Origin of the sequence: Paracoccus sp. DMF-8 (assembly GCF_029309835.1) — a bacterium.
Classification (GTDB): domain Bacteria; phylum Pseudomonadota; class Alphaproteobacteria; order Rhodobacterales; family Rhodobacteraceae; genus Paracoccus.
Window position 1 is genome coordinate 1 of the sequence record NZ_JARJHL010000017.1, and the last position, 57,671, is coordinate 57,671.

Sequence of the window (57,671 nt, forward strand, 5' to 3'; positions counted from 1 at the left end):
GCCTGGCGTATTGGGTCAGCGGCGCGATCAGCAACGCAGCCGCGCGTAATAGGATTTTTCCGCCGCCTCGCGCGCCTGCGCCAATGTGACGATGCGCTTCGCCGGCGCAACAAGGGCAGCATTTTCAAAAACATCTGCGCGGTGGTCAGCGCATCGCCCGCCGCGCTGTGGCGGGCCAGCACCTCGACGCCCAAACGCGCGGCGATGTCTTCCAGCGCGATGTGGACATTGAGCTGACGGCTCGACCACCGTCGCCAGCAGCAGCGTGCCCAGCACCGGCTGGCTCGAAACGCAGCCCGCTGGTCGCGGCCTTTCCTTGATCTGCAGGGAACCGCATGTCGAAGGCGACGTTATGGCCGACCAGCACCGTGTCGGCGGCAAAGGGGTGAAAGGCGGCCAGCACCTCGGCGATGCGGGGCTTGCCGCGCACCATGTCCTGCGTGATCCCGTGAAAGGGGATCGAGGCATCGGGGATCAGCCGCCCCGGATCGACAAGCTGGTCGAATGTCTCGCCACTCAGCAGCCGGGCCTTGAGGATGCGGATGGCGCCAAGCTGGATGATTTCGTCCCCGCCGGTCGGATCAAGCCCGGTGGTTTCGGTGTCGAACACGGTGAATGCCAGCTCGTCCAGCGGCACATCGTCCAGCGCGCGGCCGCTGTCGCTGTCGGCGAACAGGTCGAAATTGTAGAACTCCGGGCGATCCGGCAGGCCGGTTTCCGCTGCGCCCGCCCGCCGACAAGGGCAGCAGAAAACGGAAAAAGGACCGGCCCGCGTCGCGGTCATGTTCCAGCCACAATTCGCCGCCGTGACGTTCGGCGATCTCGCGCGGGGGTCAGGATGTCGTGCCTTCGCCCTGCGGCATCGCCTCGGCCTGCCAGCCGGCGGGGGCGACGGCGCTGGTGAGGGCGGGCCATGCCAGATCCAGATGGGCCCAGGCCCCGGCGCGGTTCAGGCGGATGTCCAGCACATCGGGGAACAGCGTTTCCACCAGCCGCCCTGCCGCCAGAAAGGCCAGCGCCTGCATCAGCGAAAAGCTGTCCACGCTGAGCCAAAGCCCGTCCTCGACCTGATCGCGGGTCAGGCTGCGCCCGGCGTCCGCCTCGATCCGCTGCGCCACGGCGCCGATGAAATCGCCGCCCTGCACGTCCCGCAAGGGCCAGCGCGTCAGCAGGATCCTGCGGCGGCGTCCTCGGTCAGTGCGGCAAGACGGTCGGCCAGATCCTGACCTCATCGCGGACAACCGCCTTGAAAACTCTCTGGCGTTCGACCTCGTCTCAGATCGGGATAATCCAGCATCTCCAGCGCCGCCTGCATGCTGGCCAGCGAGGCGCGGCTGGATCTCGGTCAGTTCGATCATGCGCCGGTCGCGGCGCGACTGCGCCGCCCGATCGGCCGTGATGTCATCCAGCAGCAGCACATAGCCGCTCATCGCGGCCCCGCCGCCGGCCAGAACCGGCGCCAGCGCGACCTGCAGCAGATGCCCGCCGGGTGGTCGCGACGAAACGGGCCGAGACCGCGATTTCCGACCGCGCAATGCGGCGTTCGACGCCGTCGCGGGCATGGGCGATCAGCGCCGGTTCGATGACGGCATGGATCGAGCGGGCCAAGCTTCCGGATCAGCTCCGCCCTCGCCCGCGATATCGGGGATTGCGACAGGCGGGTGAAACAGCCCGGCGCGCGCGCCCGTTATACAGCAGGATCCGGCCATCCAGATTGCAGACGATGACGCTCGGTTCCAGTTGCGCCATCAGCGCGCCCAACTGGTCGCGTTCCTGCGCGACCTTGGCGCTGGCCTCATCGACCAGACGGGCCGCGTCGGCGCGCAGGCTGCGGGACTGATCGGCGATCTGGTTGATCGCGGGCTGCAATCAGCCGCCGGTCGCACCGCCGCCGTCACGGCGCCAGCGGACCCGGCGCATCGGGATCGGCGGCCAGCAGCCAGTGTCGCATCCGTTGGCGGCATGCAGGGGCGCGATGGTTCTGCGGTAAAGCCGCATCACCAGCCAGCCGCCAAGCGCCGCCGCAACCGCCCACCAGCCAAAGACCAGCGCGCCATGGCTGTTGGCCAGCGGGGCCAGCACCTCGGACAGGATGCCGCGTTCGGCGGGGTTCGTCAGCGACCACGCCCCCGCCAGACCAAGCACCAGCCAGAGGGCCAGCACGATACCGGGGGCAAGGGCGGCGGCGATCAGCCGCGGTTTGATCTTCACGAAATCATGTCCTTGATCTGCACGATCAGGTCGCGGGTCGAAAAGGGCTTCGCCACATAGGCATCGACGCCCGCGCCCTTGCCGCGCTGGATATCGGTGTCGCGGCCCTTGGCGGTCAGCATCAGGATGCGGATATCGTTCAGCCTTGCATCGGCGCGCACCGCCTCGCAGACCTCGAAGCCGGTCAGGCCGGGCATCATGCCGTCCAGCAGGACCAGCGCCGGGGTCTCGCGCTGGATCATGTCCAGCGCCTCGATCCCGTCGCGCGCCACAAGAACCTGATATCCTTCGCGTTTCAGCATGAATTGCAGCGATACGACAATATTGGGTTCGTCATCCGCGATCAGAACCTTGATGCTCATCAACTCCCCCTTCTGGCTGGAGCGGAAGGCGAAACGCGAAACACGCCCCCTGCCCTGGCTCGGACTCCAGCCACATCTCCCCACCCAGATTATTGACGATCTCGCGGCTGATAGGAAGGCCAAGACCGGCGCTCGGCGGCCGGTCGCGCGCATCGCCGACCTGCCGGAACTTGTCAAAGACCACCGCCTGTTCCGCCGGATCGACGCCGCGCCCGTTGTCGCGAACGCTGACGACCAGCCCGTCGCCCTGCCGGGACAGGCTGACATCGACCCGCCCGCCCGGCACCGGCACGAATTTCGCGGCATTGGACAGCAGATTCATCATCACCTGCATCATCCGGTCGGGATCGGCCTGCACCGGGGGCAGGTCCGGCGCCAGATCGGCCACGACCTCGGCCCCCTTTTCGCGAAACAGTTCGGATGTCGCGCGCAGGCTGTCGGCGACAAGCTGGCGCAGGTCGATGTCGCAAGTGTTCCATTCGGCCATGCCCGCCTCGATCTTGGCCAGATCCAGCACCTGATTGACCAGCCGGCCAAGCCGTTCGGATTCCTTCAGGATGATGCCCAGAATTCGGCGCGGTCGGCATCGTCGATATCGGGCGTGTCCAGCATCAGGCTCGGCCAGCGCCCGGATCGAGGTCAGGGGCGTGCGCAGCTCATGCGTGACCGAGGACATGAAATCGTCTTTCAACTGGTCGAGGCTTTTCAATTCCTCATTCGCGTCGCGCAGTTCGGATGTGACCTGTTCCAACTGGCGGGCATAGCTGCGGACCTGCGACGCCTCGTCCAGAATATCCAGCACATTGTCGATGGTCAGGGGTTCTTCCTGCGCGACGGATTCGACCATGACCCGGGCCGAGGCCGTGCCGACCGCCCCGGCGATCTGGCGCTCGACCCGATCCACCAGCCGGGCATCGGCGACCAGCGCATCGGGGGCGACGCCCATGTCGCGGGCATGTTCGTGAAACAGCGCCTGCGCCCGCTCGGCGCCCAGAAAGCGGCCTGCAAGGTCGCGCAGATCGGCCAGCCGGGCGCGGCCGCGCCAGAACACCGGTTCCGCCGCATGGGTTTCATAGACATCGACGAACAGGACGGCCTGGCTTGCTTCGCGCGGGGAAGGATCGCGGGCCAGCGACAGGCCGACATACAGGCCGATATTGACCAGCATCGACCAGAACAGCGAATGGGTCAGATAATCAAGGCCGGTCAGCCCGAACAGCGATTCCGGCGCAAGCAGGGTCAGCCCGAACGGGCCGTCCAGAAAGCCCGCGTCGATCCAGCCCGATTTCGCGACCGATGGCAGCATCAGCGTCCATGCCCAGACCAGCGCCCCCCCGGTCAGCCCGGCCAGCGCGCCGGTCCGCGTCCCGCCCTTCCAATACATCCCCCCCAGCAGGGCGGGGGCGAATTGCGCGACGGCGGCGAAGGAAATCAGCCCGATCGAGACCAGCGCATAGGCTTCGCCCGCGATGCGGTAATACAGGTAGCCCAGCAGCAGCACGGTCAGGATCGCGGCGCGGCGGATGTTCAGCAACAGCCGGGTCAGATCGCCCCCCGACCGCCGCGCAAAACGGCGGCTGCGCAGCAGCGCGGGCGTGACCAGATCGTTGCAGACCATCGTGGACACGGCGACGGTTTCGACGATCAGCATCCCCGTCACCGCCGAAAGCCCGCCGATATAGACCACCAGCGCCAGCAGTCCGGCACCGTGATACAGCGGCACCGACAGCACGAAGGTTTCCGGGTCCATGACCCCGCTGCCGAACAGCACCAGCCCGCCGATGGCGATGGGCAGGACAAAGATATTGATCAGCAACAGATAGACCGGAAACAGCCATGCGGCGCGGCGGATGTGGCGTTCGTTCACGCATTCGACGACCATGACCTGAAACTGGCGCGGCAGCAGCAGGACCGACAGCATCGCCAGCACGATCATCGCGAACCATTGCGCATGGCTGAAACTGCCCGCGCCATTGTCCAGCCGCAAAAGCCGGGTGATCTCGGGCATCTGCTGCGCCCGCGCCCAGATATCGGCCATGCCGTCGAACAGCCCCCAGGTCACGAAACCGCCGACGGCCAGAAAGGCCAGCAGCTTGACCCCGGATTCAAAGGCCACGGCGGCGACCATGCCCTCGTGGCGTTCGGACTGGTCAAGGTGGCGCGTGCCAAAGATGATCGCGAATGCCGCCAGCAGCAGGGCGACATAGAATGTGCCGTCCAGCCACCAGCCCGGTTCCCGCCCCGTGCCCGCATTGGCGGTCAGCACGTCATAGCCCGCCGACACCGCTTTCAGTTGCAGGGCGATATAGGGCAGCATGCCGACCACGGTGATCAGCGTCACCACGGCGGCCAGCAGCGGGCTTTTGCCGTAGCGGCTGGCGATGAAATCCGCGATCGAGGTGATGCGGTAGGTCTGCGAAATCCGCACCATCTTGCGCAGGACCACCCATGCCAGCAGCATCGCCAGCATCGGCCCCAGATAGATCGGCAGGAACCAGACCCCGCCCGAGGCCGCCCGCCCGACGCTGCCGAAATAGGTCCAGGCAGTGCAATAGACGCCCCATGACAGCGCATAGACCCCGGCATTGTCGATGATCGACCGTCCCTGATCGGCGCGGCGGTCGGCATAGGCGGCAATCGCGAAAAGCAGCAGCAGATAACCAAAGGAGGCGCCCAGAACCAGCGCGGGCGACATCATGTCCCGCCCCCGTCCCGCGGCGGGGGGCGCCTTGGTCGCGCGGATCTTTCGCTGACCAGCGCCAGCGCGACGATCAGGCCCGCCCAGATCGCGAACAGCGCGACGGGCAGCAGCGGCAGGCCGAACAGCGTGATCTCGCGGTCCCAGATCGTCAGCAGCGGAAAGTTCAGCAGCGCAAAGCCCGCCGCGCACAGCGCGATCAGGATCTGCCTGCGCCGCTTGCTGCCCCCTTTCATAGCGTGTCCAGACGATAATGCCGCGCGATCCATTCCTTGAAACGCCGCACGATGGTCAGCGAATCGCGAAAGGACTGGCGTTCGATCGTGCCCAGTTCGGCCAGCCGGATGGTGTTGTCGGGCGCGCGCCCCTCGGCAATCTGGCGCAGGTTGCTGGACAGTTTCAGCGCCATGACGCAATGCAGCGCCGCCAGCAGGTCACGGGCGAAATCACCGTCCAGATGACCACCCGCCGCCAGCGCCTTCAGCCGGTCGGCGGTGCCCAGATCGCGGATGCCATATTGCAGCGCCAGCGTGCGGACGCCGTGGACCAGCGGAAAGATCCCCAGTTTCTTGACATCGACCTCGGCCGCGTCGCGCCCGCGCATGCCGGGAAGACGGCTCCACCAGCGGCCCTCGGTCCCGAATTGCGCGATGGCACGGGCGAAATGCGCGTAAAAGGCATCGCTGCCCGTCAGCAGGCGGCGCAGATAGGATTGGGCATCCGCCAGCAGGGTCGCGTCGCCCGCGACCGCATCGGCATCCAGAAAGATCGCCAGATTCATCGGACCTTCGGCATCGCCGCCATGCACCCAATCGCGCAGCGAATCGCGAAACCCCTGCAAGGGCTGGCACCACAGGGGGCGGCTGACCATGATGCCCCCCGGACAGGGCGGATAGCCGAAACCGATCAGCGCATCGGTAAAGGCCTGCGTCACATCCGCAAGCCCCGGAAAATCGAAACCGTCGCGCAGGATCAGCGCATTGTCCTGATCGGTGCGGATGACCTGTTCGGAACGCCCCTCGCTGCCCATGACGATCAGGCAGGAATTCTCGCGCAGGTCCTGCGGGGCCAGCAGATCCCACAGGCGGCGAAAGATCTGGCGGTTCAGCGCGCCGACGGTATCGGCGATGATTTCGACCCGCACGCCATCGTCGTGCAGGGTGCGGATCAGGGCCTCGACCTGCGCGGCGGCCTGACCGATCTGATCGACGGTCGTCGCATGGGCGATCCCGACCCCGATCAGATGGGAATGGTTGGCCAGAAAGCCCATCAGGTCCAACTGGCTGAGAATGCCGATGATCCGGTCGTCCTGCCTGACCAGAACGCGGTGGATGCGGTGCTGCAGCATCAGCATCATCGCATCGAACACCTCATCCCCGGCGGAAACCGACCAAGGGGAAAAGCTGGTGAATTCGCGCACGGCGATCTGTTCGGGCGCCCGGCCCTGCAACAGCGCATCGCGCAGGCTGGTGGTGGTGAAGATCCCCAGCCGGTCGCCATCGCGGACCAGCGCATCGGCAACGCCCGCCTGCGACAGCGCGCGGCAGGTGGCGACCAGATCGGTCGCACCGTCCAGATACAGGGGTTCGCGCAGATGGGCATCGCCGACCCGGCTGGCCATCAGCGACACGAATTCGCGCTGATCGCGGGTGTCCCCAAGACGGTTTTCAGACGAAGGGGACCGGCCTTGCCCGGCCGATCCCCCCTTTGGCATATGATCGGTGATCCCCGTCAAGAAACGCGGACCGGATCAGTGCTGCGACGCAGCCGAGGCGCCGATCCCGGTTTCCGAACGCACCTCTTGCGCCGGGAAGCCGGCGCGGTCGATGCGCGCGCGCGGGCCGTTGTCCAGCTTGGACACGATCCAGATCGTCAGGAACGCCGCCGTCATCGAAAACAGCGCAGGCGAGGTATAGGGGAACAGGGCGGAACCCGCCTCGTGACCCAGAACCTGTTCCCAGACCGAAGGCGACACGACCGTCAGGCCGACCGACAGAATCAGGCCGACGAAACCGCCGATCACCGCGCCCCAGGTCGTGCAGTCCTTCCACAGGACCGACATGAACAGCACCGGAAAGTTCGCCGAGGCCGCGACCGCAAAGGCCAGCGACACCATGAACGCGATGTTCATGTTCTGGAAGGCGATCCCCAGCACCACCGCCAGCGCGCCAAGGCACAGGGTCGTGATGCGCGAGACGCGTAGCTCGGCCGCACTGTCGGCCGTGCCCTTCTTGATGACCGTCGAATAGAGGTCATGGCTGACCGCCGAGGCCCCCGACAGCGTCAGGCCCGCGACGACCGCAAGGATGGTCGCAAAGGCCACGGCCGAAATGAAGCCCAGGAAGATATTGCCCCCAACCGCTTTCGCCAGATGGACGGCGGCCATGTTGTTGCCGCCGATCAGGCCGCCCGCCGGGTCCAGAAAGTCGGGATTGGTCAGAACCAGCGTGATCGCGCCAAAGCCGATGATGAAGGTCAGCAGGTAGAAATAGCCGATCCAGGTGGTCGCCCACATCACCGATTTGCGCGCTTCCTTGGCGCTTGGCACGGTGAAGAAGCGCATCAGGATATGCGGCAGACCGGCGGTCCCGAACATCAGCGCCATGCCGAAGCTGATGGCCGAAATCGGATCCTTGATGAAGCTACCCGGCCCCATGATCGCCTGACCGCGGTCGGCGGCATCGGCGGCGGTGTCGGGGTTTGCGGCAAAGATCTCGCCCTTGATGCGGACGGCATCGGCAAACATGCGCTCGGGGCTGAAACCGTATTTCCACATCACCATGAAGGACATGAAGGACGCGCCGCCCAGCAGCAGGCAGGCCTTGATGATCTGCACCCAGGTCGTCGCGGTCATGCCGCCGAACAGAACGTAGACCATCATCAGCACGCCGACGATGACCACGGCCATCCAGTAGTCCAGACCGAACAGCAGCTCGATCAGCGAACCGGCGCCGACCATCTGCGCGATCAGGTAGAACGCCACCACGACCAGCGTGCCCGAAGCGGCAAAGATGCGGACCGGGGTTTGCGCGAAACGAAAGGCCGCCACGTCGGCAAAGGTGAACTTGCCCAGGTTGCGCAGACGTTCCGCCATCAGAAATGTCAGGATCGGCCAGCCGACAAGAAAGCCGATCGAATAGATCAGCCCGTCATAGCCGTTCAGCATCACCGCCGCCGAAATCCCCAGGAACGAGGCCGCCGACATATAATCGCCGGCAATCGCCAGACCGTTCTGGAACCCGGTGATGCCGCCACCGGCGGTATAGAAATCGGATGCCGACTTGGTCTGAGACGCGGCCCATTTGGTGATGAACAGCGTTCCCACCACGAACACCGCGAACATCACGATGGCCGTCCAGTTCGTCGCCTGTTTGGTGCCGCCCTGAATGACATCCGCCAGGGCCAGCGTCGGCATCAGCAGGGGCGCGGTCATGGCTGCGGCCGCAAGACCCAATCTGGTCGAAAGCGTCATTTCAGCACCTCGCGCTTGATCTGATCCGTGAGGTCGTCGAATTCGCTGTTCGCACGGCGGACGTAATAGGCTGTGATCAGAATGGTAAAGACGATCACCCCGAAGCCGATCGGAATGCCCCAGGTCATGACGCCCGAACCCATGCGCGCCGCCAGAAAGCCGGGCTTGAAGGCGATCAGCAGGATATAGCCGTAATAGACGACCAGCATCAGGATCGTCAGGGTCCAGCCAAAGCTGGACCTTTCCCGCTTCAGCTTCTGATAGGTCGGATCAGCCTGGATCCTCTCTATGTTCAATGTGTCCATCGGAGTCCCTTTTCTCCTCTTTCCGCTTGTGTCGCGAGACCAGCCCGTGCTTTTCGCGCGCCTCCTGCCCCGAAAGCCGGGACAGGTCCGTCACTGTCAGCAGGTCGTTGCGGTTGCTTCGGGAAGCTGATCGGGTCTTGCCGCCCCTTTGCCGGTCCGGGTTCTGTGCGTCCCGGTTGTTCCGGCAAATTCGATTCCCGTTCGGGCCGGATTCAGACTGGCCAGGACCGGGCGACCGGATCCCCGGCGGCGGTGAAATTCCCGCGCGCCGATGGGATGCAGAAAAACTGCGATCATTATCTTCCCCCCAAAGGTTTGCGCCCCGCATCCTCCGGGGCTTCAACCTTCCGTGAGGGGATTGTGCCCCCTTTTCATGGGTGCGGCAACAGGTGTTAGCGAGTGCCATTCCGCACTTCGGGCATTAATTTTGCCGTGCAGCGCGTTTTCGGGGGATGAAAGCGGCACTGCAGAAAAGCGCGACTTTTGAAATAGTCCTTTGGTCGCAAGACCTGGCCGTGACGCGCCGGACAAAATGCACGAATCGCCCTGCCATGTCGCTGTCCGGGCAGGATTTCGTCGCAAGACACGCCGCATCACGCGCGGTCAGACCGCCGATATCGCCTGATGCGCAACATGATGCCGTAGGGTTATCGGCACGATGGGCTGGTGCCTCTTGCGAATTTCTTCATCTTTTGCGGATCATGATGTCAGTGACAGGATCACGGGGAACAGAATTGACCGATTTCGCCAGAACCCGCGCAGCATTCCATCTGCCTGCGGGAGTGACCTATCTGGACGGCAACTCGCTTGGGCCGATGCCGCTGGCCGCCGCCGCGCGCGTCCAGCGGATGATGGCGGCGGAATGGGGCGACATGCTGATCGGCGGCTGGAACGGCGCGGGCTGGTATGACCAGCCGCGCCGCACCGGCGACCGCATCGCGCGGCTGATCGGCGCCGGAGCGGGAGAGGTCGTGATGGGCGACACCCTGTCGATCAAGGTGTTTCAGGCGCTGTCGGCGGCGCTGGCCCTGCGCCCCGGCCGCCGCGTGATCCTGACCGACAGCGGCAATTTCCCGTCGGATATCTATGTCGCGCAGGGGCTGGGGGACGCGCTGGATGCGCAGGTCCGGGTGGTCGAGCCCCTGGCGCTGGCCGGGGCATTGACCGATGACGTCGCCGTCCTGATGGTGACAGAGGTCGATTACCGCAGCGGATACCGCCACGACATGGCCGAACTGACCCGCCGCGCCCATGCCGCAGGCGCGCTGACGATCTGGGATCTGGCCCATTCGGCGGGGGCTGTCGATACCGATGTGACGGCGGCCGGGGCCGATTTCGCGGTCGGCTGCACCTATAAATACCTGAACGGCGGGCCGGGCGCGCCTGCCTTTATCCGGGTCGCGCCGCATCTGGCCGATCAGGCCCGCCCGATCCTGCAGGGCTGGATGGGGCATCGCCTGCCCTTTGCCTTTGAACAGGATTATCACGCCGCGCCGGGGATCGAGCGGATGCGCGTCGGCACCCCGCCGATCCTTGCGCTGGCCGCACTGGATGCGGCGCTGGATATCTGGGACGAGGTGGATATGGCTGCGCTGCGCGCCCGCTCGATCGAGCTGACCGGCGCCTTTATCGGTGCCGTCGAAAGCGCCTGTCCGGGGCTGGAACTGGTCACCCCGCGCGACCCCGCCCGGCGCGGCAGCCAGGTCAGCTTTCGCCATCCGCAGGCCTATGCCGTGATGCAGGCGCTGATCGCGCAGGGGGTGATCGGCGATTTTCGCGCGCCCGATGTGCTGCGCTTTGGATTTGCGCCGCTTTACAACACGCTGGACGATGTTCATCGCGCGGCGCAGGTGCTGGGCCAGATCCTTGCAGGCAAAAGCTGGGACCGCCCCGCTTTTCATGCCCGCGCACAGGTGACGTGACATCATGCTGCCCCGCAACCATATCGGCGCCCTGACATCCACCGCACGGCCCTCGATCCGGACATCCGTCGGCACCCTTCCCATGGTCCCGATGCCTTTGCGAAAGGGGGCCGACTGATGCCGCCCCACCCGGCCCACTCACAACCGGCCCGTCTTGTCCTGATCGCGCTTTGCGCGCTGGCCCCGGCGCTGGCGCTGCCTCCGACCCCGGCACGGGCCGATGCCCCCTTGATGGTCGAGGTGGTCGAGGTCAGGGAAGCGCCCCTGACCTTTGACACCACGCTGGCCGGGTCCATCGCGGCACGCGACAGCGTGAACATCGGCTTTCGTCAGGGGGGCCGCATCACCGAGGTCATGGTCAGCGAAGGCGACCGCGTCCGCGACGGGCAGGCTCTGGCCCGCACCGATCCGACCCAGCAACAGCAGGGCCTGCGCGTGGCCGAAGCGGCGCTGGCCTCGGCCACGGCGACGCATGAACAGACCCGACTGGCCCATGAACGCGCGCAGGCGATGCTGCAACACGGCGTCGGCACCCGCGCCGCGCTGGACAATGCCGCGCAGGCGCTGTCGGCAGCGCAAAGCGCGCTGGCCCAGGCCTGCACCGCACTGGATCAGGCCCGCCGCGCGCTGGACGATACGGTGATGCGCGCCCCGACCGACGCGCTGGTGACCGGCCGCAGCGCCGAACCGGGCCAGATCGTCGCGGCCGCGCAGGCGGTGATCTCGCTGGCCGATGCCGGCGGGCTGGAGGCGGTCTTCGACACGCCCGACATGCCCGCGCTGGATCGGGCGATTGGCGTTCCCGTCTCGATTCAGGGGATGGATGGCAATGTCCCCGCGATGCATGCCACCATCCGCGAGATTTCCCCGATGGTCGACCCCCAGACCGGCGCAATCACCATCCGCGCCTATATCGACGCCCCGCCCGGAGATATCTTTCTGCTGGGCGCGGCGGTGCGCGGCACCGTGCAGTTCCCGGCCGGAATCGGGATCGAGGTGCCACGCACCGCGCTGACCGCGACCGGCGATCAGCCCGCCGTCTGGCTGGTGGACGATCAGAACCGGGTGCAGCTTGCCCCGGTTGCCATCGAACGCTTCACCACCGAATCCGTGGTGCTTCTGGCCGGGGTTTCGCCCGGCGACCGCGTCGTCGGCGCAGGGTCGCAACTGCTGTATCCGGGCCGCAGGATCAGCCCCGCCCCGATGATGGCCGCCCCTGATGCAGAGCTATCCGATACAACCGCCCCACCCGTGGCAGAGGGGTCGGAATGAAGCGGATCGCCCCAATCCTTGCTGCCGCCCTTGCCGCCCTGCTGCTGGCCGGCCCCGCCACGGCCTTCAGCCTGCCACGGCCGAAAAAGCCGGTCGAAGAACAGCCGGCGCCCCCGCGCCCGGTCGTCACCGAAATCGTCGATGGCCGCCTGATCTCTGCCCGCGCCATCCCCGGCGTCATCGCCGCAGAGGTCGAGGTTGTCTTGGGATTCCAGACCCTTGGCCGCGTCATCGAAAGGAATTTCGATGTCGGCGATGTCGTCCGCAAAGGTGATGTTCTGGCCGCGATCGACCCCGATGATCTGCAGGGCAATGTCGTCGCCGCCGAGGCCGCGGTCGAGGCATCCTCGGTCCGGTTGCAGACCGCTGCCGCCAATGCCGAACGCACGCGGGAACTGGCGCGGCGCAACGTCGCCTCGACCGCGCAACTGGAACAGGACGAAAACGCGCTGGCCGCAGCGGCGGCGGCCTATAGTCAGGCGCAATCCGAACTGATCCGCGCCCGCGATGCCGAAGGCTTCGCGACCATGACGGCGCCCTTCGACGGCATCATCAGCGCAGTTTTCGTCAATGCGGGGGCAGTGGTCAGCGCGGGCCAGCCGGTCATGCAGCTTTCCGCGCGCAATGAGCTGGAGGCCGTGATCGACCTGCCCGAAAGCGCGCTGGCCGATGTCCGCCCCGGCGACGGGTTTCAGGTCTGGTCCAGCGATATCGCGCCCCCCGAATTCATCGCCGCATCCGTCCGCCTGACCGAGCCGCTGGCCGATGCCGCGACCCGCACCCGCCGCGTCCACCTGTCGCTGGCGGACAAGGGCAATTTCCGGCTTGGCACGCTGATTCTGGCGCGCCCGGCCAGCGACGGCGCCCAGACCATCACCGTGCCGGTGACCGCGCTGCGCATGCAGGACGATCAGCCCCATGTCTGGCTGGTCGGCACGGAAAACGGCCAGCGCGCCGTGACGCTGCGCCCCGTCACCACCGCCGGGCCAGTGCTGTCCGGCCGCATCGCCGTGCCCGAAGGGCTGGCACTGGGCGATGAAATCGTCACGCGCGGCGTCAACTCCCTGACCCCCGGCCAGGCTGTCGGAGCAAGCGTGACCCCATGACCAACCGCAGCTTCAACCTTTCGGACTGGGCCCTGCACCACCGTTCGCTGGTCTGGTTCCTGCTGATCCTGTCGATGGTGATCGGCGCGCTCAGCTATACCCGCCTTGGCCGCGAGGAGGATCCGAATTTCACCATCAAGGTCATGGTCGTCTCTGCCTCTCTGCCCGGCGCGACCATCGAGGATACGCTGGATCAGGTCACCAAGCGGATCGAGACCAAGCTGGAACAGCTGGAAGGGCTGGATTTCACCCGCTCGGTCACCATGCCGGGGACCTCGATCGTCTATATCCAGCTGAAATCGACGGTGCGCGGCGATGCGGTGCCCGATTCATGGACCCGCGTCCGCCATATGATGTCGGATATTTCCAGCGAATTTCCGCAGGAATTTCAGGGATTTCAGTTCAACGACGATTTCGGCGACGTCTTTGGCAATATCTATGCCTTCAGCACCGACGGCTTTTCCAAGCGCGAGCTGCATGACCGGGTCGAGGATATCCGCAAACGCGTTCAGGCCCTGCCCGACACGGGCCGGACCGAGCTTCTGGGCACGCAGGACGAAAACATCTATCTGGAGTTTTCCAGCACGCGGCTGGCCTCGCTTGGGCTGAATCAGGAACAGGTGGTGCAATCGCTGGCCGCGCAGAACGCCATCACCCCGTCGGGCGTGATTCAGGCCGAGGACGAACGCGTGCTGGTCCGCGTCAACGGCCAGTTCGACGGCGAGGACGCGATTGCCGCCGTCAACCTGCGCGTCGGCGACCGTTTCTTCAACCTCTCCGATGTGGCGCGGGTCCAGCGCGGCTATACCGACCCGCCTTCGACCCTGTTCCGCTACAACGGGCAAGAGGCCATCGGCCTGCAGATCGGCATGGCGGATGGCGGCAATATCCTGGAATTCGGCAAGCAGATCGACGCGCTGATGTCCCGCGTGGCGCAGGATCTGCCCATCGGCATCTCGATGTTCAAATTCGCCGACCAGCCCGAGATCGTCCGCCATGCCGTCGGCCATTTCGTCCGGGCCCTGACCGAGGCGGTGGTCATCGTCCTGGTCGTCAGCTTCATCAGCCTGGGGCTGCGGGCGGAGCTGGTGGTGACGCTGACCATTCCGCTGGTGCTGGCGATCACCTTTGCGATCATGGATTACTACGGGATCACGTTGCAGCGGGTCTCGCTCGGGGCGCTGATCATCGCGCTCGGGCTGCTGGTCGACGATGCGATGATCGCCATCGAGACAATGATCACGCGGCTGGAACAGGGCGACGATCTGGGCCGCGCCGCCAGCTATGCCTGGACCTCGATCGCCTTTCCGATGCTGACCGGGACGCTGGTCACGGTCGCGGGCTTCATCCCCATCGGGCTGAATTCGTCGATGGCGGGCGAATTCACCTTTTCGCTGTTCGTCGTGATCGCCGTGTCGCTGCTGGTCAGCTGGATCGTCGCGGTGCTGTTCACGCCGATCCTGGGCCTGACCTTCCTGTCGCCGAAAATGGCCCAACACGACAGCAGCCCCGGCATGTTGCGGCGCGGCTTTCGCCGGCTGCTGCTGGCTGCGATGCGGGCGAAATGGCTGACCATCGGGGTCACGCTGGCGCTGTTTCTGGTTTCGGTTCTGGGCATGCGCCTTGTCGAGCAGCAGTTTTTCCCCAGTTCCGACCGGACCGAGCTGCTGGTCGACATCACCGAACGCGCCAATGCCTCGATCACCAAGACGCGTTCCGACATGGACCGGATCGAGGCATATCTGGCCGAAAACGACGAAGCCGTATTCTGGACATCCTATGTCGGTCGCGGCGCCCCGCGTTTCGTTCTGGCGCTGGATATCCTGACGCCGGGACCGCAGACCGGGCAGATCCTGATCCAGACCCCCGATATCGCCGCCCGCAACCGGCTGCGCGACAAGATTCAGGATTTTGCGCGTGAAAACCTTGTCGGCACGGATATCTACATCAAGAACCTCGAAGTCGGGCCGCCGGTCGGCAAGCCCGTCCAATACCGCGTCAGCGCCAGTTCGATCGAGGACGCCCGCGATTCCGCCCGCGAACTGGCCGCCGTGCTGGCGCAGGAACCGCGTCTGCGCGACATCACGATGGACTGGAACGAACCGGCGCGCGTCGTGCGGCTGATGGTCAATCAGGACAAGGCGCGTCAACTGGGGATCTCGAACAACGATATTTCTTCCTCGCTCGGTTCGATGCTGTCGGGGCGGATCATCACGCAGGTTCGCGACGACACCTATCTGATCAATGTCGTGGCGCGCGGCGACGAGGCCGACCGCCACTGGCTGGAGCCGTTGCGCAACCTGCAGATGTCGACGCTGTCGGGAACGCCGATCCCGCTGGCCTCGCTGGCGACGCTGGAATATGGCACCGAACATCCGCTGATCATGCAGCGCGACGGCCGCCCGACGGTGACGGTCATGGCCGCCATCGCGACCGCCGACCAGCCCGCCACGCTGGTTGCCGCGCTGGCCGATCAGATCGCGCAGTTCGAACAGAGCCTGCCCCCCGATGTCGATGTCACCCTGGGCGGCACGGTCGAGAACTCTGCAGAAAGCCAGGAACCGATCGCCGCCGTCGTGCCCTTCATGCTGCTGATCATCGCGCTGCTGGTGATGATCCAGATGCAGGGTTTCCGGCTGATGCTGATCGTCTTTGCCGCGGCCCCCCTTGGCCTGATCGGCGTCGTCGGCGTGTTGCTGACCTTCGGCGTGCCCATGGGTTTCGTCGCCATCCTGGGGGTGCTTGCGCTGATCGGCATCCTGATCCGCAACTCGGTCATTCTGGTCCACGAGGTCGAGGTTCTGCGCGAAACCGGCCATTCGGCATGGCGCGCGGTCTATCTGGCCTCGGACAGCCGGGCGCGGCCGATCCTGCTGACGGCGGCGGCGGCATCGCTGGCGCTGATCCCGATTTCGCGACAGGTGTTCTGGGGACCGATGGCCTATGCGATGATGGGCGGGATAATCGCGGGAACGGTGATCACGCTGGTCTTTGTCCCGGCGCTGTATTGCGCGGTCTTTGCCATCAAGCCCGAGGATGAGGATGGCGCGCCCGAACCAAAGCCCGGCGAACCAGAACCCGGCGACCCCAAGGCGGAACCGGCCCGATCCTGAAACGGCCATGACCGCAAGGATTCAGGAAAATTCCGCGATCTCGCGGCGGAAGGCATCGCCGAATCGGTCCAGCCGGGGCGCGTCCAGATAGCGGCTCAGGTCGCGGGGCCGGTCCTCGGCGATGCGGCGCAGGGTCGATGCGTTGACGGACAGGGGCTTGCCCGTCCCGTCCTGCCCCCGCAGCAGGCGGCCCTGCACCTCGGCCAGACGGTCGAACAGCGCGCCCGAGGGGCTGCCCGCCAGCGCCCGCCGCGCCGGGTGCATCTGCGCGACCTCGCCCGCGATCACGCTCAGGAATTCCCTGCCATAGCTTTGCAGCTTTTTCGCGCCGACACCGCTGACCCGCGCCATGTCGTCCAGCGTTTCGGGGCGCAGGTTGACCATCTCGATCAGGGTGCGGTCGGGAAAGATGACATAGGCGGGCACGCGCTGCGCCTCGGCCAGTTCGCGGCGTTTGGATTTCAGGGCGGCCAGCAGGGGCGCGTCTTCCTCGGAGACCATCTCGCGCACGACGGGCGCGGTGCGCGCGGTCTGGACCAGATCGCGGCGCAGGGTGACGCGGGTTTCGCCGCGCAGCACGGGATGGGCGTGTTCGGTGATGACCAGCCCGCCATGCCGCGCCGGATCGGGGCGGATATAGTCGCGGCCCAGCATCTGCCGGATCACCGCCTGCCAGTGGTTGCGCGAAATGTCGCGTCCGCAGCCAAAGGTCGGCAGATGGTCATGGCCGCGCGCCCTGACCTTGTCCGTGGCATTGCCGACCAGCACGTCGATGATATGGCCCGCGCCATAGGACTGGCCGGTGCGCAGGATCGCGGACAGCGCCTTTTGCACGGGTTCGGTGCCGTCGAACGTGACTGGCGGGTTGTCGCAGATCGCGCAATTGCCGCAGGGTTCGGCGGTTTCGCCGAAATAGCCCAGCAGATACTGGCGCAGGCAGGTCGCCGATTCGGCCAGCCCCAGCAGGGCATTCAGCCGCGCGTGATCGGCCATCTTGCGCTCGGCCGGGGCCAGCCCTTCGTCGATCTGGGTGCGGCGCAGGCGGATATCGTCCTGCCCGAACAGGGTCATGGTTTCCGCAGGCGCGCCGTCGCGACCGGCCCGGCCGATTTCCTGATAATAGGATTCGATGGATTTCGGCAGATCGGCATGGGCGACCCAACGGATATCGGGCTTGTCGATGCCCATGCCAAAGGCCACGGTCGCGGTGACGATCAGCCCGTCTTCGCGCTGGAATTGCTGCTCGACCTGACGGCGCTGTTCGGCCTCCATCCCGCCGTGATAGGCGACGGCGTTGAGGCCCGCATCGTTCAGCGCGGCGGCAAGGGTTTCGGTTTTCGCGCGGGTGCCGCAATAGACGATGCCCGACTGGCCGCGCCGGGCGGCGGCATAATCCAGCACCTGCTTGCGCGGCCCGTCCTTGGGCTGAAAGGCCAGCCGGATATTCGGGCGGTCGAAGCCGCGCAGAAAGGTCTGGGGCTGGGTGCCCGCGAACAGGCGCTGGACGATTTCGCCCTGCGTCTCGGCATCCGCCGTCGCGGTGAATGCCGCCAGGGCACGGCCAGCGCGGCGCGCAATTCGCCGATGCGCAGGTAATCGGGCCGGAAATCATGGCCCCATTGGCTGACGCAATGCGCCTCGTCCACGGCGATGGCGGTGACGCCCGCGCGTTTCAGCATCGGCAGCGTCCCGCCCGAGGCAAGCCGTTCCGGCGCCATATACAGCAGTTTCAGATCGCCCGCGCGCAGGGCGTCGTAAACCTGCTGCGTTTCGTCCTCGGTGTTGCCGCTGGTCAGGGCGCCCGCCGCGACGCCCGCCTCGCGCAGCGCGCGAACCTGATCGCGGATCAGCGCGATCAGCGGCGAGATCACCACCGTCACGCCATCGCGCATCAGCGCGGGCAGTTGATAGCACAGGGATTTGCCCCCGCCCGTCGGCATGATCGCCAGAACATCGCTGCCCCGCGCAACCGCGTCGACGATTTCCTCTTGCCCCGGACGGAAGGCGTCAAAGCCAAAGACCTGCCGCAGCAGCGGCGCCGCGGACATTTCAATAGCCGAAGGCAGCCGCGTTGTTGATCAAGAGCCGCTGCAGGATGATGATGATGACAAAGACGACCAGCGGCGCCAGATCCAGCCCCCCGGTATTGGGCAGCATGTTGCGCACCGGCGCATAGATCGGTTCCAGCAGGCGCGACAGGCCATTCCACAGCTGCCAGACCAGCGGCTGGCGCAGGTTCAGGACCTGAAAGTTGATCAGCCAGGACATGATGATATGCGCGATCATGACGAACCAGATGATGTTCAGGATCAGCATCAGGGCATCAAACAAAGTCTGCATTTCGGTCCTCATTGGCGCATCTCCTGTCTGGTATGTCACCACGCGGCCCGGCGCAACCCGAAGCTGCCGCGCCGTCGCGGTTGACCGCCCGCGCATGGCTGGCTAGCCGGGATGGCGCGCCCGATCGACAAGGACATCGCCATGTATCCCATTCTGCGTTTCGCCACCGAAATCCTGCTGGCCCGCAAGGCAAGCCCGCTTGGCATGTTCGACGCCCATGTCTCGACCCACCGGTGCTGGCCACGGGATCTGGACCCACGGGTCGAACTGAACAACGGCCGCACCCTGACCCTGTATGATCTGGGCCGCATCCCGATGGCGCTGCGCAACGGCACGGTGCGGCTGATGCGCGAAAACGGCTGGAACATCACCGTGGCGGGCAACAGCCTGCGCTATCGCCGCCGGGTCAAGGGGTTCCAGAAATTTACCATGGTGTCGCGGATGCTGGGCTGGGACCAGCGCTTTTTCTACGTCGACCAGTCGATCTGGAGCAGGGGGCGTGCTGCAACCAGATGCTGCTGCGGGGCGCGATCGCATCGCCCCAGGGCATCGTTCCGCCGGGGCAGTTGATGCAAAAGGCCGGGATGTCGCCCGACAGCCCCGAACTGCCCGATTGGGTCACCGCCTGGATCGCCGCCGACGCGCTGCGTCCCTGGCCGCCGGTGCTGCCGGAACTGGCCCCTGCGGACCGCACGCCCGACCTGCCGCACTGACCGCGCGGGTCAGGCGGCACCCGTGGTCACGACGATCTTGCCGAACTGCCGGCCGCTTTCCAGCCAGGGCATGGGCCTGTTGGATCTGGTCCAGCGGAAAGCTGCGGTCGATCCTGGGGACGATCCGGCCGGTGGCGATTCCTGCGGACAGAAAGCCCTGCGCCCGCGCCGGGGCCGCCGCATCATCCGTGACCGAGGTATAATAACAGCCGCGCAGCGCGATATTCTTGCGCAGGGCGATTTTCAGCGGAAAGGGCGTCGGATCGGGGCTGAGCGCGCCGTGGATGATGATCGTGCCGAAGGGGCGCATCGCGGTCGCGATTTCGGTGACCTGCGGGCCGCCCACGGCATCAAAGGCCAGATCGACGCCTTCGGGCGCGATCCGGGCAAGGCCGGTGGCCAGATCCTCGCGCGCGGCGACGATCACCCCTTCGGCCCCGGCATCCAGCATGGGCTGGTGCAGGCTTTCCGACAGGACCGTGGCGATGGGGATTGCCCCCACCATGCGCGCGATCTGGATGGCGGCCAGCCCGACGGTGGTATTCGCCGCGGTGATCAGCACGCGCTGGCCCGCCGTCAGCCCGCCGACCTCGATCAGCGCACCGTAAGGGGTGCCATAGGACATCCACAGCGCGGCGGCCTGCGGATCGTCCAGCCCTTCGGGGCAGGGCAGGATCCGCGAGGCCGGGACATTGGCCCAATCGGCACAGACGCCATGCGGCCCAAGCGCCGCGCCGGGCACGACATTGACGCGCTGGCCCGGATGCAGCCCGGTCACGCCCGCGCCAAGCGCGGTGATCCGCCCCACCGCCTCGAACCCGAGACGAGAGGGCAGATCCGGCTTTTCGATATAGGTGTTGCGGCGGAACATGGCATCCGCGCGGTTCAGCCCGATTGCCGCGATGCGCAGGCCGACCTCTCCGGGACCGGGGGGCACGGGGGGCAGATGGTCGATGCGCAGCACCTCTGGCCCGCCGATGGCATGGGCTCGCACGACGCGATCACCTGTGGCATGTGCTGTCATGGCCTTTCCCCTGTCGCTGATACCGGGACCAGACATAGCATCCCTGCGGCCAATCTGAACCCGGATCAAGGTCGTGCGCCCATAGGCCACGCGCCCCCGGGGACCCATGCGGCACAGGCCGGGTTCCGCACTGCCCGACAACCGCAGTGCATTGTCGCTGTCACGCATTTCTGGCCTAATGCGCCAAGGTGGCGCAAATTCCACAGGGGGACATCGTGCAAGACAGCAAGCGGATCTGGGGCTGGTGGTTTTTCGATTGGGCCAGCCAGCCCTATGCGACGCTGCTGCTGACCTTCATTTTCCCGATCTATTACACCGAGGTCGCGCGCGCCCATTTCATCGCATCGGGTGAAACGGCGGGGCAGGCCGGGGCCTCGGCACAGGCGTTGTGGGGTTACGGGCTGTCGATTGCCGGGGTCATTATCGCGGCTCTGGCGCCGGTTCTGGGCAGCGTCGCCGATGCCTCGGGGCGCAGGTTGCGGTGGGTCTGGACCTTTTCCGTGCTGTATCTGATCGGCGCGGCGGGGATCTGGCTGCTGCTGCCCGACGGCACCAACCTGTATCTGACCGTCGCGCTGTTCGGGTTGGGCATCATCGGGCTGGAGTTCACGACGATCTTTACCAATGCCCTGCTGCCCGGTCTGGCCCCGCGCGACGATATCGGCCGGGTTTCGGGGTCGGGTTTTGCCTTCGGCTATGTCGGCGGGCTGGTGTCGCTGGCGATCGTGCTGCTGTTTCTGGCCGAAAGCGCAACGACCGGGCGCACGCTGATCGGCATTGCCCCGATCCTTGGCCTTGATCCCGACCTGCGCGAAGGCACCCGCGCCGTCGGCCCGTTTACCGCGATCTGGTATGTGGTCTTCATGATCCCCTTTGCCCTGTGGGTGCGCGAGCCGCGAACCGACCCCCGCCCGCCCCGCAGCCGCAGCGCGCTGTCGGAACTCTGGGCGCTGATCCGGGGGTTGCGGCGGCGCAAATCGCTGCTGGCATGGCTGATATCGTCGATGTTTTCGCGCGATGCGCTGAACGCGCTGTATTCCTTCGGCGGGGTCTATGCGGCCTCGGTTCTGGGCTGGCCGGTGATTCTGGCGGGGATTTTCGGCATCACCAGCGCGATTGCCGCCGCCATCGTCAGTTGGCTGGGCGGCAAGGCGGACCGGCAGTGGGGCCCGATGCCCGTCATCCTGACCTGTTCGCTGATGCTGTCCGGCGTCGTCATCATCGTCGTCGGCATGAGCCGCGAGTCGTTTCTCGGCATCGCGCTGGCCCCCGGATCGCGGATCCCCGATGCGATCTTTTTCGCCTGCGGCATCCTGATCGGCGGCGCGGGCGGCGCGCTGCAGGCCGCCAGCCGGACGCTGACGGTGATGCACACCTCGCCCGAACGCGCCACCGAAGTCTTTGGCCTTTATGCGCTTTCCGGCAAGGCGACGGCATTTCTGGCGCCCTTCCTGATCGCGGTCGCGACCGATCTCACCGGCAGCCAGCATGTCGGCGTCTCTCCGCTGATCGTGATGTTCCTTCTGTCGCTGATCCTGCTAATCTGGGTCCAAACAGAAGGAGACCCCGAGCAGTGATCCGCAATTTCCTGATGAAAGCCGTGGCCATCGCCGCCGCTGGCCCTGCCGCTTGGCGTGGCACCCGCAAGCGCCGATCCGCTGGCCAAGGACGTCTTTGGCGGCACGCCCGGCCCGACCGGCGGGCGTCCCGCAGCCATCGGTTTCTATTCCAAGGGCTGCGTGTCGGGCGCGATGCAACTGCCCGAAACCGGCCCGACATGGCAGGCGATGCGCCTGTCGCGCAACCGCAACTGGGGCCATCCCGAGATGATCAGCTTTCTGATCGGCCTGTCGCAGGCCGCGCGTCAGGCGGGCTGGCAGGGGCTGTATATCGGCGATATCAGCCAGCCGCGCGGCGGGCCGATGGTGACGGGCCACGCCAGCCATCAGATGGGGCTGGATGCCGATATCTGGATGCTGCCGCCCGTCGAACCTGCAACCTGTCGCGGGCAACAGCGCGAAAACCTGTCCTCGGTGTCGGTGGTGAACAAGGCGCGGCACCGCGAACTGACGCAATACTGGAACCCCGGCGCATATGGCGATCATCCGCGCGGCAGCCGGCGATGCGCGCGTCGAACGCATCTTTGTCGATCCGGTCGTCAAGGTCGCGATGTGCCAGTCAGAGACCGGCAACCGCGCATGGCTGCGCAAGGTGCGTCCGATCAACAACCACGATTACCATTTCCACGTCCGGCTGAGCTGCCCGGCCGGCTCGTCCTGCCGGACGCAGGACCCGCCGCCGCAGGCGATGGCTGCGCCGAGGCCGCCGGAATGGATCCTGGAACCGCATCGACCCCAGCCGCGTCAAGCCCGTGCCCCCCGATCCCGAACTACCGCCACCCGCGCAGCTATCCGGCTTAGCGAGATGCCGCGGCAATGCCAGGTCGTCGGCACCGCCCGCTGAGGGCCGGATATCCAGTAGGAACAGGGCTTTGACAGGACTTTCTGCACAGCGGCCAGGGCGCCGCATCGCGGTCATGGCCCGGCGGCAATGGCGCTGCTGCTGTCCTGCAGGCTGGCCGTTGGCGCGGTCGATGGCCGCAGCGGCGACCGCCGTGCCGCGCGCCGAGCATCTGGCGACCTATGTCTGGAGCATGCCGGATGACGCTGCCTTCGGCGGCTTTTCCGGGATCGAGATCATCCGATGACGGCAGCCGCTTCACCGCGCTGTCCGACCGCGCCACGATCCGTTGGGGCCGCATCCTGCGCGACGATCGAGGGCAGCATCACGCGCCATGGAAACCGCAGGCAGCAGCCCGGCTGCGCGACAGCGCGGGCAAGCCCCTGATCCCCGGCCGGCAGCGGCGACAGCGAAGGGCTGGCGGTCGGCGCCGACGGCACGGATCTGGGTCAGCTTCGAGGGCTGACCCGCGTCGCCCTGTATGCCACGCCCGACAGCCCCCGCCCAGCCCCTGCCCCGCCCGCCGATGCGTTCAAGGCGGATGCAGAACAACTCCGTCGCTCGAGGCGCTGGCGATCCTGCCCGACGGCACGCTGTCTGACGCTGCCAGAACGCTCGGGCGCAGCTGGACGCGGCCGTTTCCGGTCTGGCGCTGGCGCAATGGCCGCATGGGACCAGCCGTTTTCCGATGCCGCGCGGTCGGGCGACTGGCTGGCCGGTCGGGGCGGATGTCGGCCCGGACGGGCGCTTCTATCTGCTGGAACGCGATTTCAGGGGGCTTGCTGGGCTTTCTGTCCGCGGGTCCGGCGCTTTGACCTGACCGCGATGCCGGGCCGGTCAACGGCACGGTGCTGATGCAAAGCCGCCCGCTGCGTTTCGACAACCTGGAAGGGATCTCGGTCTGGCGCGACGGCACCGGACATCCGCCTGACCCTGATTTCCGACGACAATTTCCGCCGGTTCCAACGCACCGAAGTCGTCGAATTCCGCGTCGCCGACTGAAGGACAAGCCCGTGACCCAGCACGATCCCGCCCCCACCATCGACCGGGCCATCGCCGCCATCGACCGGGCCATCGACAGCGCGCTGGCCGAGCGTCGCATCATCGGCACGGTCGTCCTGCTGGCCCATCGGGGCAAGATCGTCCACAGCCGCGCCGCCGGCATGGCGGATCGCGAAGCGGGTCGCGAAATGACGCCCGACACATGGATCCGCTATGCCTCGGTGTCCAAGCCCTTTACCACGGTCGCGGCGCTGCGGCTGATTCAGGACGCGGCGGCTGTCGCCGGGCGATGCGGTGACGCGCTGGCTGCCGGACTTTCGCGCCCGGCGCTGGCTAGATGGCACCCGTCCGCGTCATCACGGTCGACGCAGTTGATGGCGCATCTGGCCGGGCTGGACTACGGCTTCAACCAGCCCGAGGACGGCCCCTACGCGCAGGCTGGCGTGTCGGACGGGATCAGCGAAAGCCAGGATCTCGCTGGCCGAAAACCTGCGCCGGATCGCCTCGGTGCCGCTGGATATCGCGCCGGGGACCGCATGGCGCTATTCCATTGCGACGGATGTGCTGGGCGCGGTGATCGAGGCTGTGACCGGGACCGGCCGCTTGCCCTTTGCCATCGCCGAACTGGTCACCGGCCCGCTGGCAGCTGGACGCCGGCTTTCGGGCTGACCAGCCCGCCAATCTGGCCGCAGCCTATGCCGAGTGACACGCCCGCAGCCGCGCCTGATGACAGGGCGTGACCCATGTGCAGAGGCGCTGCTGCCCGAGCTTGGCCAGCATTTCAGCTATGACCCCGACCGCATCCTGTCGCCGACCGCCTACCCCTCGGGCGGTGGCGGCATGGTCGGCACGGCGGCCGGCGGCGCTGGCCCTGCTGGAAGGCGCTGCGGATCGGCGGCCCTGATCCCGATTTCTCTCCCCTGACATGCGCATCGCCGCATCCACCCCCGCATGACCGGCCCCACCCGCTGCGAGAACCGGGCTGGAGCCATGCCCGGGCGGGCGCGGTCGTCACCGACCCGCGCGCTGATGGCAGCGCCGCTGCCGAAGGCACGCCTCAGCTGGGGCGGGATCTATGGGCACGGCTGGTTCGTCGACCCTCAGCGCGAGCGCGTGCTGGTCGCCCTGACCAACACCGCCGTCGAAGGGCATGAGCGGCGCAGTTCGCCGATGGATATCGCCCGCGCCTTCGCGCTGTAGGCAACCCTCCCCGAAACCCGCGCCCCCTGCCCGAGGCTTTCTGGTCAGCCCCGCGCCACGCTTGACATGCTGCACCTTCGAGAGGTATCGGCTGCGCGCCCGTGATAGCGGGCCGAGTCTCCGCTACCTTGTCAAAACGGAAAAACCGACATGCCCCGTTATCTTCCTGGCATTCTCGCCATGGCCACCGTCGTCGTGGCCTCGAATATCCTCGTCCAGCACCTGCTGGGCGACTGGCTGACCTGGGGGGCGCTGACCTATCCGGCGGCGTTTCTGGTCACCGATGTGATGAACCGCGTCTATGGCGCCCCGGCCGCGCGGCGCGTGGTGCTGGCGGGTTTCGTGACCGGCGTGATCTGTTCTGTCATCGCGGCCGGGCTGGATGCCACGACCCTGCAGATCGCCGTCGGATCGGGCACCGCCTTTCTGACCGGCGCAGCTTCTGGACATCGCGGTTTTCGACCGGCTGCGGCAATCCTGGTGTGGTGGGCCGCGCCGCTGGCCGTCCTCGCTGATCGGATCGGCGGCGGATACGGTGATCTTTTTCTCGATGGCCTTTGCCCCGGGCTTTGCCTTTCTGGACCCCGCCGCAGATGTGGCATGGGCCAATGAAACCCTGCCCCTGCTGGGCCAGGGCCCGGATGCCCCCCTGTGGATGTCTTTGGCGCTTGCCGACTGGCTGGTCAAACTGGTACTGGCCGTGGCTTCGCTTGTGCCATTTCGCATCATCGTCAACACGATGTTGCGTCGGAACGCCCAAATCTGATTGACAGACGCTAGATCTGTGTCAGGCTGGACCCACAACGGCAACTTATTGAAAGGAGGTGGTCCAGTGTCGAGAGTGATATTGGAGAGAGGTGTCGGGACATTCAGGGGGGCCGTGGTCTAAGGGCAACCCCAAGGACTGTAAACCCTGAGTGGGCCGGGGGCTTCCTACCCTAACCGGACCATCTCCGTAGATCTCGCGGGTCGTCCTTTGGACGGCCCGTTCTATTTTTCGGTCGCCGTTCCTGCCCCGTTCCTGGCGGGGAGGTCGCAAAATCGCCGGTTTCGTGTCGGAACTGGGGTTGCGTGCGGCTTGGGCGACCCGTTCAATGAGCCATCCGGCCCGCGACAACCCGAACAGTCCCAAGCACGAGGATATCATGACCAAGCACCGCAAACTTGTCCCCGCCGCCGCTGCCGCCGCCCTGTTGGTCGCCCTGCCCGCCCTGGCGCAGGATCCGGCAAGCTGCGCCACGGTGCGCCTGTCCGATCCCGGCTGGACCGACATCACCGCGACAAATGGCGTCGCCACCGCGCTTCTGAACGGTCTGGGCTATACGCCTGACGTGAAAACCCTATCCGTTCCAATCGGTTACGAGGCGCTGAAAAAAGGCGAAACCGATGTCTTCCTGGGCAACTGGATGCCCGCGCAACAGGCCTTTCGCGATGATCTGGACGCCTCCGGCGTGACCGAGGAACTGGTCCAGAACCTGACCGGCGCGAAATTCACCCTGGCCGTGACCGATGCGATCAAGGACCTGCCGATCAAGGATTTCGCCGATCTGGACGCGCATAAGGATACGTTCCAGGGCAAGATCTATGGCATCGAACCCGGCGCGCCCGCAAACCAGAGCATCGCCGCCATGATCGAGGCCGACAAGTTCGGTCTGGGCGATTGGGAACTGGTCGAATCCAGCGAACAGGGCATGCTGGCGCAGGTCCAGCGCAATGACGGCGCGGGCACGCCTTCGGTCTTTCTGGCCTGGGCGCCGCATCCGATGAACATCAAGCTGAACGTGATCTACCTGTCGGGCGGCGATGCCGAATTCGGCCCCGATTACGGCGGCGCCACCGTCCACACCATCGCCCGCAAGGAATGGGCCGCGACCTGCCCGAATGTGGCCAGATTGTTCACCCAGCTTGTGTTTGACGTCGATACGGAAAACGCCCTGATGGGCAATATCCTTGACGATGGCGCCGCCCCCGAAGATGCTGCCAAGGCATGGATCGCCGCCAATCCCGAAGCGGCCGGAAAGTGGCTGGATGGCGTGACCACGCTGGACGGCCAGCCCGGCGCAGATGCTGTAAAGGCCTATGTGAATTGAAGCCCAATATCCTGATCCTGATGGCGGATCAGCTGTCGGGGGTGTTTTTCCCCGACGGCCCCGCCCCTTCCTGCATACCCCGAACCTGCGCAGACTGGCCGAAAACTCGACCCGTTTCGCCAATGCCTATACCGGCAGCCCGCTTTGCGCGCCGGGGCGGGCCAGCTTCATGTCGGGGCAGTTGCCGCGCCGGACGCGGGTTTGCGACAATGCCGCCGAATTCGCATCGGATATCCCGACCTATGCCCATCACCTGCGCCGCGCGGGCTATCAGACCAGCCTGTCGGGCAAGATGCATTTCGTCGGCCCCGACCAGTTGCACGGCTACGAAGAACGGCTGACCACCGATATCTATCCCGCCGATTTCGGCTGGACGCCCGATTACCGCAAACCGGGCGAACGGATCGACTGGTGGTATCACAATCTGGGTTCGGTGACCGGCGCGGGTGTCGCGGAAATCACCAACCAATATGAATATGACGATGAGGTCGCCTATAACGCCTGCCGCAAGCTTTACGACCTGTCGCGCGGGGGGGATGCGCGGCCGTGGTGCCTGACCGTCAGCTTCACCCACCCCCACGACCCCTATGTCGCGCGCCGCAAATACTGGGATCTGTATGAGGGCATCCCCGAACTGGAACCGCCTGCGGCGATAGCCTATGAGGATCACGACCCCCATGCGCAGCGGCTGATGGATGCCTGCGACTGGCGCGCCTCGACCATCACCGACGATCATATCCGCCGCGCCCGTCAGGGCTATTTCGCCAATATCAGCTATATCGACGACAAGATTGGCGAAATCCTGGACGTGATGGCCCGCACCCGGCAAGAGGCGATCATCGTTTTCCTGTCCGATCACGGCGACATGCTGGGCGAGCGGGGCTTGTGGTTCAAGATGAACTTCTTCGAAGGCTCGGCCCGCGTGCCCCTGATGATTTCGGCGCCCGCGATGGAAAAGGGGCTGTTTGAGGTGCCGGTGTCCACCATCGACGTCCTGCCGACGTTGTGCGATCTGGCGGGTATTTCCATGACGGAGATAGCCCCCTGGACCGATGGCCGCAGCCTCGCGGGTGGTGGCGCGGGGCGCGGGCCGGTGGCAATGGAATATGCCGCCGAAGGCTCGGTCACGCCGCTTGTCGCCTTGCGGGACGGGCCGTGGAAATATGTCGCCTGTCAGGCCGATCCGGAACTGCTGTTCAATCTGGACAGCGATCCGGGCGAAAGCGTCAATCTGGCGGGCGATCCGGCCCATGCCGACGATCTGGCGCGGCTGCGCGCCATGGCGGCGGAACGCTGGAACCTTGACGCCTATGACGCCGAGGTGCGCGAAAGCCAGGCACGGCGCTGGATCGTGTATGAGGCTTTGCGCAACGGCGCCTATTTCCCCTGGGATTACCAGCCGCTGATGCAGGCATCCGAACGCTACATGCGCAACCACATGAATCTGGACAATCTGGAAGACTCCAAACGCTTCCCGCGAGGAGAGTGACATCGGGGCGCAAGTCGTAGGGTGGGGATTTTCCCCACCCTCTTCCCCGTCAGATCCGCTCGATCGCCAGCGCGATGCCCTGACCGCCGCCGATGCACATGGTGATGATCGCGCGCTTGCCGTCAATGCGGTCCAGTTCATACATCGCCTTGATCGTCAGGATCGCGCCGGTCGCGCCAATCGGGTGACCCAATGCGATGGCGCCGCCATTCGGGTTGACCCTTGCGGTATCCAGCCCCAGAGCCCGGTTCACGGCGATGGCCTGCGCGGCAAAGGCCTCGTTCGATTCGATGACGTCGAAATCGCTCACCGTCAGGCCGGTCTTTTCCATCAGCTGCGTCATCGCCGGGATCGGGCCGATGCCCATGATATGGGGCGGCACGCCGGCAATCGCATAGCCCAGCACGCGGAAACGCGGGGTCAGCCCCGCCGCCCGCGCCGCATCGCCCCGCGCCAGCACGACCGCCGCCGCCCCGTCGTTCAGCCCCGAGGCATTGCCCGCCGTGACCGATCCGTCCTTGGCAAAGGCCGGGCGCAGCGCGGCCAGCCTGTCCAGATCGGTGGCCTTGGGGTGTTCGTCGGTGTCGAATGCCACGACGCCCTTGCGCGATTTCACCTCGACCGGGACGATCTGATCCTTAAATCGCCCCCGGCAATCGCGGCGGCCGCGCGGTTCTGGCTTTCCAGCGCGAAAGCATCCTGATCCTGCCGCGAGATGGCGTTCTCACGCGCCACGTTTTCGGCGGTCACCCCCATATGGCCGGTGCCCATCGGGCAGGTCAGCGCGCCGACCATCATATCGACCATCTTCACATCGCCCATCCTGGCGCCGAACCGCGCGGCGGGGACGGCATAGGGGGCGCGGCTCATCGATTCGGCGCCGCCCGCGATGGCGAAATCGGCATCGCCAAGCAGCAGCGCCTGCGTGGCCGACACGATCGCCTGCGCGCCCGATCCGCACAGCCGGTTGACGTTCATGGCCGAAGCCGTGTCAGGAATGCCCGCATCCAGCATGGCGACGCGGCTGACATACATGTCGCGCGGCTCGGTGTTCAGGACATGGCCGAAAACCACGGTTCCGATCCGGTCAGGCGCGACCCCCGCGCGTTCCAGCGCGGCGCGGGTGACGATGGCGGCCAGTTCGGTCGGCGCGATGGCGGCAAGGCTGCCCCCGAACGTGCCGATGGCCGTGCGCGCGCCGCCCAGAATGACGATGTCCCTGTCCGACATGATACCCCCTCCTCTGGATAAACCCGAGGACATGCTACATATGGATGAGGGGTGTAAATCCCCCGGATGGCTCTTGCGAAGCGGGACGGGGCGACCCAGAATGGCCGCATGACGCTGGATCCACGATTGAATCTTCGACTGCATTTCGCCCAGGGGCTGACCTTTGGCCGGGGCAAGGCGGATCTGTTGCAGGCCATCGACGACGAAGGTTCGATCTCGGCCGCCGGGCGGCGCATGGGGATGAGCTATCGCCGCGCCTGGAATCTGGTCGAGGAAATGAACCTGGCCTTTACCGAGCCGCTGATCGACAGCGCGCGCGGCGGCAGCGGCAGCGGCGGCGCCGCCCTGACCGACAAGGGGCGCCGGATCCTGGCCCATTACCGCGCGCTTGAGGAATTGCTGCGCACGGCGGGGGCGCCTTTGCTGGACGACATGCGCCTGTCGCTGGCCGACCGCCCCGCTGCCGACGACGCGGGCGACAAAGGGGCCGATGAGGGGGCCGACAAAGGGGCCGGCGGGAAATAGGGCTTGCCGCCTTTGGTGCCGTCTGGTTATGTCCAGTCAAGCACAACGAAGGAGCCCGCCATGCGCCTGCCCATGATGACCGCCATTTTCTGCGCCTTTACCGCACCGGCAATGGCCGATGACATCACCATTTTCGCCGCCGCCAGCCTGAAAGACGCGCTGGATGAAATCGCCGCCGACTGGGAAAAGACCAGCGGCGACAAGGTCACGATTTCCTATGCCGGCAGCTCTCAACTGGCGCGTCAGATCCAGGCGGGGGCGCCTGCCGATCTGTTCATCTCGGCCGCTGAAAACTGGATGGACGAGTTGGAAAAATCCGACAGCATCGACCCCGCGACCCGCACCGACCTGCTGGGCAATACGCTGGTTCTGGTCGGCGCCCCGGATGCCGCTGCCGTCGAAATCACCGACCTGCCCGCGCAGCTTGGCGATGCGAAACTGGCAATGGCGCTGGTCGATTCCGTGCCCGCCGGCCAATATGGCAAGGAGGCCCTGACCAGCCTTGGCATCTGGGACGCGCTGGAGCCCCATGTCGCGCAGGCCGACAACGTCCGCGCCGCGCTGGCGCTGGTCGCCGCCAAAGAGGCGCCCTATGGCATCGTCTATGCCACCGACGCCGTGGCCGAACCGGATGTCAGCGTGCTGGCGACCTTCCCCGCCGACAGCCACAAGCCGATCATCTATCCCGCCGCCGTGCTGAAGGATGCGACCGCGGCCGATGATGCGGGCGCGTTCCTGACCGGCCTGCGCGAGGAACCGGCCCGCAAGGTGCTGGAAGGTCAGGGTTTCACCATCCTGCCCTGAGCGAATGGACTTTCTTGGCCCCGATGAATGGCGCGCGGTCACGCTGTCGCTGAAGGTTTCGGTCATCGCGACGCTGTGCAGCCTGCCCGTGGCGATCTGGATCGCCTGGCTTCTGGCACGCAAAAGCTTTCCGGGGCACGGGTTGCTCAGCGGCATCGTGCATTTGCCGCTGATCCTGCCGCCGGTGGTCACGGGCTATTTCCTGCTGCTGACCTTTGGCACGCAGGGCAGCATCGGGTCGCTGCTGAAACCGCTTGGCATCGTCTTTGCCTTTCGCTGGACGGGGGCCGCGCTGGCCGCCGCGGTGATGGGCTTTCCTTGATGGTCCGCGCCATCCGCCTGGGGTTCGAGGCGGTGGACCCAGAGCTGGAACAGGCCGCGGCGACGCGCTGGCGCGCCACGGATCTGGATCTTCTTCACTGTCACCCTGCCCCTGATCCTGCCGTCGATTCTGGCGGGGCTGACGCTCGGCTTTGCCGAGGCGATGGGTGAATTCGGCGCGACGATCACATTCGTGTCGAACATTCCGGGCCAGACCCAGACCATCCCCTCGGCCATCTATGCGCTGCTGCAGACCCCCAGTGGCGATGCGCGCGCCATGCGGCTGGTGCTGATTTCCGTCGTCATCGCCATGGGGGCGGTGCTGATTTCCGAATGGATCGCGCGGCGCGCGGCGCGGGCATAAGGGGGCGCGGATGGTGCTGTCCGTCGATTTCCGCAAACGCTTTGCCGGGCTGACGCTGGACGTGGCTTTCGAGGCCCCGACCGGCATCACCGCGCTGTTCGGGCCTGCGGGCTGCGGCAAGACCTCGACCGTGAATGCGATTGCGGGGCTGATGTCGCCCGATCAGGGCCGGATCACGATGGACGGCCATGTGCTGTTCGATGCGGCATCCGGGACCAACCTGCCAACGCAGGCGCGCCGCGTCGGCTATGTCTTTCAGGATGCACGGCTTTTCCCGCATCTGACGGTCGCGGCCAATCTGAAATACCCCGCCCGCTTCCGTCCCGGCGCGGGCCGCGATTTTGATCGCGTGGTTCAGATGCTGGCGCTTGGCCCGCTGCTGTCCCGCTATCCCCGCAACCTGTCGGGCGGCGAAAAGCAGCGCACCGCGATTGGCCGGGCGCTGCTGTCGGACCCGGCCATTCTGGTCATGGACGAACCCCTTGCCGCGCTGGACGAGGCCCGCAAGGATGAAATCATGCCCTGGCTGGAACGCCTGCGGGACGAGGTGCGGCTGCCGATCCTCTATGTCACCCACGCGACGCCCGAAATCCTGCGGCTGGCAACGACGCTGGTCCTGATGCGGCAGGGCCGCGCGCTATATGCCGGGCCGCTGAGCGACGCGCTGTCGGACCCCGATATCGGCCCGCTGATCGGCACCCGAGAGGTCGGCGCCCTGATCCCCGCCCATGTCGAGACGGTCGAACCCGACGGCATGGCCCGCGTCTCGACCCCGGCCGGGCCGCTGCTTTTGCCCGCATCCAGTGCCCCATACCGCCCCGGCAGCGACCTGCGCCTGCGGATTCTGGCGCATGAGGTCATCCTGTCGCGCGCGGCCCCCACCGGCCTTTCCGCGCTGAACGTCCTGCCCGCGACCGTCAGCCGCGTTCAGGGCGGCTATGTCCAGTTGCAGGTCGGACAGGCGCAACTGCTGGCGCAGGTCACCGAAAGATCGGTTGCCGCCCTTGCCCTGCACCCCGGCACCCCCTGTCATGCGATCATCAAATCGGCGGCAATCGTCCGGTCCTGAGCCGATTTCGCCTTTGCTCATTTGCGCGGCGCGGCGATTTCCGTATGTTCGCCATAAAAAGACCATGAGGCAGCAATGAACAGGTTTCTCAAACTGGCCATCGTCGGGCTGGTCGCATCCTGCGGGGGCGGCGGAAACTACAGCGCACCGCGGAATATGGAAAATGCCTGTGCGCTGGCGCGGGAACGCCTGGCCTATTTCAACGCCATGCGGGCCACGGAACGGCGGTGGGGCATCCCGGTCCATGTCCAGATGGCCTCGATCCATCAGGAATCGCGTTTCGTCGGCAATGCGCGCACGCCGCATCAATATGCGCTTGGCATCATCCCGATCGGCCGCCAAAGTTCGGCCTATGGCTACAGTCAGGCGCTGGACGGCACCTGGGAGGAATATGTCAGGGAAACCGGAAAACGCCGGGCAAAGCGCGACAATATCCGCGACGCGACCGATTTCATGGGCTGGTATATGGACGGTTCGACCCGGCGGCTTGGCATTTCCAAACACGATGCCACTTCGCAATATCTGGCCTATCACGAAGGCCGCGGCGGCTTTGCGCGCGGGTCCTATCGGTCGAAACCCTGGCTGATGAATGTCGCGGCCCGCGTCGGGTCGCGCGCCGAAACCTATCGGATGCAACTGGCAAGCTGCCGGTAAGGGGCGGCCCGGCGCCCTGACGGCGCCGGTTGCGACTGCTGCAAACGGGCGCCCTAGCGGCGCCGGTTCACCTCGTTCGCGATGGCGAATTTCGATGGCGGGATCGACATGCCGGTGCGCATCTCGCCCAGAATGACGGTGGTTTTCGTCCCCGAACGATCCGTCACCACCCATTGCCGCAACTGCGTCGGGTTGGCCGTGAAAACCATCTGGATATTGCCATATTCGGGATGCTGCGGATCCTGAGCGGTCACGACGGTCGTGTTCTTCTGTTCGGTATGGCTGGTCACCATCCGCGCCTGCCCAAGGTTCACATTGGGCGCCAGAATGATCGACAGCGGCGTTTCCGACAGCGGATATTGCTGCGGCCCGCTGCGCGATTTGCCGTCAAAAACCGCGACCTGCCCGGACGAGGCCAGAACCAGCGTCTGGTCGCCGCGATATTCGAACCGCACCCGGTTCGGGCGGTGGATAAAGACGGTGCCGGTGGACATCGACCCATCGCCGTTGACCTGCGTGAAATCCGCCTGCGCGGTCTGGATCCCGTTCAGATAGCGGGAAATCTCGTTCAGGGAAATTTTCTCGGCCAGCGCCGGAAAGGCGATGCCAAGGGCGATAACGGGCGCAAGAGCGAGAGAGCGTATGTTCATGCCTGTAGTCTTATGTTTTCCGCCGATAACTTGCACATCACGTTCAGCAGATGCGCGCCGGACCCAACGCTCGCGCCGGTGTGAGCGTTCCCGCCTATAGGCTGCGTCCGGTCAAAAGACGCGGCATCGGGTCCAGCGTCAGCCCCGCCGCCTGCCGCATGAAGCGCCGCCGCAGGGGCGGGACCGCATCGACCAGCCCCATGCCAAGCGACCGGCCAAGGCGCAGCACCGGATCTGCGTTCGAAAACAGCGCATTCACCGCATCCATGCCAAAGGCCAGCATGGTCGCATCGGGGCGCCGCCAGTCCTGATAGCGGGTCAGGACGGCAAGGTTGCCGATATCCTCGCCCCTGCGGCGGGCATCGACCAGCACCTCGGCCAGCGCCGCGACGTCGCGCAGGCCAAGGTTCAGCCCCTGCCCCGCGATCGGGTGGACGCCATGCGCCGCATCCCCGACCAGTGCGATACGGTCGGCCACATAGCTGTCGGCCAGCGTCAGGTTCAGCGGATAGGAAAAGCGCGGCCCGGCCAGCGCGATCTCGCCCAGGAAATCACCGAAACGCGGGCGCAGGATATCCAGAAAATCGCCATCGCTCAGCGCCAGAATGGCGCGGGCATTGGCGGCGGTTTCCGACCAGACGATAGAGCTGCGATTGCCCGGCAGGGGCAGGATCGCCAAGGGGCCGGTGGGCATGAAGAACTGATGCGCCGTGCCCTCATGCGGGATGGCATGGTCGATGGCCGCGACCAGCGCGATCTGGCCGTAATCATGCCCCTTGCGGCGTATGCCCGCACGGGTCGCGGTGGCCGATTGCCGCCCATCCGCGCCGACCAGCACCCGCGCGGTCAGCGCGCGCCCGCCAGACAGGGTGCCAGACAGGGCGACGGTCACGCCCTGCGGCCCGACCTTTTGCCCGGTGACGGCGGTGGCGGGCAGATGGGTCACGCGCCCCGCCATCGCCCCCAGCAGGGCGCGATACAGAAAGCGATCCTCCAGCATATAGCCAAGGCGGCCTTCCTCGATCTCGGCGCTGTCGAAATGCAGGCCGAAGGGGTCGGCGCCCTCTCCCGCATCGCCCTGGGTCGCGCGGACATGGTTGATCGGCTGCGCCTGCGCCGCCAGCCCGTCCCAAAGCCCAAGCGCCGCCAGCAGCCGTTGCGAGGCCAGCGCCAGCGCATAGGCGCGCCCGTCAAAGGCATCGCCCGCGCGCAGATCGGCGGGGCGCTGATCGACCACCGCCACCGAAAGCCCGGCATCCGCCAGCGCCAGCGCCAGCGCCGGGCCGTTCAGCCCGCCGCCTGCGATCACCACGTCAAAATCATGTTCCATGCGCCGCAGTATCGCGCCCGGCGCGGTATTGTCCATGCGACATTGCCGCTGCCCGGTGATTGCCGGGATTGATGCGCGTCCCGCCCGGCAGTAGCCTGCGGATCAGGACATCCCGGACGGAGACCCACATGGATTGGTTGCGCGCATCGGCGGCTGAACAGGGCCGCGCCATCATGGCGGGCCTGATCAGTCCCATCGAACAGCTTGAGGCCTATCTGGACACGGCCCGCAATGCGCCCTGGCGCGACCAGATCTATGCCCGCATGACGCCCGACCGCGCGCGGGCCGAAGCGATTGCCGCCCATGACCGCGCCAAGGCCGGGCTGCGTCGCGGCCTGCTGGATGGCGTGGCGCTGAGCTGGAAGGACAATTTCGACAGCGCGGGCATCGCGACAGAGGCGGGATCGCGCCTGCTGAAAGGCCGGATGCCGCGCAAGGATGCCGCCCTGCTGGCCAATGCCGCGATGCAGGGGCTGGTCTGTCTGGGCAAGACCCATATGACCGAACTGGCCTTTTCCGGGCTTGGGCTGAACCCGATGATGGCGACGCCGCCGAATACCTATGACGCCGCGCTGGCGCCGGGCGGGTCGTCATCTGGGGCGGCGGTTTCGGTCGCCATGGGGCTGGCGGCGGCGGCGGTCGGATCGGATACCGGCGGCTCGATCCGGGTGCCTGCGGCGTGGAACGGGCTGGTGGGGTTCAAGCCGACGCATGGCGCGCTGCCCTCGGGCGGGGTCGTGCCGCTGTGCCCGCTGTTCGACACGCCCGGCCCCATCGCCCGCACGGTCGAGGATTGCGCCCTGATCCATGCCACCCTGGGCAACTTGCCCGCCATAGACCTGCCCGCTATCGACCTGACGGCGGCGGATGACCTGCGCCTGCGCCTGCTGGTGCTGGATGGCCTGCCCTTTGATCAGGCGCGCAAGGATCCGGTTTCCGCCTTCGAGGATGCGCTGACCCGCCTGTCCCGCGCGGGCGCCCGGATCGACCACATCGACCTGCCGCTGGTCGCCGAGGCGATGGCGCTGGCCCCGACGCTGTTCGCGCCCGAGGCCTATGGCACATGGCAAGACCAGATCGAGGCCGCGCCCGAACAGATGTATCCCCCGATCCTTGAACGCTTTCGCGGCGGGCGGGCGGTTTCGGGGCCGGAATATGTCGGGGGCTGGCAAAAGCTGCACCGGCTGCGCCGCACATGGGCGCGGGCGGTCGCGGGATATGATGCCGTGATCCTGCCGACCGCGCCGATCCTGCCACCCGACACCGCTCGGCTGCTGGCCGATCCGGCGTTTTTCGCCCAGGAAAACCTGCTGACCCTGCGCAACACCCGCATCGCGAACCTGCTGGACCTGCCTGCGATCTCTCTGCCGACGGGGCGGCCTGCCTGCGGGATCATGCTGATGGGCCGCACGGGCGGGGACCGCCGCCTGCTGGTCGCGGCCCATGCGGCGGAACGGGCGCTGGCCCAATGACCGGGGGCTGGGTCGCATCCTCCCCCTGTGCCGCGCGAAACTTTCCGGCGAATCACCCCGGCTGACCGGGCCTGAACATCTGGACGAAACCCCGCTTTCCCGTTAGGATTCAGCAAAACGGGGCGCCACGACCCCGAAGCGAGGCAGATATGGCACAGACCGAGCGGTTTTCGAACCTGCCGGAATACGCGTTTCCGCGCCTGCGGGCGCTTTTGTCGGGCATTGAACCCGGCGACAGCCCGATGGTCATGACCATCGGAGAGCCGCGCCATGCCTTTCCCGATTTTGTCGGTCCCGTGCTGGCCGAACATCTGGGCGAATTCGGCAAATACCCCCCGAACGAAGGCACGCCGGACCTGCTGAGCGCGATTTCCGACTGGATCGCGCGCCGCCACGGCATCAGCGTCGAACCGGCCCGGATCACCGCGCTGAACGGGACCCGGGAAGGGCTGTTCAACGCGGCCCTTGCGCTGTGCCCGACCGAAAAACGCGGCCAGCGCCCGGCCATCCTGATCCCCAACCCCTTCTATCAGGTCTATGCGGTCGCCGCTGCCGCGGTGGATGCGGATGCGGTGTTCGTGCCGGCGACGGCGGCGACGGGCCATCTGCCGGATTTCGCCTCGGTCGCCCCCGAAACGCTGGACCGCACCGCCATCGCCTATCTGTGTTCGCCCGCCAATCCGCAGGGCGCGATTGCGTCGCAGGATTATCTGGAACATCTGATCCAGATGGCCGAAACCCATGATTTCCTGATCTTTTCGGATGAATGTTATTCGGAAATCTATCGCGACACCCCGCCCCCTTCGGCGCTGGCCGTGGCCACGCGCATGGGGCTGGCGGATCGCGTGATGATGTTCAATTCGCTGTCGAAACGGTCGAACCTGCCGGGGCTGCGGTCGGGCTTTGCCGCTGGCGGGCCGGACCAGATCCGGCGCTTTCGCACGCTGCGCAGCTATTCCGGCGCGCCCCTGCCGCTGCCCGTCCAGCGCGTCAGCGCCCGCGTCTGGCAGGACGAGGATCACGTCACCGCAAACCGTGCGCTTTACCTGCGCAAACATGCGGTGGCCGACCGGGTGCTGGGCAATGTGCCGGGCTATTTCCCGCCGCAGGGCGGTTTTTTCCTGTGGCTGCCCGTCCCGCCCGAGATCGGCACGGGCGAGGATGCGGCGAAAAAGCTGTGGGCCGAGGCGGGCATTCAGGTCCTGCCCGGCGCCTATCTGGCCCGTGACACGGATGGGGAAAACCCCGGCCGCGACTTTATCCGCGTGGCGCTGGTCGCTACCGACGAAGAAACCGAGACGGCGCTGAACCGTCTGAAAAATTGTTTGTATCAAGGGGGTTAGGCATGGCGAGCTGGCAGGCGAAACACCGTGACCCGTTGTTCGATCAGTCCACGCAGGCGGCACTGGAACGGCGCGGCAAGGAACTGGCCGGGGCGGCGCTTGTCATCATCGGCGTGCTGATCGCGATGATGCTGGGCAGCTATTCGCCCGACGACCCTTCGATCATGTCGGCCACCGACCAGCCCGCAACCAACCTGCTGGGGCGGTTCGGGGCCTATCTGGCCTCGGCGCTGTTCATGATCGCGGGCTACGGGTCCTATGTGCTGTCGCTTGGCGCGATTGTCTGGGGGCTGCGGCTGATGCTGCACCGGGGCGAAGAGCGCATCATGCGCGGGATTTTCCTGCCGCTGGCGATGGTGCTGGTGTCGATCTACGCGACCTCGATGGCGCCGCCTGCCGACTGGACGCAAAGCTTTGGCCTGGGCGGGCATCTGGGCGACATGCTGATGGGCGCGGTGCTGTCGGCCATGCCGCTGAAAGCCTCGATCGCGATCAAGCTGGTCGCGCTGCTGGTGGCGGTTGGGTCGGTCGCGCTGCTGGCCTTTGTGCTGGGCTTCAGCCGCCCGGAAATCGACGCGGTGCTGGGCTATCTGCGCAACGGGCTGCACACGGCGCGCGTCATCGCCCTGCAACTCGCCGGGCGCAGCGCGCTGCTGACCACCCGCGCCGCCGGAAACATCCGCGCGCGTCAGGCCTCGCGCCGTCAGCGCAGCGCCGTGGCGGGTTCGCCCCATGTCGATGATTTCGCCGATGATGATGGCGCGCGCAGCAGGCTGCCGCGCTTCGGCCAGCGTCAGGCCGCGCCGCAGGCCTATGACGACGACGGCAATGGGATCGAGCCGGAACTGGTCGATCCCGAAACCCATTACGACGACGAGCCAGAGGCCCCCTCGCGCGCGCAGATCAGCGCCCGCATCACCGATGCGATCCGCGACCGGACCGAGGGCAAGGGCCTGCTGTCCGCCGTCACCGCCCGGCTGACCGGCAAAAGCACCCCTGCCCTGCCCCGCGCCGAGCCGCCGCTGAGCGCCCATGACGCGGATGATTTCGACCCCGAGGAAGACGAGATCCAGCCCGATATCGCCCCCTTCGGCGCCGAAACCGCGCGCCATGTCGTGCCCCCGGCCAAGGCCCTGGCCCCCTCGCGGCAGGCCCGCGCCGAGGCGCAGCCCAGCCTGCGGTTCGACGACGATTCGGCGCATTACGAATGCCCGCCGCTGTCCTTGCTGGAATCGCCCGCGACCGTCGCACGCCAGCAGTTGTCGCAAGAGGCGCTGATGGAAAACGCCCGCATGCTGGAAGCGGTGCTGGACGATTACGGCGTCAAGGGCCAGATCACCGAGGTCCGCCCCGGCCCCGTCGTCACCCTGTATGAGCTGGAACCCGCGCCGGGGCTGAAGGCCAGCCGGGTCATGGGTCTGGCCGATGACATCGCGCGGTCGATGTCGGCGCTGTCGGCGCGGGTTTCGACCGTGCCGGGCCGCACCGTGATCGGGATCGAACTGCCCAACGCCCGGCGCGAAAAGGTCGTCTTGCGCGAAATCCTGTCGGCCAAGGCTTACGGCGACGGCACTTACCCGCTGCCCTTGGCCTTGGGCAAGGATATCGGCGGCGGCCCGGTCGTCGCGAACCTTGCGAAAATGCCCCACCTGCTGATCGCGGGAACCACGGGTTCGGGGAAATCGGTCGCGATCAACACCATGATCCTGTCGCTGCTTTACAAGCTGACGCCCGAGGAATGCCGGCTGATCATGATCGACCCCAAGATGCTGGAACTGTCGGTCTATGACGGCATCCCGCATCTGCTGTCCCCCGTCGTCACCGACCCGAAAAAGGCGGTCGTCGCCCTGAAATGGGTCGTCGGCGAGATGGAGGAACGCTATCGCAAGATGTCCAAGATGGGCGTGCGCAACATCGAAGGCTACAACGGCCGCGTCCGCGAGGCGCTGGACAAGGGCGAGATGTTCAAGCGCACCGTCCAGACCGGATTTGACGAGGACACGGGCGAGCCGGTCTTTGAAACCGATGAATTCAAGCCCGAGGCCTTCCCCTATATCGTCGTCATCGTCGACGAAATGGCCGACCTGATGATGGTCGCGGGCAAGGAAATCGAGGCCTGCATCCAGCGTCTGGCACAGATGGCGCGGGCATCCGGCATCCACCTGATCATGGCGACGCAGCGGCCTTCGGTCGATGTCATCACCGGCACGATCAAGGCGAACTTCCCGACCCGGATCAGCTTTCAGGTGACCTCGAAAATCGACAGCCGCACCATTCTGGGCGAACAGGGCGCCGAGCAGCTTCTGGGTCAGGGCGACATGCTGTATATGGCGGGCGGATCGAAAATCACCCGCGTTCACGGTCCCTTCGTCAGCGATGAAGAGGTCGAGGAAATCGTCCGCCACCTGAAATCCTTTGGCCCGCCCAGCTATATGTCGGGCGTCGTCGAAGGCCCGGACGAAGACCGCGCCGACAATATCGACATGGTTCTGGGTCTGGGCAGCGGCGATGGCGGCGATGCGGAACTCTATGATCTGGCCGTGGCCATCGTCGCCAAGGACCGCAAATGCTCGACCAGCTATATCCAGCGCAAACTGGCCATCGGCTATAACAAGGCCGCGCGTCTGGTCGAACAGATGGAGGAACAGGGCGTTGTCAGTTCCGCCAACCACGTCGGCAAACGCGAGGTTCTGGTCCCCGAGGTCTGACCGGGACCACACACAAGAAAGGCCGGGCATCACGCCCGGCCTTCTTCATGGGTCGTTTTCCGGGCGCATCGCCCAAATAAAAACCCCCGACTTGCGCCGGGGGTTGGTCCAAAGGCTGCCATCCGGCAGACGGACGACTTACAGCGCGCCTTCGCGTTGCGCTTTTTTGCGCGCCAGCTTGCGGGCGCGGCGCACGGCCTCTGCCTTTTCACGGGCTTTCTTGACCGACGGCTTTTCGAAATGCTGCTTGAGCTTCATTTCACGAAAAACCCCCTCGCGCTGAAGTTTTTTCTTCAGGGCGCGAAGTGCCTGTTCGACGTTGTTGTCGCGAACACTTACCTGCATGTGGTTGTCACCACCTTCCTAGGTTAGAGTTGAGCAGAATTGCAGGTCGCGCGCTTCTATCAGCGCGAATCGGCTTTGTCCAGAATTTTGCGGGGAACCGGCAGATGAGCATTGACACGGAACGCGACAGGCTGATCGACGCGGCGCTGGCCCATGTCACATTCGAAGGCATGAACGATGCCGCGATCCGCGCGGGCGTGCAGGATCTGGGCATGGATGCGCGGCTGGTGCAGGTGCTGCTGCCGCAGGGCGGCGCCGATCTGGCCGCCGCCTATCACCGCCGGGGCGATGCCGCGCTGGCCGACTGGCTGCGCGACAGCCCGCCGCAGGGCGGTTTCCGCGACCGCATTGCCCAGGCAGTGCTGCACCGGCTGGAAACGGCGGATCGCGAGTTGGTCAGGGCGGGCGCGGCGGTGCTGGCGCTGCCGCAACATGCCGCCCTTGGCGCGAAACTGCTGTGGGAAACCGCCGATGTGATCTGGAGCGGGCTTGGCGACACGTCCGAGGACGTGAACTGGTATTCCAAACGCGCCACGCTGAGCGCGGTTCACGGCGCGACCGTGCTGTTCTGGCTGGGCGATGATCCCGAAGACATGCACGACACCCGCCGCTTTCTGGACCGCAGGCTGGACGGGGTGATGCGGTTCGAAAAGCTCAAGGCATTTGCGCGGAAACTGCCCGGCGCGGGGGCGGCGCTGAATCTGGCGACGGGCTGGATTCGCAAGCCCGGCAGCCGTAACCTGCCCGGACATGTCGCGCCCCGCTGGTCGCCGCGCGGCGATCTGCCGGGTGGGCGCGACAGTTCGGCCAAGAATGGAAACAGGACCTGAGATCACATGAAAGCCATTGAAATCGCCACGCCGGGCCCGGCCGAGGTCCTGAAACTGACGCGCCGCCCCCATCCCATTCCGGGCCATGGCCAGATCGTCATTCAGGTCGCATGGGCGGGGGTGAACCGCCCCGATGTGCTGCAACGCGCCGGGTCCTATGCGCCGCCGCCCGGTGCCTCGGACCTGCCGGGGCTGGAATGTTCGGGCGTCGTCGTCGGCATCGGCGCGGGCGTCACGCGCTGGAAGGAAGGCGACCGGGTCTGCGCCCTGCTGCCCGGCGGCGGCTATGCCGAATTCGTTGCCTGCCCCGCCGAACACGCGCTGCCGATTCCCGCCGGGATCACGCTGCGCGAGGCCGCGGCCCTGCCCGAAACCGTCTTTACCGTCTGGTCGAACATCGTCATGCGCGGCGGGTTGCAGGCGGGCGAACGCTTTCTGGTCCATGGCGGATCATCGGGCATCGGCACGACGGCGATCCAGATCGCCCGCGCGCTTGGCGCGCAGGTCTGGACCACGGCGGGCTCGGACGACAAATGCGCCGCCTGCGAAAAGCTGGGGGCCATTCCGATCAATTACCGCGAACAGGATTTCGTCGAGGTGCTGCGCAAGGCGGGCGGCGCCAACCTGATCCTGGACATGGTCGGCGGCGATTACATCGCCCGCAATATCCGGGCCATGGCCGATGAGGCGCGGCTGGTGATGATCGCCTTTCTGGCCGGTCCCAAGGCGGAAATCAACTTTGCCCAGATCATGATGAAGCGCCTGACCGTCACCGGATCGACGCTGCGCGCGCAATCGGACCTGGCCAAGGCCCGCATTGCCGCCGAACTTTGCGAACATGTCTGGCCGATGGTGGAAAACGGCAGCCTGCGCCCGCTGATCGACAGCGAATTCACGCTGGCCGATGCCGTCGATGCGCATCGCCGGATGGAAAGCAGCCAGCATATCGGCAAGATCCTGCTGCGCGTCGCGGGCGATATCTAGCCGCGTTTCTCAGGCGGGCAAGGCCGTCGTAAAGGCGACCGAGCGCAGCGAAAACGACGATTGCATCTGCGCCACCCCCGGAAGCTTTGCCAGCTTCTGGCGGTGGATGCGGGCGAAATCATCGGTGTCGCGGGCCACGACCTTCAGCAGGTAATCCGCCGAGCCCGCCATCAGGTTGCATTCCAGCACGTTCGGGATGGTGCGGACGGCACGCTCGAACGCATCCAGCAGCTCATCCGCCTGACCGGACAGGGTGATTTCGACGAAAACCGTGGTCGGCAGTTCGACCTTGCGCGGGTCCAGCAGCGCGACATAGCCCCGGATCACGCCCTCCTCTTCCAGCCGCTGAACGCGGCGGTGGCAGGCGCTGGCCGACAGGTTCACCTTGTCGGCCAGATCGGCATTGGTCATGCGCCCGTCGCGCTGCAAGGCCGCCAGAATGCGCCGATCTGTTGCGTCAAGTTGGATCATGAGCCGATTTCCTCCTGCGCATAGGCCCTAGCCCGCGTCATTCTTCGACGCCAGCCTTTTCGCCCCGCCCCATCCCTTTGGCCGAGAGCGCGGGATCCCCCGCCGCGCCATCTTTTCAATCCCCGCGCGCCGCATCAGACTGCCGCGAAGGGAAGAGGAGAATGATGATGAAGATCGGTTGCCCCAAAGAGATCAAGCCCCAGGAATTCCGCGTCGGCCTGACCCCGGATGCCGCACGAGAGGCGGTGCTGCACGGCCATCAGGTTCTGGTCGAAACCGGCGCGGGGGACGGCGCGGGTTTCGGCGATGACGAATATCTGGCCGCAGGCGCGCAGGTTCTGGGCGATGCGGCGCAGGTCTATGATCAGGCGGAACTGATCGTCAAGGTCAAGGAACCGCAGCCCGCCGAGCGCGCCATGCTGCGCGACGGTCAGGTGCTGTTCGCCTATCTGCATCTGGCCCCCGATCCCGACCAGACCCGCGACCTGCTGCAATCGGGGGTGATTTCCATCGCCTATGAAACCGTCACCGATGGCCGGGGCGGGTTGCCCCTGCTGGCACCGATGTCCGAGGTCGCGGGGCGGCTGTCGCCGCAGGTCGGATCATGGGCGCTGCAAAAGGCCAATGGCGGATCTGGCGTCTTGCTGGGCGGCGTGCCGGGGGTGCGGCCGGGCAATGTCGTCATCATCGGCGGCGGCGTCGTCGGCGCGGCGGCGGCGCGGGTCGCGGTCGGCATGGGGGCGAATGTCACGGTGCTGGACCGCTCGCTGCCGCGCCTGAGCTATCTGGACGATATCTTCATGGGGCGGCTGAATACGCAATTCGCGACGGCGGGGGCGCTGGCCGATCTGCTGCCCCCGGCCGATCTGGTCATCGGGGCGGTGCTGATCCCCGGCGCGGCGGCGCCCAAGCTGGTCAGCCGCGCGCAACTGGGGTCGATGAAACCCGGTTCGGTGCTGGTGGACGTGGCGATTGATCAGGGCGGCTGCTTTGAAACCTCGCGCGCGACGACCCATCAGAACCCGATCTACGAGGTCGATGGCATCGTCCATTACTGCGTCGCGAACATGCCCGGCGCGGTCGCCCGCACCTCGACCCGCGCGCTTGGCAATGCCACCCTGCCCTATCTGCTGGCGCTGGCGGACAAGGGCTGGCACCGCGCGATCAGCGATGACGCACATCTGCGCGCGGGTCTGTCGACATGGCGGGGCAGGCTGACCTCGGCCCCGGTGGGTCAGGCGCTTGGGCTGGCCGCGATCACCCCCGATGAGGTTCTGGCAGGCTGACCCATGAAAAAGGGGCGCCCGCAGCCACGGACGCCCCCATGGTTTCCGGCGGGATCGCGATCAGGCGCGTTGCGCGCGCAGCTCGTCGCGGATCTGGGCCAGCAGCTCTTCCTGGGTCGGGCCGGCGGGCGCTGCCTCGGGCTCGGCCTCTTTCCTGGAGACGGAGCTTTGAACGCGGTTCACCGCCTTGACCAGCAGGAACACCGCCCAGGCAATGATCAGGAAGTTGATGACCGCCGACAGGAAGGCACCATAGGCAAAGACCGCCGCACCCGTATCGCGCGCCACCTGCAGGCTGGCTCCGTCCGGCACATTGCCTTTCAGCACGACATACAGCCCGCTGAAATCGGTTCCGCCGGTCAGCAGGCCGATGATCGGGTTGATCAGATCGGTGACCAGCGAGTTCACGATAGCCGTGAACGCAGCACCGATGATGATACCCACGGCAAGGTCGATGACGTTGCCGCGGGCAATGAATTCCTTGAACTCTTTGATCATGTGGCTACCTTCTTTATCCTGTTCGCATGGATTGCCGTAACATCCGGGTATCACAGACTTGGGTTTTCGCAATCATAATCAGGATTTTCGACATGACGTCACTCGCAGATTTCCCGATCACGAAACGCTGGCCCCCGGCCCGGCCGCAGGTCATTCAGCTTTATACGCTGAATACCCCCAACGGCATCAAGGCCTCGGTCATGCTGGAGGAATGCGGGCTGGATTATGAGGCGCATCGGATCAGCATCTCGGACCCCGAGGACCAGATGACGCCCGAGTTCCTTTCCCTTAATCCGAACAACAAGATACCGGCGATGATCGACCCCGACGGGCCGGGCGGGCAGCCGATGGGCCTGTGGGAAACCGGCGCGATCCTGATCTATCTGGGCGACAAGACCGGCAGGTTCCTGCCGAGATCGGGGGCCGAACGCTATCATGCGATCCAGTGGCTGATGTGGCAGATGGGCGGTGTCGGCCCGATGTTCGGGCAGGTCGGCTATTTCCACCGCTACAAGGGCAGCGAGATCGAAGACCCCCGCCCCCGCACCCGCTACCTGAACGAGGCCCGCCGCCTGCTGGGCGTGCTGGACCGCCAGCTTGACGGCCGCGACTGGATCACCGGCGAATATTCCGTCGCCGATATTGCCGTCGGCCCCTGGCTGCGCACGATCCGCGTGAACTACGACGCGGAAAAGGAAACCGGCATGGACGGTTTCGCCAATGTCCAGGCCTATCTGGACCGCTTCCTCGCCCGCCCCGCCGTCCAGCGCGGCATCGAGATCGGCGCCTGACCCCATCGTCCCGATACCCCGGCGCCCGCGGGGCAAGGTGGACCAAACCGTAGCGGCGAAACGACCCGGCGCTACGGTTACCGGTCCCGTCCCCTCCAGCAAACGCGGGGGAACTGTCGATGGGCATCGACCCGACAAGCGCAGAAGAAAAATCAATGAACCGAACAAGATCACAGCAGGAGCTTCAGACCCGCCGTGATACCCTATGACAGGAAAGGTTTTCCTGAACCATCGCAGATATCGAAGGCGCGCCGCCATGGGCCAATGGCGATGCGCTCTTTTCCGCCCCGTCTCTCGAAGCGCCCAAAACAGCGCGGCTCGATCCGGACTCGGGCAACCTGCTCTTTGTGCTGCCAGCCCCGGACGGTTATGGCAATCAATCACCAGCGCCAACGAAGTCCGGCCGTCCCTGCCAGCCCAGATCCGGCAAAGGTCCGTGGACCAGCGTTCGTTGGGCGCGGTGGCCACCGAAGGCAGCGCCTGGATCCTCGGACGCATGCCGACGGGGCGCTTGCGGACCTGCCAATTCTTCAGTTGGAAGATCCTTTGGACGGTGTTCTTGTTGAAGCCCAGCAGAAAGGCCACGGTCCGATAGCCGAAGGATGGGCTCTCCTCGATCATCGCCTTGATCGGCTCTGCGAAGCAGAGACTGTCCGATATTTTGTGTTCTGACGCTATTTGTCAGGCCATCGGGCAGCGTTCTTCGAAGATGATGGCGATCTGGCTTCTGACAGCGTGCCATTCGCGCACCGATATCTTCCACTCGGTCGATGTCGCATTGAGCGCCAGCCAGATCAATTTCGCCGCTGCGTCGTCGCCTGGGAAGTGGCCGCGGGCTCTGACGGCGCGGCGGATTTTCAAGTTCAAGGCCTCAATGGAATTCGTGGTGCAAATCAGCCTGCGCACCTCAGGCGGGTCGTCGGGGAACGGGATGGCTTCGTTCCAGGCCCGGCGCCAGTCGGGTGCGATCGCCGGATACCGCCTGGCCAGATCGCTGGCCCCGAACTCTGCCAGGGCCAGTTCGGCTGCGTCGGCATCCACCGCCGTGCAGATCGCTTTGAGTGCGGCGACGACGGCCTTGCGGTCCTTGTCACTGGCGAAGTTCATGGACTGGCGCAGGAGGTGAACAATACAGGTCTGAATCCGCGTCCGGGGAAAGGCCGCCCCGGATAGCCCGAGGGAAGCCCTTCAGCCCGTCCCGACGGCGATGAGAATGTCCTGGACAGCTCTGTTGCGCAGGTCGCCGAGAACCCCGGCCCAGAACTTCGCGCCCTCATTGGCCTGGAACCACAGGCCCAGAACGTCCCGCGTGCCGTCCGGCAAAACTGCCAGAGCCACGAAGACCGCCTTGTTCGACACGGCCCCGTCGGTCCGGATATTGACCCCGATCGCGTCCATGAAGACGATCGGACAGCAGGGCTCCAGCGGGCGGTTCTGCCAGCTGCTGACCTTCTCCATGACCGCGTCGGTGATCGCCGAAATCAAGCCCGGCGACGCCTCGATGCCGTAGATTTCTTCTATGTAACCCTGGATCTCGCGGGTCGTCATCCCCCGGGCATACATGCTGACGATCTTGCGGTCGAACCCGGGAAAGCGGCGCTGATATCTGGCGATCAGCAGCGGATCGAAACTGCCGTTGCGGTCGCGGGGAATGTCCAGGACCACCTTGCCACTGTCGGTGGTCACCGTCTTCCGGCTGCGCCCATTGCTTTTGATCCGGATCGAGATGGCGCGGGGATTGGCCTTGCTTGCCGGTGACGCAGGGTGGGTGGATTGTTCCATGTTCGCCACCTGCGGTTTAACCTACTAGCCGCAACCAGGATTGCGGCGTCGGTGAAGGGAGCAGGCCCCCCTTTCAAAACCCCCATTGCTCCGCTGGCCAAGGGGTAACCCCTTTGCCCCCCCCGTCTGTGCCTCGTCCGCGAATGCAGAATACCCCCCCGATAACGCTCACTGCGCTGGCGCATCCAGAAAGGCGAACGGATCATCTTCATCATCCTGTGGCGGCCGGTAGACCTTAGTCCGGTCAACCGGCGTTGCGCCGAGCGATGACAAGGGGCTGATTTCAGACGAAGACGCGCGGTCCGGCAAGGTGCGTGTCATTGCGCCCGAAGGCCTCATGGAACATGCGGTCAGCGAGAACGTCACCACCGGCAATGCCATGACCCGTCGTTCGTCGCACCGTTGCTCGAGGACGTGGCATTCGATGCACTTCCGGCCGACAAGGCCTTCGATGCCGACTGGCTGCTTGCCGAGCTGGACATGCGCGGCGCGAGCACGGTCATTCCGCCGAAAGCGAACCGCAAGATCAAGCGTGATTACGACCGGCATGCCTATAAGTGGCGACATCTGATCGAGAACTTCCTTGCAAAGATCAAGAAGTTCCGGGCCATCGCCACGCGCTGCGAAAAGACCGCATGCAGTTACACCGCCAACTGGCACCTCGTGGCCACCATCATCGCCGCGAAGTGAAGGTCCATGGACCTTGGAAAGCCCGGCAGATCATGCGGGCCAGACAAGCCCGCGCCAATCGGTTCTGACCGAAGAGCGGCACAGGGCCAGAACACCAAAGTGATAACAGGAGCGATAACCCTCTTGACCCCGAACATCGAAAACCATAGCAAGCACGAGGCTCCGGCGGGTTGGCGGAGAGGTTACGCACCGGATTGCAAATCCGTGAAGACCGGTTCGATTCCGGTACCCGCCTCCAAATATTTTCAAACACTTAGCCATCCTCTCGCTGCTGAACGGCCCAGCCGTTTACAGTTTTGTTCCTGATGTGCCCTTCTGGGCGCGTGCAAGCTTGACCAGAACCACACGCAGTTCGAGGCGCTGTTTGCTGGGCTGGACTGGCGCAAGGTCAAGGCGTTGGATGTCTGCCCGTCGGCTGCGGCAGAGTGAATCAACCATTTGGTTTTACGTGTTTTTGCTGGGGCCTGATGATAGCGTCAGGCCATGCAAGCCAACCCCGCCCTTGATCTCTCCAACATCCCGACCGCGCAAGCCTTCACGAAATCCACGACTACCTGACGCTTGCCCTGGACGCCTCTGAGCGGCCTTCTGGCTATTCCCAAGCCGATCGGGAAAGCCGCAGCTACATCCGCAGCGCCCTACGCCGTGTTGGTCGGATCATGGAGGGCGTGGCATGAGCGCGCTGGAAAATCACCTGCAAGAACAGCAGGACGCCGCAGCCGCCCTTGCTGAGAACCGCCCATGTTGCTCTGGCTGGCTGCGCAACCCCGGCACTGGCAACGCAGGATGATCCGATTATCGCGCTCTGCGATGCGTAGCTCGCGGCCTATGCCGAATGGGATGCCGAGGGCGCCAAGGACGGAGGCGGGAATTTCGACACGCCGCGCCACAAGGAACTCGATGTGATCAAAGCCCGGCTTGAGGAACAGATCATTCAGACCCATGCGGGCTGTGCTGCGTTCTGGCGCTACATGGTGCAGGACAACTATCTGTATGATGAGTTGTCGGATTTTCCTGATGTTCGCAGATGGCACCTGTCCAAGCTGCGCGAGTGGGCGGAAGCCCGCGCGCTGGTCGCCTGAAATCACCGCGCCCGGCTCCGGTCGGGCGTTCGGATTCGTCGCATCCGATGCCATCCAATCATTTTCAGGATGTGGGGTTGTTGTGCGGGTAAATCTCAACCTCTTCCAGAAAAGTGAATGAAAACAATGATATGCCTGGATAAATGGCGGACCCGGAGCGATTCGAACGCCCGACCCCCAGATTCGTAGTCTGGTGCTCTATCCAGCTGAGCTACGGGTCCGCTGTGAGGCGGTTATCTAGAGATAGCGGGGGGGGGATGCAAGCGGTAAAACGTCGCCGCGTGAAAGAAATGTTGCAAGGCTCAGGCGGGGACGGTCGGGCCCGGGAAAACGACCAGTTCGCGGGGCAGCGTCATCAGGAATTCGGTGCCGTCCTCATCGCTGCGCAGCAGTTTCAGCGCGCCGCCATGGTTGCGCACCAGATCGGCCGAGATCGCCAGCCCCAGCCCCGTGCCGCCCTTGCGCGAGCCGCCCGAGAAGGGTTGGAACAGGAATTCGCGGGCGCGGGGCGGCAGGCCGGGGCCGGTGTCGCCGACGCGGATCCACCAGTTCGATTCGTCCTCTCCGCCGCCGATCTCGATCGTGCCGGGACGGCCGGTGCCCTCGATCGCCTGCCGCGCGTTGCGGATCAGGTTGGTCAGCACGCGGTAAAGCTGGTCGCGGTCGGCGCGGATCATCAGGCCCTGCGGCACATCGGCCAGGAATTCGACCTGCGGCTTGCCGTCGCAGAGCGCGGCGTTCATCGATTCCGCCTCGGTCACCTCGGACACCAGCGTCGCGAGGTTGAAGCGCGACAGGATCGGCGCGGGTTCTTCGGTCTTGCCGAATGCCAGCGTGGTTTCGCACAGGTTGATGGCGCGGGTGATCGAGTTCACCAGCTTGGGCGCGGCGCGGCGCACGGCGGGGTCGGCGCTGCTTTCCAGACGGTCGGCGAAAAGCTGGGCGGTGGTCAGGATGTTGCGCAGATCATGGCTGATGCGCGCCACCGCCTGCCCAAGCTGTGCCAGCCGCGCCTGCTGTTTCAGGGCCGAGGTCACGGTCTTTTGCATCGCGGCCATGGCGGTCTCTGCCTCGTTCAGCTCGCTGAGCCGGGCCGTGGGGGTGATGATGGCGCGGGCATCCTCGGGGGCGTTGGCATAGGCGGTCATGTGGCTGATGACGCGGCGGATCGGCACCAGCAGCATGCGCTGCGCGACGATGTTCAGCAAAACCGCCGTGATGACCGCGAAAGCCGCCGAAATCAGCAGCATACGCAGGCCGAAGTCGATCATTTCCTGACGCAGCGTCGCCGTGTCGGTGGTGATCTCGATCAACTGCCCGGCCTGTTTCACCGGCTCGCCCATGATGCGGATGACGCGGTTTTCGGGGGTTGCGATCTGCACGACCGCATCGCGGATCGCGGTCCAGAAGGGCTGGTCGCGCAGGTCGTAGGTCTCGGCAATCGGGCCGGGAATCGGCGAGGACAGGACAAGCTGGCGCACGTCATTGCGGCGCAGGACCACGTTGAAGACACCGGCGTTTTCCAGCAGTTCCGATTCCAGATCGGCGGCGATCGCCTCATCCGTGGCCAGCAGGGCAAGGCTGGCGATCTGGGCCCGTTCCAGCCGCGATTCCAGAAAGTTCAGCCGGTAGTTGGAAATCGACGGAAAGACGATCAGCACCTCGGCCAGAAGCACGAAAATACCGGTCAGAAGCGCAAAGCGGCCCGAGAGCGTATTCAGGGACATCTTTTCGTCTTCTCTTTCGTCATCGCAAGCCATGCATCATCTGTCGTCCGAGGACATAGGCCTTTGACGCGCACAGTTCAAACAACTGTGAGCATTATCGGGTTCCCTGCATCGCCACGACATGCGAAATATCCGCAATCCGGGCAATTCCCCGCCCTTCGGTGGTTGACTCGCGCAAGGGGGGAGATTATGCAACACGCCTCGAATAGACCGGCGTGTTTTAGTGGGTGTCCCATACGTCTCGCGCCTTGACCCGGAGTTAGAACGATGTCGAAACGCACTTTCCAGCCGTCGAACCTGGTTCGCGCCCATCGCCACGGCTTTCGTGCGCGCATGGCGACCAAGGGTGGCCGTCGCGTGCTGAACGCCCGCCGCGCCAAGGGCCGCAAGAAACTGTCGGCATGATCTGGCGCCTTCGGGCGCAAGATGGGCCACCAGCAAAGGCCGAAGCCGATGCCGCCACTGCCTCCCGACGCTGACCGCAAGGTCCTGCCGACGGGTTCGGGAGGGGCGGTTTCCTGCATCCCGGATCCTGAGATCGACACCGCCCCCGCAACCTTTGCCGGGGGCTTCGCGATTTCGCGCAACCGTCCCGATTTCCTGCGCGCCGCGCAGGCCCGCAGGCATGGCACGGCAGGCTTTCTGCTGCAGGCGCGGCAGCGGCGCGAGGATGAACCCGCCGAAAGGCCGGTGCGTGTCGGCTATACCTGTTCGAAAAAGATCGGCAACGCGGTTGCCCGCAACCGCGCCAAGCGTCGCCTGCGCGAGGTCGCCCGCAAGGTCGTGCCGCAACTGGCCCGCCCCGGTTGGGATTATGTGCTGGTCGCACGCCCCGGCGCGACGATTGCCCGCGATTTCGCCGATCTGCTGGCCGATCTGACCGAGGCACTGGGCCGCATCCACGACGCGCCGCAAAAGCCGCGCCCGGACCGCCGCGCAAAGGCCCCGGCATGAACCCGCTGGCCCATGCCCTCGCCCTGCCCGTTCGCGCCTATCGGCTGATCGCCAGCCCGTGGGTCGGTCACGGCTGCCGCTTTCAGCCGACCTGTTCGGCCTATGCGCTGCAGGCGCTGGAACATCACGGCGGCTGTCGCGGCGGCTGGCTGACGCTGCGTCGCATCTGTCGCTGCCATCCGTGGGGCGGTCAGGGCTACGATCCCGTCCCCGGCACGCCCGAGGCCCTTGATGCCGCCCGGAACGCCCCCGACCAACCGCACCCCGATGACATCCGGTGACCTTCGTCGCCCTTGCCCAGTGTATCGCCATGAACGCCCCCGAACCGATTGCTGCCGACGACGATGATATCGGCGAGATCCACCCGCTGTTTCGCGGCGCGCCCTCGTCCACCGATTTCCGCAAGCTGCGCAAACGGCTGGTGCGCGAGGTGCGTTCGGCCATCGACACCTATGACATGATCCGCCCCGGCGACCGCTGGCTGGTCTGCCTGTCGGGCGGCAAGGACAGCTATACCATGCTGGCGATCCTGCATGAATTGCAGTGGCGCGGGCTTTTGCCGGTCGAGATTCTGGCCTGCAATCTGGATCAGGGCCAGCCCGGTTTTCCGGCGACGGTCCTGCCCGAATTCCTGACCGACCGGCATGTCGCCCATCGCATCGAATATCAGGACACCTATTCCATCGTGAAGGAAAAGGTGCCTGCGGGCCGCACCTATTGCGCGCTGTGTTCGCGGCTGCGGCGCGGCAATCTGTATCGCATCGCCCGCGAGGAGCGCTGTTCCGCCGTGGTTCTGGGCCATCATCGCGACGATATTCTGGAAACCTTTTTCATGAACCTGTTCCACGGCGGCAGGCTGGCCTCGATGCCGCCCAAGCTGTTGAACGAGGAAGGCGACCTGAACGTCCTGCGCCCCCTTGCCTTCGTGGCGGAATCCGATTGCGAGAAATTCACCCGCGCCATGAATTACCCGGTGATCCCCTGCGATCTCTGCGGCAGTCCGGAAGGCCTGCAACGCGCGCAGGTGAAAAAGCTGCTGGACGAATGGGAAAGCCGCAGTCCGGGGCGGCGGCAGGTGATGTTCCGCGCGCTGATGAACGTCCGCCCGTCGCATCTGCCGGACCCGTCGCTGTTCGACTTCACCGCCCTGGATCCGAATGGATCGCATTTTAGCGAAATTTCACCCCCGAAACTGCGCGAACATTAACCGAACGCTCACCAGAACCGGGCCAGACTGACCGGGATGTGACATGATTCGGAAATGCTTATGCCCTTCGCAGCTTCTGGCCTTCTTTCTGCCCTTGGTGACAGGGTGTCGCGGCGCTGCCGCCGCATGCGTTCGGGGCGCAGTCGCGCGGCGCTGGTGCTGCGGCTGGAAAACCCTGATGTGCTGCGGCTGTCGCTTGGCCCGACGGTCATGGCGCAGCTTGTGGCGACCATCGCCCGCGAATTGTCGCGTGATCTGAATACGCGCGACCCCGTCCGGATCGCGGGGCACGGAATCGCGGGACACGGGGAATTCCGGGTGATGCTGGCCCGGATGTCCCCGCGCGAATTGTTGCGCTGCGCCGATATCATCCGCGACCTGGGGCAAGCGGGGGTGACCGTTTCCGGCCAGCGCCTTTTGCCCGCCCTGACGGGCGTGGTGATCCGCGACCTGACCGGCGATACCGCCGAAGATGCGCTGTTCGATTTCGGCAGCCATGTGCTGGCCCGGTCCGGTCCGGGCGCCGGTGGCCCTGTCGCGATTCTGGGCTATGAGCCTGCACTGGTCGCGCCGCATCTGCCGCAGGCGCCGCTGTTCTCGCCCGACTGGCTGGATCTGCGCTTTCATCCCCGGCTCTGCGCCGACACCGGCATCATCCGCGGGGCAGAGGTCGAACCGATCCTGCGCCATCCCGAATTGGGCCAGATCGAGCCGCAATCCTTCGTCCACCGCCTGTCCCCCGACGAACTGGCGGAACTGACCCGCGCCATGGTCCGCATGGCCGTCGACAGCCTGCGGGGCTGGGACGGCGCCGGAGCGGGGATCGAGTCGCTGACGCTGCGTCTTGGCGACGATCAGATCGACCACCCCGATCTTGCGGATATCATCCTGTGGGAACTCGACCGTCAGGACATGGCCCCGGCGCGGATCTGCATCACCTTCCCGCGCGGTGCCGATCAGATCGCCGCCAACGGCCATGCCCGTCACAATACCGAACGGCTTGCCGCCGCGGGCTGCCCGCTCGAGCTGGACGAATTCGGTCTGGGCAGCGCCCGCGTCGATGACCTGCGCAGATATCGGGTCAGATCCGTGCGGATCAGCCCCGCCTTCACCGATCAATGCGACCACCAGCCCGAACAGCAGCGCATGATCCTGGCCATTCTGGCGCTGGCCGAACATTTCGGTCTGCACACCGTCGCGCTGGATGTCCGCACCGCCGCCGAACGCTCTTTCCTGACCCAGATCGGCGTCGATCATCTGCATGGCGATGCGATTTCTCTGCCCCTCGGCCAGCGCGAAATGACCCGCTTTCTGGCAGAGACGCAACGTCCGGCGCCGGTTTCCCTGCCGATGCGCCATGCCGGGTAAGGCGTTCACGGGATCGCGGATCAATGCCCCCTCGCGATCCTGTGACCATCTGCGCTCACGCGCACAGCATCCGGGCGACGGGCAGTGACGGGCCTTCGTCAGGCAGAGATGCCCGTCATCATCGCACCCGCACCCCGGAACGCCGATGGCTCATTGTTCCGGCGGCGATCCCTGCCGCCACGCGCAACATTGCCTGCGGAGCCGGCCCGATCTGTCCGAACGCCACGTTCCTGCCACAGCCGGATCCGCCGCACGGCAGATCCTCGCCGCACCGGATCGCCGGTGTTTTTCCGCGCACCGTTCAGCCCACCCCATCAGACGAACGCACGGGAATTCGCACGGTGCCGGGGGCAAATTCCCTCGACCTTTGGCCGGGGCTTCTGTTGAACCGGCCCGGAATGCGACGGAAGATGCTCGACGAAGGACCCGCCCGGCATGAATGACAACAACCGCAACCTGATTCTGGCGATGGTGCTATCGGCGCTGGTCATGATCGTCTGGACGATCTTCTTCCAGCCCGAAACCCCACAGCCCGCGCCGCAGACCACTGCGGAAAGCCAACAGGCCGATCCGGCAGCCCCGGCCGCGCCGAATGCGGGCACGACCGCGCCCAGCCTTGACGACGCGGCGCCCGCCGCGGCGGGCGATCCCACGCAGACCGCCGCCCGCGTCCAGATCGAAACGCCTTCGCTGAAAGGCTCGATCTCGCTGGCCGGTGGCCGCGTCGACGATCTGGAACTGCTGGGCTACCGCGAGACGCTGGACGAAAATTCGCCCTATGTCCGCCTGCTGTCGCCGACCTCGTCCACGCAGGTGAGCAATGATGGCTCGGCCGTCGCGCCCGGCGGCAATACCGGGATCACCGTCAACAAACCCTATTACGCGGTCTATGGCTGGATACCCGCCGCCGGAACGGATCCGGCGCTGGTTCCCGGTCCGATGACGCTGTGGGAACTGGAATCGGGCAGCACGCTGGCCCCCGGCCAGCCGGTGACGCTGCGTTGGGACAATGGCGCGGGCCAGATCTTTCGCCGCACCTTCGAGCTGGACGACAAATTCCTGTTCACCGTGACGCAGGCGCTGGAAAACACCGCCGACAGGCCGTTTTCCGCCGCGCCCTATGGCATCCTTGCCCGCCACGGCCGCCCCGACACCCAGAATTTTTTCGTCCTGCACGAGGGCGCGGTCGGCATGACCGACGGCAAGCTGCTGGAAATGAAATACAAGGGTATCGCCGATCTTGATCCGGTCGCGGGCGAAGGTCCCGCCGAAATCATTCAGGTGGACGAAAACGGCTGGATCGGCTTTACCGACAAATACTGGATGACGACGCTGGCGCCCGCGCCCGGCCAGTCCTTTTCGGCGGTGGTGCGCTATGCGCCGGGCGCCGACATCTACCAGACCGAAGCCCGCCTGCCGATGCAGACGGTTGCGCCCGGCGCCTCGACCTCGTCCAGCACCTATCTGTTTGCAGGCGCCAAGGTCTGGGAAACCATCACCGACTATCAGGAAACCCCCGGCATCGACCGTTTCGTGGATTCGATCGACTGGGGCTGGTTCTATTTCCTGACCAAACCGATTTTCCGCCTGCTGCACTGGCTGCATGCGATGATCGGCAACATGGGCTGGGCGATCATCGCGCTGACCGTCGTGCTGAAATTCCTGGTCTTTCCGCTGGCCCGCAAATCCTACATCTCGATGGCCAAGATGAAGGAACTGCAGCCCGAGATGGAGGCGATCAAGGAACGCACCGGCGACGACCGCACGAAATACCAAAAAGAGGTGATGGAGCTTTACAAGCGCGAAAAGGTGAACCCCGCAGCGGGCTGTTTGCCGGTGCTGCTGCAGATCCCGATCTTCTTTTCGCTGTATAAGGTGATCTTCGTCACCATCGAACTGCGCCACGCCCCTTGGGTCGGCTGGATCCGCGACCTGTCCGCGCCCGATCCGTCCAGCCTGTGGAACCTGTTCGGCGTCCTGCCCTGGGCCGCGCCCGCGCAAGGCACGATGCTGCATTCGTTTTCACTGCCGATCCTCGCGATCATCCTGGGCATTTCGATGTGGATGCAGCAAAAGCTGAACCCGGCGCCCGCCGATCCCGCGCAAAAGGTGATCTTTGCATGGATGCCGTGGATCTTCATGCTGATGCTGGGCGGCTTTGCCTCGGGTCTGGTGCTGTATTGGATCGCGAACAACGTCATCACCATCATTCAGCAATATACGATCATGTCGATGCACGGCCACCGGCCCGATCTGTTCGGCAATATCAAATCCAGCATCCGGCCGCAGAAATCCGCGGCCAAGGCACCCCCCAAAGGCAAGGGAAATGACCGCGACCGTCGCGCTGATCCGTCGCCACCCGATCAAGGCGATCGGGGGCGAGGATCTGCGCGAAACCGTGCTGCAC

At 65.6% G+C, this 57,671-nt stretch carries 48 protein-coding genes, 2 tRNA genes and 9 pseudogenes (1 of these 59 running past the window's edge); 35 read left to right on the forward strand and 24 right to left on the reverse strand.

The window, feature by feature from the left end; translation table 11 throughout:
- Positions 1-145: 145 nt before the first annotated feature.
- From PE067_RS17920 to PE067_RS17970, 11 genes are read right to left on the reverse strand one after another with little or no spacing between them, the layout of a single operon-like run.
- A complete protein-coding gene (locus PE067_RS17920) occupies positions 146-784 on the reverse strand; it encodes a 3'-5' exonuclease (protein ID WP_276191068.1) in 639 nt (212 codons plus the stop codon).
- Positions 785-833: 49 nt separating this feature from the next.
- On the reverse strand, positions 834-1,430 hold the full coding sequence (locus PE067_RS17925) for a hypothetical protein (protein ID WP_276191069.1): 597 nt from the start codon (positions 1,428-1,430) through the stop codon (positions 834-836).
- On the reverse strand, positions 1,402-1,608 hold the full coding sequence (locus PE067_RS17930; RefSeq protein WP_276191070.1) for a hypothetical protein: 207 nt from the start codon (positions 1,606-1,608) through the stop codon (positions 1,402-1,404). Before PE067_RS17930 ends, PE067_RS17925 begins: the two co-directional genes overlap by 29 nt.
- A gap of 9 nt (positions 1,609-1,617) precedes the next feature.
- Complete coding sequence (locus PE067_RS17935) at positions 1,618-1,869, reverse strand: hypothetical protein (RefSeq protein ID WP_276191071.1); 252 nt, start codon at positions 1,867-1,869, stop codon at positions 1,618-1,620.
- Entirely contained in the window at positions 1,870-2,211 is a 342-nt protein-coding gene (locus PE067_RS17940) for a hypothetical protein (RefSeq protein WP_276191073.1), read from the reverse strand.
- Entirely contained in the window at positions 2,208-2,573 is a 366-nt protein-coding gene (locus PE067_RS17945; RefSeq protein WP_276191075.1) for a response regulator, read from the reverse strand. Before PE067_RS17945 ends, PE067_RS17940 begins: the two co-directional genes overlap by 4 nt.
- A complete protein-coding gene (locus tag PE067_RS17950) occupies positions 2,545-5,271 on the reverse strand; it encodes a sensor histidine kinase (RefSeq protein ID WP_276191076.1) in 2,727 nt (908 codons plus the stop codon). Before PE067_RS17950 ends, PE067_RS17945 begins: the two co-directional genes overlap by 29 nt.
- Entirely contained in the window at positions 5,268-5,507 is a 240-nt protein-coding gene (locus PE067_RS17955) for a hypothetical protein (RefSeq protein WP_276191077.1), read from the reverse strand. The genes PE067_RS17950 and PE067_RS17955 overlap by 4 nt, the downstream gene beginning before the upstream one ends.
- The gene (locus PE067_RS17960; RefSeq protein ID WP_276191079.1) at positions 5,504-7,006 is read right to left on the reverse strand and encodes a putative nucleotidyltransferase substrate binding domain-containing protein; all 1,503 of its coding nucleotides are present in this window, start codon (positions 7,004-7,006) and stop codon (positions 5,504-5,506) included. The genes PE067_RS17955 and PE067_RS17960 overlap by 4 nt, the downstream gene beginning before the upstream one ends.
- 15 nt (positions 7,007-7,021) lie before the next feature.
- Complete coding sequence (locus tag PE067_RS17965) at positions 7,022-8,704, reverse strand: cation acetate symporter (protein ID WP_346429726.1); 1,683 nt, start codon at positions 8,702-8,704, stop codon at positions 7,022-7,024.
- 35 nt (positions 8,705-8,739) lie between these two features.
- Positions 8,740-9,048: a DUF485 domain-containing protein gene (locus PE067_RS17970; protein WP_276191081.1), complete on the reverse strand. Its 309-nt coding sequence runs from the start codon at positions 9,046-9,048 to the stop codon at positions 8,740-8,742.
- 734 nt (positions 9,049-9,782) lie between these two features.
- Between PE067_RS17970 and kynU the strand changes: the two genes are divergently transcribed.
- The 4 genes from kynU (at position 9,783) to PE067_RS17990 (ending at position 16,461) form a co-directional block, all read left to right on the forward strand.
- Positions 9,783-10,970 carry a kynureninase gene (gene kynU, locus PE067_RS17975; protein ID WP_276191082.1) on the forward strand — a complete coding sequence of 396 codons (1,188 nt, stop codon included), beginning with the start codon at positions 9,783-9,785 and terminating at the stop codon, positions 10,968-10,970.
- Positions 10,971-11,087: 117 nt separating this feature from the next.
- Positions 11,088-12,242: an efflux RND transporter periplasmic adaptor subunit gene (locus tag PE067_RS17980; protein WP_276191083.1), complete on the forward strand. Its 1,155-nt coding sequence runs from the start codon at positions 11,088-11,090 to the stop codon at positions 12,240-12,242.
- A complete protein-coding gene (locus PE067_RS17985; protein WP_276191085.1) occupies positions 12,239-13,348 on the forward strand; it encodes an efflux RND transporter periplasmic adaptor subunit in 1,110 nt (369 codons plus the stop codon). The genes PE067_RS17980 and PE067_RS17985 overlap by 4 nt, the downstream gene beginning before the upstream one ends.
- The gene (locus tag PE067_RS17990) at positions 13,345-16,461 is read left to right on the forward strand and encodes an efflux RND transporter permease subunit (RefSeq protein ID WP_276191086.1); all 3,117 of its coding nucleotides are present in this window, start codon (positions 13,345-13,347) and stop codon (positions 16,459-16,461) included. Before PE067_RS17985 ends, PE067_RS17990 begins: the two co-directional genes overlap by 4 nt.
- Positions 16,462-16,482: 21 nt before the next feature.
- On the opposite strand, the pseudogene recQ reads toward PE067_RS17990, so the two are convergent.
- Together recQ and PE067_RS18000 are read right to left on the reverse strand one after the other, a co-directional pair.
- A pseudogene (gene recQ, locus PE067_RS17995) lies at positions 16,483-18,509 on the reverse strand (DNA helicase RecQ).
- 1 nt (position 18,510) lies between these two features.
- Positions 18,511-18,801: a YggT family protein gene (locus PE067_RS18000; RefSeq protein WP_276191087.1), complete on the reverse strand. Its 291-nt coding sequence runs from the start codon at positions 18,799-18,801 to the stop codon at positions 18,511-18,513.
- A 141-nt stretch (positions 18,802-18,942) separates the two neighbouring features.
- Here PE067_RS18000 and PE067_RS18005 point away from each other — a divergent pair.
- Positions 18,943-19,514, forward strand: a pseudogene (locus PE067_RS18005) (acyl-CoA thioesterase).
- On the opposite strand, the gene PE067_RS18010 reads toward PE067_RS18005, so the two are convergent.
- Positions 19,420-20,538, reverse strand: coding sequence for a zinc-dependent alcohol dehydrogenase family protein (locus tag PE067_RS18010; protein ID WP_276191088.1), 1,119 nt, complete (start codon positions 20,536-20,538; stop codon positions 19,420-19,422). The pseudogene PE067_RS18005 and the gene PE067_RS18010 sit on opposite strands and share 95 nt — an antisense overlap.
- A 212-nt stretch (positions 20,539-20,750) precedes the next feature.
- On the opposite strand from PE067_RS18010, the gene PE067_RS18015 reads away from it, so the two are divergent.
- From PE067_RS18015 to betC, 8 genes and pseudogenes are all read left to right on the forward strand, one after another.
- Entirely contained in the window at positions 20,751-22,115 is a 1,365-nt protein-coding gene (locus PE067_RS18015) for an MFS transporter (RefSeq protein ID WP_276191590.1), read from the forward strand.
- An 81-nt stretch (positions 22,116-22,196) separates the two neighbouring features.
- Positions 22,197-23,001, forward strand: a pseudogene (gene mepA / locus PE067_RS18020) (penicillin-insensitive murein endopeptidase).
- Positions 23,002-24,011: 1,010 nt separating this feature from the next.
- The gene (locus PE067_RS18025) at positions 24,012-24,740 is read left to right on the forward strand and encodes a serine hydrolase domain-containing protein (RefSeq protein ID WP_276191089.1); all 729 of its coding nucleotides are present in this window, start codon (positions 24,012-24,014) and stop codon (positions 24,738-24,740) included.
- A complete protein-coding gene (locus tag PE067_RS18030) occupies positions 24,727-24,924 on the forward strand; it encodes a hypothetical protein (protein ID WP_276191090.1) in 198 nt (65 codons plus the stop codon). Before PE067_RS18025 ends, PE067_RS18030 begins: the two co-directional genes overlap by 14 nt.
- Positions 24,925-24,990: 66 nt before the next feature.
- Entirely contained in the window at positions 24,991-25,200 is a 210-nt protein-coding gene (locus PE067_RS18035; protein ID WP_276191091.1) for a hypothetical protein, read from the forward strand.
- A 150-nt stretch (positions 25,201-25,350) separates the two neighbouring features.
- Positions 25,351-25,966: pseudogene (locus PE067_RS18040) on the forward strand (VUT family protein).
- Between the two features lie 379 nt (positions 25,967-26,345).
- A complete protein-coding gene (gene choX, locus PE067_RS18045) occupies positions 26,346-27,290 on the forward strand; it encodes a choline ABC transporter substrate-binding protein (RefSeq protein WP_276191092.1) in 945 nt (314 codons plus the stop codon).
- Positions 27,291-27,310: 20 nt separating this feature from the next.
- Positions 27,311-28,779: pseudogene (gene betC / locus PE067_RS18050) on the forward strand (choline-sulfatase).
- 49 nt (positions 28,780-28,828) lie between these two features.
- Here betC and bktB read toward each other — a convergent pair.
- A pseudogene (gene bktB, locus PE067_RS18055) lies at positions 28,829-30,009 on the reverse strand (beta-ketothiolase BktB).
- A gap of 126 nt (positions 30,010-30,135) precedes the next feature.
- Here bktB and PE067_RS18060 point away from each other — a divergent pair.
- The 5 genes and pseudogenes from PE067_RS18060 (at position 30,136) to PE067_RS18080 (ending at position 33,746) form a co-directional block, all read left to right on the forward strand.
- Complete coding sequence (locus PE067_RS18060; RefSeq protein ID WP_346429727.1) at positions 30,136-30,534, forward strand: LysR family transcriptional regulator; 399 nt, start codon at positions 30,136-30,138, stop codon at positions 30,532-30,534.
- 60 nt (positions 30,535-30,594) lie between these two features.
- Entirely contained in the window at positions 30,595-31,338 is a 744-nt protein-coding gene (modA, locus tag PE067_RS18065; RefSeq protein WP_276191094.1) for a molybdate ABC transporter substrate-binding protein, read from the forward strand.
- A 4-nt stretch (positions 31,339-31,342) separates the two neighbouring features.
- Positions 31,343-32,023, forward strand: a pseudogene (gene modB / locus PE067_RS18070) (molybdate ABC transporter permease subunit).
- A 10-nt stretch (positions 32,024-32,033) separates the two neighbouring features.
- Positions 32,034-33,092, forward strand: a complete 1,059-nt coding sequence (gene modC, locus PE067_RS18075) for a molybdenum ABC transporter ATP-binding protein (protein WP_276191096.1) — start codon at positions 32,034-32,036, stop codon at positions 33,090-33,092.
- A 75-nt stretch (positions 33,093-33,167) separates the two neighbouring features.
- On the forward strand, positions 33,168-33,746 hold the full coding sequence (locus PE067_RS18080) for a lytic transglycosylase (protein WP_276191097.1): 579 nt from the start codon (positions 33,168-33,170) through the stop codon (positions 33,744-33,746).
- Positions 33,747-33,799: 53 nt separating this feature from the next.
- Here the strand turns inward: PE067_RS18080 and PE067_RS18085 are convergent, their stop codons facing one another.
- Positions 33,800-34,396 carry an outer membrane lipoprotein carrier protein LolA gene (locus PE067_RS18085; RefSeq protein WP_276191098.1) on the reverse strand — a complete coding sequence of 199 codons (597 nt, stop codon included), beginning with the start codon at positions 34,394-34,396 and terminating at the stop codon, positions 33,800-33,802.
- Positions 34,397-34,490: 94 nt separating this feature from the next.
- On the reverse strand, positions 34,491-35,762 hold the full coding sequence (locus tag PE067_RS18090) for a UbiH/UbiF/VisC/COQ6 family ubiquinone biosynthesis hydroxylase (RefSeq protein ID WP_276191099.1): 1,272 nt from the start codon (positions 35,760-35,762) through the stop codon (positions 34,491-34,493).
- 92 nt (positions 35,763-35,854) lie between these two features.
- Here PE067_RS18090 and PE067_RS18095 point away from each other — a divergent pair, with 92 nt between their 5' ends.
- The 3 genes from PE067_RS18095 (at position 35,855) to PE067_RS18105 (ending at position 41,249) form a co-directional block, all read left to right on the forward strand.
- A complete protein-coding gene (locus PE067_RS18095) occupies positions 35,855-37,198 on the forward strand; it encodes an amidase (RefSeq protein WP_276191100.1) in 1,344 nt (447 codons plus the stop codon).
- Positions 37,199-37,347: 149 nt separating this feature from the next.
- The gene (locus PE067_RS18100; RefSeq protein WP_276191101.1) at positions 37,348-38,541 is read left to right on the forward strand and encodes an aminotransferase class I/II-fold pyridoxal phosphate-dependent enzyme; all 1,194 of its coding nucleotides are present in this window, start codon (positions 37,348-37,350) and stop codon (positions 38,539-38,541) included.
- Positions 38,542-38,543: 2 nt separating this feature from the next.
- A complete protein-coding gene (locus PE067_RS18105) occupies positions 38,544-41,249 on the forward strand; it encodes a DNA translocase FtsK (protein WP_276191102.1) in 2,706 nt (901 codons plus the stop codon).
- A 138-nt stretch (positions 41,250-41,387) separates the two neighbouring features.
- On the opposite strand, the gene rpsU is transcribed toward PE067_RS18105, so the two are convergent.
- Entirely contained in the window at positions 41,388-41,594 is a 207-nt protein-coding gene (rpsU, locus tag PE067_RS18110) for a 30S ribosomal protein S21 (RefSeq protein WP_011748553.1), read from the reverse strand.
- A gap of 104 nt (positions 41,595-41,698) precedes the next feature.
- Here rpsU and PE067_RS18115 point away from each other — a divergent pair, with 104 nt between their 5' ends.
- Together PE067_RS18115 and PE067_RS18120 are read left to right on the forward strand one after the other, a co-directional pair.
- On the forward strand, positions 41,699-42,424 hold the full coding sequence (locus tag PE067_RS18115) for a COQ9 family protein (protein WP_346429728.1): 726 nt from the start codon (positions 41,699-41,701) through the stop codon (positions 42,422-42,424).
- 6 nt (positions 42,425-42,430) lie between these two features.
- Complete coding sequence (locus tag PE067_RS18120) at positions 42,431-43,408, forward strand: NAD(P)H-quinone oxidoreductase (protein WP_276191105.1); 978 nt, start codon at positions 42,431-42,433, stop codon at positions 43,406-43,408.
- Between the two features lie 9 nt (positions 43,409-43,417).
- Here PE067_RS18120 and PE067_RS18125 read toward each other — a convergent pair whose 3' ends face one another.
- A complete protein-coding gene (locus tag PE067_RS18125) occupies positions 43,418-43,876 on the reverse strand; it encodes an Lrp/AsnC family transcriptional regulator (protein ID WP_276191592.1) in 459 nt (152 codons plus the stop codon).
- Positions 43,877-44,046: 170 nt separating this feature from the next.
- On the opposite strand from PE067_RS18125, the gene ald reads away from it, so the two are divergent.
- Positions 44,047-45,165, forward strand: coding sequence for an alanine dehydrogenase (gene ald / locus PE067_RS18130; RefSeq protein WP_276191593.1), 1,119 nt, complete (start codon positions 44,047-44,049; stop codon positions 45,163-45,165).
- Between the two features lie 60 nt (positions 45,166-45,225).
- Here the strand turns inward: ald and mscL are convergent, their stop codons facing one another.
- Positions 45,226-45,663 (reverse strand): large conductance mechanosensitive channel protein MscL, encoded by a 438-nt coding sequence (mscL, locus tag PE067_RS18135; protein WP_276191106.1) that lies wholly within the window; start codon positions 45,661-45,663, stop codon positions 45,226-45,228.
- Between the two features lie 92 nt (positions 45,664-45,755).
- Here mscL and PE067_RS18140 point away from each other — a divergent pair, with 92 nt between their 5' ends.
- Complete coding sequence (locus PE067_RS18140; RefSeq protein ID WP_276191107.1) at positions 45,756-46,454, forward strand: glutathione S-transferase C-terminal domain-containing protein; 699 nt, start codon at positions 45,756-45,758, stop codon at positions 46,452-46,454.
- Between the two features lie 681 nt (positions 46,455-47,135).
- Here the strand turns inward: PE067_RS18140 and PE067_RS18145 are convergent.
- Together PE067_RS18145 and PE067_RS18150 are read right to left on the reverse strand one after the other, a co-directional pair.
- Positions 47,136-48,161: pseudogene (locus PE067_RS18145) on the reverse strand (IS256 family transposase); the annotation flags it as partial.
- Between the two features lie 243 nt (positions 48,162-48,404).
- Complete coding sequence (locus tag PE067_RS18150; RefSeq protein ID WP_276191108.1) at positions 48,405-48,617, reverse strand: hypothetical protein; 213 nt, start codon at positions 48,615-48,617, stop codon at positions 48,405-48,407.
- A 33-nt stretch (positions 48,618-48,650) separates the two neighbouring features.
- Here PE067_RS18150 and PE067_RS18155 point away from each other — a divergent pair, with 33 nt between their 5' ends.
- From PE067_RS18155 to PE067_RS18165, 3 genes are all read left to right on the forward strand, one after another.
- A complete protein-coding gene (locus PE067_RS18155; protein WP_276191109.1) occupies positions 48,651-48,926 on the forward strand; it encodes a transposase in 276 nt (91 codons plus the stop codon).
- A gap of 164 nt (positions 48,927-49,090) precedes the next feature.
- Positions 49,091-49,164, forward strand: a tRNA-Cys gene (locus PE067_RS18160).
- A gap of 664 nt (positions 49,165-49,828) precedes the next feature.
- A complete protein-coding gene (locus PE067_RS18165) occupies positions 49,829-50,008 on the forward strand; it encodes a hypothetical protein (protein ID WP_276191110.1) in 180 nt (59 codons plus the stop codon).
- A 144-nt stretch (positions 50,009-50,152) separates the two neighbouring features.
- Here PE067_RS18165 and PE067_RS18170 read toward each other — a convergent pair.
- A tRNA-Arg gene (locus tag PE067_RS18170) sits at positions 50,153-50,229 on the reverse strand.
- An 81-nt stretch (positions 50,230-50,310) separates the two neighbouring features.
- Positions 50,311-51,735 carry a HAMP domain-containing sensor histidine kinase gene (locus tag PE067_RS18175; RefSeq protein ID WP_276191111.1) on the reverse strand — a complete coding sequence of 475 codons (1,425 nt, stop codon included), beginning with the start codon at positions 51,733-51,735 and terminating at the stop codon, positions 50,311-50,313.
- Positions 51,736-52,002: 267 nt separating this feature from the next.
- Between PE067_RS18175 and rpmH the strand changes: the two genes are divergently transcribed.
- The 7 genes and pseudogenes from rpmH to PE067_RS18210 all read left to right on the forward strand — a co-directional run.
- Entirely contained in the window at positions 52,003-52,140 is a 138-nt protein-coding gene (gene rpmH, locus PE067_RS18180) for a 50S ribosomal protein L34 (protein WP_276191112.1), read from the forward strand.
- A 48-nt stretch (positions 52,141-52,188) separates the two neighbouring features.
- Positions 52,189-52,689 carry a ribonuclease P protein component gene (gene rnpA, locus PE067_RS18185; protein ID WP_276191113.1) on the forward strand — a complete coding sequence of 167 codons (501 nt, stop codon included), beginning with the start codon at positions 52,189-52,191 and terminating at the stop codon, positions 52,687-52,689.
- Positions 52,686-52,970 (forward strand): membrane protein insertion efficiency factor YidD, encoded by a 285-nt coding sequence (yidD, locus tag PE067_RS18190; RefSeq protein WP_276191114.1) that lies wholly within the window; start codon positions 52,686-52,688, stop codon positions 52,968-52,970. Before rnpA ends, yidD begins: the two co-directional genes overlap by 4 nt.
- A gap of 29 nt (positions 52,971-52,999) precedes the next feature.
- Positions 53,000-53,896 (forward strand): tRNA 2-thiocytidine(32) synthetase TtcA, encoded by an 897-nt coding sequence (gene ttcA / locus PE067_RS18195; RefSeq protein ID WP_276191595.1) that lies wholly within the window; start codon positions 53,000-53,002, stop codon positions 53,894-53,896.
- 54 nt (positions 53,897-53,950) lie between these two features.
- The gene (locus PE067_RS18200) at positions 53,951-55,264 is read left to right on the forward strand and encodes an EAL domain-containing protein (protein WP_276191115.1); all 1,314 of its coding nucleotides are present in this window, start codon (positions 53,951-53,953) and stop codon (positions 55,262-55,264) included.
- Positions 55,265-55,699: 435 nt separating this feature from the next.
- Positions 55,700-57,559: pseudogene (gene yidC, locus PE067_RS18205) on the forward strand (membrane protein insertase YidC); the annotation flags it as partial.
- 31 nt (positions 57,560-57,590) lie between these two features.
- Positions 57,591-57,671 carry the 5' portion of an MOSC domain-containing protein gene (locus PE067_RS18210; protein ID WP_276191116.1) on the forward strand. It continues 687 nt past the right edge of the window, so the window shows 81 of its 768 coding nt (coding positions 1-81); the start codon lies at positions 57,591-57,593; its stop codon lies off the right edge, out of view.

What these genes read in the sequence shown, in the direction of transcription:
- PE067_RS17920 (WP_276191068.1), bottom strand. Translation starts at nt 784, where the DNA reads ATGACCGCGACGCGGGCCGGTCCTTTTTCCGTTTTCTGCTGCCCTTGT.
- PE067_RS17925 (WP_276191069.1), bottom strand. Translation starts at nt 1,430, where the DNA reads ATGAGCGGCTATGTGCTGCTGCTGGATGACATCACGGCCGATCGGGCG.
- PE067_RS17945 (WP_276191075.1), bottom strand. Translation starts at nt 2,573, where the DNA reads ATGAGCATCAAGGTTCTGATCGCGGATGACGAACCCAATATTGTCGTA.
- PE067_RS17950 (WP_276191076.1), bottom strand. Translation starts at nt 5,271, where the DNA reads ATGATGTCGCCCGCGCTGGTTCTGGGCGCCTCCTTTGGTTATCTGCTG.
- PE067_RS17955 (WP_276191077.1), bottom strand. Translation starts at nt 5,507, where the DNA reads ATGAAAGGGGGCAGCAAGCGGCGCAGGCAGATCCTGATCGCGCTGTGC.
- PE067_RS17965 (WP_346429726.1), bottom strand. Translation starts at nt 8,704, where the DNA reads ATGACCGCGCCCCTGCTGATGCCGACGCTGGCCCTGGCGGATGTCATT.
- PE067_RS17970 (WP_276191081.1), bottom strand. Translation starts at nt 9,048, where the DNA reads ATGGACACATTGAACATAGAGAGGATCCAGGCTGATCCGACCTATCAG.
- PE067_RS17980 (WP_276191083.1), top strand. Translation starts at nt 11,088, where the DNA reads ATGCCGCCCCACCCGGCCCACTCACAACCGGCCCGTCTTGTCCTGATC.
- PE067_RS17985 (WP_276191085.1), top strand. Translation starts at nt 12,239, where the DNA reads ATGAAGCGGATCGCCCCAATCCTTGCTGCCGCCCTTGCCGCCCTGCTG.
- PE067_RS17990 (WP_276191086.1), top strand. Translation starts at nt 13,345, where the DNA reads ATGACCAACCGCAGCTTCAACCTTTCGGACTGGGCCCTGCACCACCGT.
- PE067_RS18000 (WP_276191087.1), bottom strand. Translation starts at nt 18,801, where the DNA reads ATGCAGACTTTGTTTGATGCCCTGATGCTGATCCTGAACATCATCTGG.
- PE067_RS18010 (WP_276191088.1), bottom strand. Translation starts at nt 20,538, where the DNA reads ATGACAGCACATGCCACAGGTGATCGCGTCGTGCGAGCCCATGCCATC.
- PE067_RS18030 (WP_276191090.1), top strand. Translation starts at nt 24,727, where the DNA reads ATGACAGGGCGTGACCCATGTGCAGAGGCGCTGCTGCCCGAGCTTGGC.
- PE067_RS18035 (WP_276191091.1), top strand. Translation starts at nt 24,991, where the DNA reads ATGCCCGGGCGGGCGCGGTCGTCACCGACCCGCGCGCTGATGGCAGCG.
- choX (WP_276191092.1), top strand. Translation starts at nt 26,346, where the DNA reads ATGACCAAGCACCGCAAACTTGTCCCCGCCGCCGCTGCCGCCGCCCTG.
- modA (WP_276191094.1), top strand. Translation starts at nt 30,595, where the DNA reads ATGCGCCTGCCCATGATGACCGCCATTTTCTGCGCCTTTACCGCACCG.
- modC (WP_276191096.1), top strand. Translation starts at nt 32,034, where the DNA reads ATGGTGCTGTCCGTCGATTTCCGCAAACGCTTTGCCGGGCTGACGCTG.
- PE067_RS18080 (WP_276191097.1), top strand. Translation starts at nt 33,168, where the DNA reads ATGAACAGGTTTCTCAAACTGGCCATCGTCGGGCTGGTCGCATCCTGC.
- PE067_RS18085 (WP_276191098.1), bottom strand. Translation starts at nt 34,396, where the DNA reads ATGAACATACGCTCTCTCGCTCTTGCGCCCGTTATCGCCCTTGGCATC.
- PE067_RS18090 (WP_276191099.1), bottom strand. Translation starts at nt 35,762, where the DNA reads ATGGACAATACCGCGCCGGGCGCGATACTGCGGCGCATGGAACATGAT.
- PE067_RS18095 (WP_276191100.1), top strand. Translation starts at nt 35,855, where the DNA reads ATGGATTGGTTGCGCGCATCGGCGGCTGAACAGGGCCGCGCCATCATG.
- PE067_RS18100 (WP_276191101.1), top strand. Translation starts at nt 37,348, where the DNA reads ATGGCACAGACCGAGCGGTTTTCGAACCTGCCGGAATACGCGTTTCCG.
- PE067_RS18105 (WP_276191102.1), top strand. Translation starts at nt 38,544, where the DNA reads ATGGCGAGCTGGCAGGCGAAACACCGTGACCCGTTGTTCGATCAGTCC.
- rpsU (WP_011748553.1), bottom strand. Translation starts at nt 41,594, where the DNA reads ATGCAGGTAAGTGTTCGCGACAACAACGTCGAACAGGCACTTCGCGCC.
- PE067_RS18115 (WP_346429728.1), top strand. Translation starts at nt 41,699, where the DNA reads ATGAGCATTGACACGGAACGCGACAGGCTGATCGACGCGGCGCTGGCC.
- PE067_RS18120 (WP_276191105.1), top strand. Translation starts at nt 42,431, where the DNA reads ATGAAAGCCATTGAAATCGCCACGCCGGGCCCGGCCGAGGTCCTGAAA.
- ald (WP_276191593.1), top strand. Translation starts at nt 44,047, where the DNA reads ATGAAGATCGGTTGCCCCAAAGAGATCAAGCCCCAGGAATTCCGCGTC.
- mscL (WP_276191106.1), bottom strand. Translation starts at nt 45,663, where the DNA reads ATGATCAAAGAGTTCAAGGAATTCATTGCCCGCGGCAACGTCATCGAC.
- PE067_RS18140 (WP_276191107.1), top strand. Translation starts at nt 45,756, where the DNA reads ATGACGTCACTCGCAGATTTCCCGATCACGAAACGCTGGCCCCCGGCC.
- PE067_RS18150 (WP_276191108.1), bottom strand. Translation starts at nt 48,617, where the DNA reads ATGGCATTGCCGGTGGTGACGTTCTCGCTGACCGCATGTTCCATGAGG.
- PE067_RS18175 (WP_276191111.1), bottom strand. Translation starts at nt 51,735, where the DNA reads ATGTCCCTGAATACGCTCTCGGGCCGCTTTGCGCTTCTGACCGGTATT.
- rpmH (WP_276191112.1), top strand. Translation starts at nt 52,003, where the DNA reads ATGTCGAAACGCACTTTCCAGCCGTCGAACCTGGTTCGCGCCCATCGC.
- rnpA (WP_276191113.1), top strand. Translation starts at nt 52,189, where the DNA reads ATGCCGCCACTGCCTCCCGACGCTGACCGCAAGGTCCTGCCGACGGGT.
- yidD (WP_276191114.1), top strand. Translation starts at nt 52,686, where the DNA reads ATGAACCCGCTGGCCCATGCCCTCGCCCTGCCCGTTCGCGCCTATCGG.
- ttcA (WP_276191595.1), top strand. Translation starts at nt 53,000, where the DNA reads ATGAACGCCCCCGAACCGATTGCTGCCGACGACGATGATATCGGCGAG.
- PE067_RS18200 (WP_276191115.1), top strand. Translation starts at nt 53,951, where the DNA reads ATGCTTATGCCCTTCGCAGCTTCTGGCCTTCTTTCTGCCCTTGGTGAC.